At 68.0% G+C, this 55624-nt stretch carries 53 protein-coding genes, 1 tRNA gene and 6 pseudogenes (2 of these 60 only partly in view); 31 read left to right on the forward strand and 29 right to left on the reverse strand.

What is annotated here, in order from left to right; genetic code table 11:
• Positions 1–262: pseudogene (locus tag F1642_RS06105) on the forward strand (pyruvate carboxylase) (it extends 3173 nt beyond the left edge of the window).
• Positions 263–382: 120 nt separating this feature from the next.
• On the opposite strand, the gene F1642_RS15545 reads toward F1642_RS06105, so the two are convergent.
• The 6 genes and pseudogenes from F1642_RS15545 to F1642_RS16405 all read right to left on the reverse strand — a co-directional run.
• Positions 383–508, reverse strand: a complete 126-nt coding sequence (locus F1642_RS15545) for a hypothetical protein (protein ID WP_255522194.1) — start codon at positions 506–508, stop codon at positions 383–385.
• 279 nt (positions 509–787) lie between these two features.
• Positions 788–2812, reverse strand: a complete 2025-nt coding sequence (locus F1642_RS06110; RefSeq protein ID WP_194885778.1) for a M3 family metallopeptidase — start codon at positions 2810–2812, stop codon at positions 788–790.
• Positions 2813–2839: 27 nt separating this feature from the next.
• Positions 2840–3868 (reverse strand): HesA/MoeB/ThiF family protein, encoded by a 1029-nt coding sequence (locus F1642_RS06115; RefSeq protein WP_194885855.1) that lies wholly within the window; start codon positions 3866–3868, stop codon positions 2840–2842.
• Between the two features lie 20 nt (positions 3869–3888).
• On the reverse strand, positions 3889–4368 hold the full coding sequence (gene dut / locus F1642_RS06120; RefSeq protein WP_194885779.1) for a dUTP diphosphatase: 480 nt from the start codon (positions 4366–4368) through the stop codon (positions 3889–3891).
• Between the two features lie 74 nt (positions 4369–4442).
• Positions 4443–4772 (reverse strand): translation initiation factor IF-3, encoded by a 330-nt coding sequence (infC, locus tag F1642_RS15550; RefSeq protein ID WP_255522195.1) that lies wholly within the window; start codon positions 4770–4772, stop codon positions 4443–4445.
• A gap of 9 nt (positions 4773–4781) precedes the next feature.
• A pseudogene (locus tag F1642_RS16405) lies at positions 4782–4912 on the reverse strand (translation initiation factor IF-3); the annotation flags it as partial.
• Positions 4913–5183: 271 nt separating this feature from the next.
• Between F1642_RS16405 and F1642_RS06130 the strand changes: the two are divergent.
• The 6 genes from F1642_RS06130 (at position 5184) to F1642_RS06155 (ending at position 10328) form a co-directional block, all read left to right on the forward strand.
• A complete protein-coding gene (locus F1642_RS06130; protein ID WP_194885780.1) occupies positions 5184–5909 on the forward strand; it encodes a hypothetical protein in 726 nt (241 codons plus the stop codon).
• 8 nt (positions 5910–5917) lie between these two features.
• Positions 5918–6784, forward strand: a complete 867-nt coding sequence (locus tag F1642_RS06135; protein ID WP_369799394.1) for a glycosyltransferase family 2 protein — start codon at positions 5918–5920, stop codon at positions 6782–6784.
• A 108-nt stretch (positions 6785–6892) separates the two neighbouring features.
• The gene (gene fabA, locus F1642_RS06140; RefSeq protein WP_045983185.1) at positions 6893–7402 is read left to right on the forward strand and encodes a bifunctional 3-hydroxydecanoyl-ACP dehydratase/trans-2-decenoyl-ACP isomerase; all 510 of its coding nucleotides are present in this window, start codon (positions 6893–6895) and stop codon (positions 7400–7402) included.
• 24 nt (positions 7403–7426) lie between these two features.
• Positions 7427–8656, forward strand: coding sequence for a beta-ketoacyl-ACP synthase I (gene fabB, locus F1642_RS06145; protein WP_045998794.1), 1230 nt, complete (start codon positions 7427–7429; stop codon positions 8654–8656).
• Positions 8657–8672: 16 nt separating this feature from the next.
• The gene (locus F1642_RS06150) at positions 8673–9476 is read left to right on the forward strand and encodes an enoyl-ACP reductase (RefSeq protein WP_045983170.1); all 804 of its coding nucleotides are present in this window, start codon (positions 8673–8675) and stop codon (positions 9474–9476) included.
• A gap of 27 nt (positions 9477–9503) precedes the next feature.
• The gene (locus F1642_RS06155) at positions 9504–10328 is read left to right on the forward strand and encodes an alpha/beta fold hydrolase (RefSeq protein WP_194885781.1); all 825 of its coding nucleotides are present in this window, start codon (positions 9504–9506) and stop codon (positions 10326–10328) included.
• Here the strand turns inward: F1642_RS06155 and F1642_RS06160 are convergent.
• On the reverse strand, positions 10325–11809 hold the full coding sequence (locus F1642_RS06160; protein ID WP_045998792.1) for an inorganic phosphate transporter: 1485 nt from the start codon (positions 11807–11809) through the stop codon (positions 10325–10327). The two genes, F1642_RS06155 and F1642_RS06160, sit on opposite strands and share 4 nt — an antisense overlap.
• 186 nt (positions 11810–11995) lie before the next feature.
• Here F1642_RS06160 and F1642_RS06165 point away from each other — a divergent pair, with 186 nt between their 5' ends.
• The gene (locus F1642_RS06165) at positions 11996–12847 is read left to right on the forward strand and encodes a sugar phosphate isomerase/epimerase (protein WP_194885782.1); all 852 of its coding nucleotides are present in this window, start codon (positions 11996–11998) and stop codon (positions 12845–12847) included.
• Between the two features lie 117 nt (positions 12848–12964).
• Here F1642_RS06165 and F1642_RS06170 read toward each other — a convergent pair whose 3' ends face one another.
• From F1642_RS06170 to F1642_RS06210, 9 genes are all read right to left on the reverse strand, one after another.
• Positions 12965–13723, reverse strand: coding sequence for a DUF1080 domain-containing protein (locus F1642_RS06170; protein ID WP_139598467.1), 759 nt, complete (start codon positions 13721–13723; stop codon positions 12965–12967).
• A 56-nt stretch (positions 13724–13779) separates the two neighbouring features.
• Positions 13780–14424 carry a gluconate 2-dehydrogenase subunit 3 family protein gene (locus F1642_RS06175; protein ID WP_045998789.1) on the reverse strand — a complete coding sequence of 215 codons (645 nt, stop codon included), beginning with the start codon at positions 14422–14424 and terminating at the stop codon, positions 13780–13782.
• Positions 14424–16112 (reverse strand): GMC oxidoreductase, encoded by a 1689-nt coding sequence (locus tag F1642_RS06180; RefSeq protein WP_045983176.1) that lies wholly within the window; start codon positions 16110–16112, stop codon positions 14424–14426. The genes F1642_RS06175 and F1642_RS06180 overlap by 1 nt, the downstream gene beginning before the upstream one ends.
• 33 nt (positions 16113–16145) lie before the next feature.
• Complete coding sequence (locus F1642_RS06185; protein WP_139598465.1) at positions 16146–17048, reverse strand: hydroxypyruvate isomerase family protein; 903 nt, start codon at positions 17046–17048, stop codon at positions 16146–16148.
• 134 nt (positions 17049–17182) lie between these two features.
• Entirely contained in the window at positions 17183–18118 is a 936-nt protein-coding gene (locus tag F1642_RS06190) for an ABC transporter substrate-binding protein (protein WP_194885783.1), read from the reverse strand.
• A gap of 27 nt (positions 18119–18145) precedes the next feature.
• Positions 18146–19141 carry an ABC transporter permease gene (locus F1642_RS06195; RefSeq protein ID WP_045983178.1) on the reverse strand — a complete coding sequence of 332 codons (996 nt, stop codon included), beginning with the start codon at positions 19139–19141 and terminating at the stop codon, positions 18146–18148.
• Entirely contained in the window at positions 19138–20655 is a 1518-nt protein-coding gene (locus F1642_RS06200; RefSeq protein WP_194885784.1) for a sugar ABC transporter ATP-binding protein, read from the reverse strand. Before F1642_RS06200 ends, F1642_RS06195 begins: the two co-directional genes overlap by 4 nt.
• Positions 20652–21758 (reverse strand): Gfo/Idh/MocA family protein, encoded by a 1107-nt coding sequence (locus tag F1642_RS06205; RefSeq protein ID WP_194885785.1) that lies wholly within the window; start codon positions 21756–21758, stop codon positions 20652–20654. Before F1642_RS06205 ends, F1642_RS06200 begins: the two co-directional genes overlap by 4 nt.
• Positions 21755–22807 carry a sugar phosphate isomerase/epimerase gene (locus tag F1642_RS06210; protein WP_194885786.1) on the reverse strand — a complete coding sequence of 351 codons (1053 nt, stop codon included), beginning with the start codon at positions 22805–22807 and terminating at the stop codon, positions 21755–21757. Before F1642_RS06210 ends, F1642_RS06205 begins: the two co-directional genes overlap by 4 nt.
• A gap of 147 nt (positions 22808–22954) precedes the next feature.
• Between F1642_RS06210 and F1642_RS06215 the strand changes: the two genes are divergently transcribed.
• From F1642_RS06215 to F1642_RS06230, 5 genes are all read left to right on the forward strand, one after another.
• A complete protein-coding gene (locus tag F1642_RS06215; RefSeq protein WP_194885787.1) occupies positions 22955–23980 on the forward strand; it encodes a LacI family DNA-binding transcriptional regulator in 1026 nt (341 codons plus the stop codon).
• A 73-nt stretch (positions 23981–24053) separates the two neighbouring features.
• Positions 24054–24593 (forward strand): PAS domain-containing protein, encoded by a 540-nt coding sequence (locus F1642_RS06220; RefSeq protein WP_176695085.1) that lies wholly within the window; start codon positions 24054–24056, stop codon positions 24591–24593.
• Positions 24586–26571: a chemotaxis protein CheB gene (locus tag F1642_RS06225; protein ID WP_194885788.1), complete on the forward strand. Its 1986-nt coding sequence runs from the start codon at positions 24586–24588 to the stop codon at positions 26569–26571. Before F1642_RS06220 ends, F1642_RS06225 begins: the two co-directional genes overlap by 8 nt.
• A 46-nt stretch (positions 26572–26617) precedes the next feature.
• On the forward strand, positions 26618–27046 hold the full coding sequence (locus F1642_RS15560) for a PAS domain-containing protein (RefSeq protein WP_255522219.1): 429 nt from the start codon (positions 26618–26620) through the stop codon (positions 27044–27046).
• 53 nt (positions 27047–27099) lie between these two features.
• Entirely contained in the window at positions 27100–27990 is an 891-nt protein-coding gene (locus F1642_RS06230; RefSeq protein ID WP_194885789.1) for a sensor histidine kinase, read from the forward strand.
• Here the strand turns inward: F1642_RS06230 and F1642_RS06235 are convergent.
• The gene (locus F1642_RS06235) at positions 27987–28568 is read right to left on the reverse strand and encodes a TetR/AcrR family transcriptional regulator (protein ID WP_052714870.1); all 582 of its coding nucleotides are present in this window, start codon (positions 28566–28568) and stop codon (positions 27987–27989) included. The genes F1642_RS06230 and F1642_RS06235 overlap by 4 nt on opposite strands.
• Positions 28569–28891: 323 nt before the next feature.
• On the opposite strand from F1642_RS06235, the gene F1642_RS06240 reads away from it, so the two are divergent.
• From F1642_RS06240 to F1642_RS06250, 3 genes and pseudogenes are all read left to right on the forward strand, one after another.
• Complete coding sequence (locus F1642_RS06240; protein ID WP_370582812.1) at positions 28892–29995, forward strand: efflux RND transporter periplasmic adaptor subunit; 1104 nt, start codon at positions 28892–28894, stop codon at positions 29993–29995.
• A 6-nt stretch (positions 29996–30001) separates the two neighbouring features.
• Positions 30002–33119 (forward strand): annotated as a pseudogene (locus F1642_RS06245) (efflux RND transporter permease subunit).
• Positions 33116–34501: an efflux transporter outer membrane subunit gene (locus tag F1642_RS06250; RefSeq protein WP_045998781.1), complete on the forward strand. Its 1386-nt coding sequence runs from the start codon at positions 33116–33118 to the stop codon at positions 34499–34501. Before F1642_RS06245 ends, F1642_RS06250 begins: the two are co-directional and overlap by 4 nt.
• On the opposite strand, the gene eutC is transcribed toward F1642_RS06250, so the two are convergent.
• From eutC to F1642_RS06265, 3 genes are all read right to left on the reverse strand, one after another.
• The gene (eutC, locus tag F1642_RS06255; RefSeq protein WP_194885790.1) at positions 34498–35226 is read right to left on the reverse strand and encodes an ethanolamine ammonia-lyase subunit EutC; all 729 of its coding nucleotides are present in this window, start codon (positions 35224–35226) and stop codon (positions 34498–34500) included. The two genes, F1642_RS06250 and eutC, sit on opposite strands and share 4 nt — an antisense overlap.
• Entirely contained in the window at positions 35223–36461 is a 1239-nt protein-coding gene (locus F1642_RS06260; protein WP_370582813.1) for an ethanolamine ammonia-lyase subunit EutB, read from the reverse strand. Before F1642_RS06260 ends, eutC begins: the two co-directional genes overlap by 4 nt.
• Positions 36462–36671: 210 nt before the next feature.
• A tRNA-Leu gene (locus tag F1642_RS06265) sits at positions 36672–36758 on the reverse strand.
• Positions 36759–36865: 107 nt separating this feature from the next.
• On the opposite strand from F1642_RS06265, the gene lipB reads away from it, so the two are divergent.
• The 4 genes from lipB to F1642_RS06285 all read left to right on the forward strand — a co-directional run bounded on the left by lipB (position 36866) and on the right by F1642_RS06285 (position 40427).
• The gene (gene lipB / locus F1642_RS06270; RefSeq protein WP_194885791.1) at positions 36866–37510 is read left to right on the forward strand and encodes a lipoyl(octanoyl) transferase LipB; all 645 of its coding nucleotides are present in this window, start codon (positions 36866–36868) and stop codon (positions 37508–37510) included.
• A gap of 116 nt (positions 37511–37626) precedes the next feature.
• On the forward strand, positions 37627–38067 hold the full coding sequence (locus tag F1642_RS06275) for a cytochrome c family protein (protein WP_045981595.1): 441 nt from the start codon (positions 37627–37629) through the stop codon (positions 38065–38067).
• Between the two features lie 175 nt (positions 38068–38242).
• Positions 38243–39919, forward strand: a complete 1677-nt coding sequence (locus tag F1642_RS06280) for a cytochrome c oxidase subunit 1 (RefSeq protein ID WP_194885792.1) — start codon at positions 38243–38245, stop codon at positions 39917–39919.
• Between the two features lie 112 nt (positions 39920–40031).
• Positions 40032–40427, forward strand: coding sequence for a DUF2244 domain-containing protein (locus F1642_RS06285; protein ID WP_370582815.1), 396 nt, complete (start codon positions 40032–40034; stop codon positions 40425–40427).
• Here F1642_RS06285 and F1642_RS06290 read toward each other — a convergent pair.
• Both F1642_RS06290 and F1642_RS06295 read right to left on the reverse strand, forming a co-directional pair.
• Positions 40424–40612 carry a DUF3008 family protein gene (locus F1642_RS06290; RefSeq protein ID WP_194885794.1) on the reverse strand — a complete coding sequence of 63 codons (189 nt, stop codon included), beginning with the start codon at positions 40610–40612 and terminating at the stop codon, positions 40424–40426. The genes F1642_RS06285 and F1642_RS06290 overlap by 4 nt on opposite strands.
• A 45-nt stretch (positions 40613–40657) precedes the next feature.
• Positions 40658–41119 carry a GatB/YqeY domain-containing protein gene (locus F1642_RS06295; protein ID WP_194885795.1) on the reverse strand — a complete coding sequence of 154 codons (462 nt, stop codon included), beginning with the start codon at positions 41117–41119 and terminating at the stop codon, positions 40658–40660.
• 154 nt (positions 41120–41273) lie between these two features.
• Here F1642_RS06295 and carA point away from each other — a divergent pair, with 154 nt between their 5' ends.
• The 4 genes and pseudogenes from carA to F1642_RS15570 all read left to right on the forward strand — a co-directional run bounded on the left by carA (position 41274) and on the right by F1642_RS15570 (position 44685).
• Positions 41274–42422 (forward strand): glutamine-hydrolyzing carbamoyl-phosphate synthase small subunit, encoded by a 1149-nt coding sequence (gene carA / locus F1642_RS06300; protein WP_194885796.1) that lies wholly within the window; start codon positions 41274–41276, stop codon positions 42420–42422.
• Positions 42423–42753: 331 nt separating this feature from the next.
• Positions 42754–43581: a hypothetical protein gene (locus F1642_RS15565; RefSeq protein WP_255522221.1), complete on the forward strand. Its 828-nt coding sequence runs from the start codon at positions 42754–42756 to the stop codon at positions 43579–43581.
• Positions 43582–43613: 32 nt separating this feature from the next.
• A pseudogene (locus tag F1642_RS16410) lies at positions 43614–43673 on the forward strand (hypothetical protein); the annotation flags it as partial.
• A gap of 7 nt (positions 43674–43680) precedes the next feature.
• Complete coding sequence (locus tag F1642_RS15570) at positions 43681–44685, forward strand: glycosyltransferase (RefSeq protein WP_370582816.1); 1005 nt, start codon at positions 43681–43683, stop codon at positions 44683–44685.
• Here the strand turns inward: F1642_RS15570 and F1642_RS06310 are convergent.
• Positions 44682–47484 (reverse strand): annotated as a pseudogene (locus F1642_RS06310) (glutamine-synthetase adenylyltransferase). The gene F1642_RS15570 and the pseudogene F1642_RS06310 overlap by 4 nt on opposite strands.
• A 207-nt stretch (positions 47485–47691) precedes the next feature.
• Here F1642_RS06310 and F1642_RS06315 point away from each other — a divergent pair.
• The 3 genes from F1642_RS06315 to ilvN all read left to right on the forward strand — a co-directional run bounded on the left by F1642_RS06315 (position 47692) and on the right by ilvN (position 51032).
• Complete coding sequence (locus tag F1642_RS06315) at positions 47692–48531, forward strand: arginyltransferase (protein WP_046001162.1); 840 nt, start codon at positions 47692–47694, stop codon at positions 48529–48531.
• Between the two features lie 160 nt (positions 48532–48691).
• Positions 48692–50446 (forward strand): acetolactate synthase 3 large subunit, encoded by a 1755-nt coding sequence (locus F1642_RS06320; protein ID WP_194885797.1) that lies wholly within the window; start codon positions 48692–48694, stop codon positions 50444–50446.
• Positions 50447–50471: 25 nt separating this feature from the next.
• On the forward strand, positions 50472–51032 hold the full coding sequence (gene ilvN / locus F1642_RS06325; RefSeq protein ID WP_045981603.1) for an acetolactate synthase small subunit: 561 nt from the start codon (positions 50472–50474) through the stop codon (positions 51030–51032).
• Positions 51033–51039: 7 nt separating this feature from the next.
• Here ilvN and F1642_RS06330 read toward each other — a convergent pair whose 3' ends face one another.
• The 3 genes from F1642_RS06330 to F1642_RS06340 form a co-directional block, all read right to left on the reverse strand.
• Positions 51040–51417 (reverse strand): hypothetical protein, encoded by a 378-nt coding sequence (locus F1642_RS06330; protein WP_064503566.1) that lies wholly within the window; start codon positions 51415–51417, stop codon positions 51040–51042.
• Positions 51418–51603: 186 nt separating this feature from the next.
• Positions 51604–52173 carry a M48 family metalloprotease gene (locus tag F1642_RS06335; protein WP_255522197.1) on the reverse strand — a complete coding sequence of 190 codons (570 nt, stop codon included), beginning with the start codon at positions 52171–52173 and terminating at the stop codon, positions 51604–51606.
• Positions 52174–52181: 8 nt separating this feature from the next.
• On the reverse strand, positions 52182–52373 hold the full coding sequence (locus F1642_RS06340; protein WP_194885799.1) for a hypothetical protein: 192 nt from the start codon (positions 52371–52373) through the stop codon (positions 52182–52184).
• A 141-nt stretch (positions 52374–52514) separates the two neighbouring features.
• On the opposite strand from F1642_RS06340, the gene F1642_RS06345 reads away from it, so the two are divergent.
• From F1642_RS06345 to F1642_RS06355, 3 genes are read left to right on the forward strand one after another with little or no spacing between them, the layout of a single operon-like run.
• Positions 52515–52760 carry a hypothetical protein gene (locus F1642_RS06345; RefSeq protein ID WP_042246064.1) on the forward strand — a complete coding sequence of 82 codons (246 nt, stop codon included), beginning with the start codon at positions 52515–52517 and terminating at the stop codon, positions 52758–52760.
• Positions 52761–52816: 56 nt separating this feature from the next.
• Positions 52817–53389, forward strand: coding sequence for a nitroreductase (locus F1642_RS06350; protein ID WP_194885800.1), 573 nt, complete (start codon positions 52817–52819; stop codon positions 53387–53389).
• The gene (locus F1642_RS06355; protein ID WP_255522198.1) at positions 53386–53955 is read left to right on the forward strand and encodes an EI24 domain-containing protein; all 570 of its coding nucleotides are present in this window, start codon (positions 53386–53388) and stop codon (positions 53953–53955) included. The genes F1642_RS06350 and F1642_RS06355 overlap by 4 nt, the downstream gene beginning before the upstream one ends.
• A 103-nt stretch (positions 53956–54058) precedes the next feature.
• Here the strand turns inward: F1642_RS06355 and F1642_RS06360 are convergent, their stop codons facing one another.
• Both F1642_RS06360 and mce read right to left on the reverse strand, forming a co-directional pair.
• The gene (locus F1642_RS06360) at positions 54059–54328 is read right to left on the reverse strand and encodes a DUF1467 family protein (protein ID WP_045981605.1); all 270 of its coding nucleotides are present in this window, start codon (positions 54326–54328) and stop codon (positions 54059–54061) included.
• A complete protein-coding gene (gene mce / locus F1642_RS06365; protein ID WP_042246072.1) occupies positions 54328–54732 on the reverse strand; it encodes a methylmalonyl-CoA epimerase in 405 nt (134 codons plus the stop codon). The genes F1642_RS06360 and mce overlap by 1 nt, the downstream gene beginning before the upstream one ends.
• A gap of 130 nt (positions 54733–54862) precedes the next feature.
• On the opposite strand from mce, the gene F1642_RS06370 reads away from it, so the two are divergent.
• Positions 54863–55597, forward strand: a complete 735-nt coding sequence (locus F1642_RS06370) for a response regulator (RefSeq protein WP_081994695.1) — start codon at positions 54863–54865, stop codon at positions 55595–55597.
• 2 nt (positions 55598–55599) lie between these two features.
• Here the strand turns inward: F1642_RS06370 and F1642_RS06375 are convergent.
• Positions 55600–55624 (reverse strand): annotated as a pseudogene (locus F1642_RS06375) (DUF1501 domain-containing protein); it runs 1152 nt beyond the window's last position.

A 55624-nucleotide genomic window follows, 5' to 3' on the forward strand; every position in this document is an offset into this window, starting at 1 on the left:
CTCCGCCACCGGCGCGCAGGCGGCGCGCCCCAAGGCCGATGCCGCGAACCCCGGCCATGTGGGCGCGCCGATGCCGGGCGTCGTGGCGTCCGTCGGCGTCGCTCAGGGCGCCCAGGTCAAGCAGGGCGATCTGCTGCTGACGATCGAGGCGATGAAGATGGAGACCGGCCTGCACGCCGACCGCGACGGCACCATCAAGGCGCTGCATGTCGGCCCCGGCCAGCAGATCGACGCCAAGGACCTCCTGGTCGAGATCGAATGAGCCACAGGGCCGGGGAACGCCGCCCCGGCCCCGCACGACCGCGCCGCGTCAGCGGCGCCTCAGGCCGGGCGGCAGCACGCCGACCATCGGTCGGCACCCCCGCCCCGTCCCGTCACACCCTCAACCGTCGCAGCGCTGGTAAAGGCGCGTGCCGCCCGCATCCGTCAGGCGCAGCGCCGCTCCCTCCATCGTGGCGCTGACGGCACGCGTGTCCGTCATGCCCTCGCTGGAACAGCTCAGCGTCACCGCCCCGTCCGTCCCCACCGCGCCGCGCGTGCAGCGTGCCTCATAGAACCGCCAGCTTTCCCCCGCCAGCGTCAGCCGCGTCTCCGAGGCCGGATCCCCGCAGGCCTCGGCCCGCAGATCATAGGTCCCGTCGACCAGCGCCGTGCTACCCTGCGCGGGGGGGCGGCACGGCGCCGCCGCCGGTCTCGGTCTTGCAGGCCGCGAGGGCCAGCGCCGCCAGAAGGGCGGCGGGCAGGATGGGGGGTCATGGGTCTTCTCCTTCTTTCTGTCGCGCGGGCCTCAGTCCAGCCCGCGCCCTTTCAGCAGGGCATCGACGCCCGGCATGCGGCCCCGAAAGGCCATCCACAGCTGATCCGCCGGGGCAGACCCGCCCTTGGACAGGATCGTCTCCTCCAGCCGCCGCGCGGTGGCGGGGTCGAAGATGTCGCCGGTCTCGGCAAAGGCCTCGAAGGCGTCGGCATCCATCACCTCGGACCACATGTAGCTGTAATAGCCCGCCGCATAGCTGTCGCCCGCAAAGACATGCGCGAAATGCGGCGTCGCATGGCGCATGGGGATGGCGTCCGGCGCCTCCAGCGCCGTCAGCACGTCGGCCTGCCGTGCCATCGGGTCGGATGCCGGCGCACCTTCGTGAAAGGCCAGGTCCACCAATGCGCTCTCCAGATATTCCACGGTCGAGAACCCTGCCCCGGCCTTGCCCGCCGCCAGCATCCGGTCGCGCAGATCGGCGGGCAGGACCTCGCCCGTCTCATGGTGGCGCGCATGGGCGTCCAGCACCGCGGGCTGCTCCAGCCAGTGTTCATAAAGCTGGCTGGGCAGTTCCACGAAATCCTGAGCAACCGAGGTCCCCGAGATCGAGGGCCAGGTCACATCCGACAGGATGTGATGCGTCGCGTGGCCGAATTCGTGGAACAGCGTGCGCGCATCGTCCCAGGACAGGAAGGCCGGTCCACCCGGCTGGTCCGGCGGGGTGAAGTTGCAGACGTTGACCACGATCGGCCTCTGACCGTTACCGATCTTGTGCTGCATCTGCAGGGCCGAACACCACGCCCCCGACCGCTTGGACGGCCGCGCGAAATAGTCGCCCACAAAGACGGCCATCAGCTGACCGTCGCGGGTGATCCGCCAGGCGCGCACGTCGGGCGTCCAGAGCGGCGCCTCCAGCGGCTGGAACTCAAGGCCGAACAGGCGATGCGCGACGTCGAAGACCGCGCCCAGCATCGCGTCCAGCGTCAGATAGGGGGCCACGTCATCGGCGTCGAAATCATGCGCGCGGGCGCGATGCCGTTCGGCATAGAGGCGCCAGTCCCAGGCCTCCAGAGGACCATTGACGCCGTCCTCGTGCAGCATTTGGGCCAGCACCTGCTGATCGGACAGCGCACGGGCGCGCGCCGCGGTCCAGACCTGGGACAGCAGATCGCGCACCCGCTCGGGCGTCGCCGCCATCTGCGTTTCCAGCTTGTAGCTGGCGAAATCGGCATAGCCCAACAGCTGCGCGCGCTCATGGCGCAGGGCCAGGATCTCGGAGACCAGCGGCAGGTTGTCGGTCGCCGCGCCGCCTGCCCCCGAACCCGACCCCCGTGCGGTCCAGGCCCGGAACGCCGTCTCGCGCAACGCGCGGTCCTGCGCATGTTCCAGGAAGGGCACGATCAACGAACGGTTCAGCGTCACCACCTGCCCCGTCATGCCGCGTTCGCGCGCCGCCGCCCGCATGGCACGGACCAGCCAGTCTGGCAGACCCGCCAGGGCATCGTCGGCCACGGACAGCACAAACTCGCGTTCGTCCGTCAGCACGTTCTGGGTGAACTCGGTGGTCAGCACGGCCAGCCGGGCGCGGATCTGGGCCATGCGGGCGCGGCCCGCCTCGTCCAGGCCCGCCCCGGCCCGCGTCAGGTCGCGCAGCGCCAGTTCGGTGATGCGCCGATCCTCGGGTGACAGGCTGGCGGCGGCGGCCGCCACGGCGCGCACGCGGGCGTACAGACGCGGATCCATGCTGATCCGGCTGCCGTATTCGGCAAGCCTGGGGGCGAAATCACGCTGCAGCGCCTGGCGCACGTCGTTCGAATCGACCCCGGCCAAGGTGTAGAACACCGAAAGGACGCGGTTCAGATCCTCATCCGCGGTCTCCATCGCCGCGATGGTGTTGGCAAAGTCGGGCGCGTCGGGGTTGGCGGCGATCGCCTCGTTCGCGGCTTCGGCCGCGGCCAGCGCCTGGTCAAAGGCGGGGGCGAAATCCGTATCGTGGATCAGGTCGAAACGCGGCAGGCCTTCGGGGCCGGTCCAGCGGGTCAGTTGCGGGTTCATCAAGACCTCCTGTCGTCGACAGGTAGCCTAGGGTTGCGCCGCGCCGGGTTCCAGCGCCGATTGCGCCCCGCAGACCGGACAGGCCGGGTCCTGCGCGCAGGCGATCGTCCGGGTTTCGCCATAGAGCCCGTCGAACAGCATCATCCTGCCGCGCAGGCCCTGTCCCGCGCCGGTTAGGTGCTTGATCGCCTCCAGCGCCATCAGGCTGCCGATCACGCCGGGCAGCGCGCCGACCACCCCCGCCTCGGCGCAGGGGGCGTCGCGTTCGGGGGCCATGGGGAACAGGCAGGCCATGCAGGGCCCGCCGCGGGCCGGATCGAACAAGGTCACCTGGCCCTCCCATTGGCCGATGGCGCCCGACAGCAGGGGCACCCCCGCCGCCACGCAGGCCCGGTTGATCGCGGCGCGGCCCGCGAAACTATCGGTGCCGTCGATGACCAGATCATGTCCCGCGATCAGGTCGCGGTCGCCTTCGGTGATGCGGCGGATCAGGGGCGTCACGTCCAGATGCGGGTTCAGCCGCAGCATCGCCTCGGCCGCGGCATAGGCCTTGGGTTCGCCGCGCAGATCGTCGCGAAAGATCACCTGGCGCTGCAGGTTGGACAGGCTGACCGTGTCGTCATCGGCCAGCGTGATCCGCCCCACCCCGGCTGCAGCCAGGTACAGGCAGACGGGCGAGCCCAGCCCCCCTGCCCCGACGACCAGCACCCGCGCGCCCTTGAGCCGCATCTGACCCGCACCGCCGATCTGGTGCAGGACCAGATGGCGGGCATAGCGGTCCAGCTCTGCGTCCGACAGTCCGGCATCGCGGGTTACGGGGGCGGGCGCGGGCGTGGCCTGAACGCGCAGTCGCGCCAGCAGCCGGCGATAGCCGATGACCAGCATCACCACCGCGCCCAGAACCAGCCAGCCCGCCGCGCTGCCACCAAGGGCGGCGGCAGCACCGCTGCCCGGCGCGATCACCTGCAGCGACAGCATGCCGACCCACAGGATCCCCACCATCAGCAGCACCACCTGGCGTGGCAGATGCAGCACCCGGCCCAAAATCAGCAGCATCACGATCAGGAAGACGCCGGTCACAGCCCCGTCCCCCCGGTGGAACCGAACCCGCCCTGCCCGCGCGCGGTGTCGTCCAGCGAATCGACCAGTTCGAACCGGGCCTGCGGCGCGGGGGCCACGACCATCTGGGCGATCCGGTCGCCGTGGCGGATGGTGAACGGCGCATCGCCCAGGTTCAGCACGATCACCCCCAGGGGGCCGCGATAGTCGCAGTCGATGGTGCCGGGGCTGTTGGGCAGGGTCAGGCCGTGCTTCAGCGCCAGCCCGGACCGGGGGCGGACCTGGACCTCCCACCCCTGCGGGATGGCCAGGGCCAGCCCGGTGGGGATGAGCGCGCGGCCCATCGGCTGCAGGGTCACCCCCTGCAGCCGGTCCGCGGGGGCCAGGTTGGCGCACAGGTCGGCTCCCGCCGCCCCCGCCGTCTGATAGGACGGCAGCGGAAGGGCGGAGTCGGCATCGGGAAGGCGCATCACGCGCAGGACAGGCTGGTGGGTCATGCCCCTATCCATGCAACGCAAAAGACCGCGCGGCAATGCCGCACGGCCTTTCAGCATGTCGCAGTCGGGATGGATCAGCGCGGAGCGATCATCATCACCATCTGGCGACCTTCCAGCTTGGGCATGGTCTCGACCTTGCCGGCCTCCCCGACGTCATCGCGGACGCGGTGCAGCAGTTCCAAGCCAAGATCCTGGTGGGCCATCTCGCGGCCGCGGAAGCGCAGGGTCACCTTGACCTTGTCGCCGCCTTCCAGGAACTTCAGCACGCTGCGCATCTTGACATCATAGTCGTGGGTATCGGTTCCAGGACGGAACTTGATCTCCTTGACCTCGATGACCTTCTGCTTCTTGCGGGCCTCGGCCTCGCGTTTCTGCATCTCGTACTTGTACTTGCCGAGGTCCATGACCTTGCAGACCGGGGGGCCGCGTTCGGCGAAATCTCGACCAGATCCAGCCCGGCATCCTGTGCCATCTGCATGCCGACCGACGGCGGCACGACGCCGATGTTTTCCCCTTCGGGACCGATCAGGCGGATTTCGGACACGCGGATGCGTTCGTTGGTGCGGGGACCGGTGTCACGTTGGGGCGGTGCGTTATGCGGGCGGCGGGCTATGGCGTTGCTCCTTTTATGGCCAATGCGAAGTGACAGGAAAATAAGGGCGACCGCGCCATTATTCAACCGGAATTGATCAGGACGGGGCGCAATTCGGCCCTGCGGCGACCCGATCCGGGGGCAATCGGGGGGTGCGGCGCTTTTCCGGCGCGGGGGGCTGTGTCATAGAGTGTGCAAATGCCGTGAACATCAGGGGTCCATGATGCCGAAACTGTTGCCCATCGTCGTGATTCTGGTTCTGGCCGCGGGGGGCGCGTCATACCTGATGCAAGACCGCACCGACGAACCCGTTGAGATGGCCCAGGCCTCCGAGGCCCCGACCGCGGCCCCCGACACCGTCGCGGGCGACGCCGCGCGCCTGGCCGACGATGCCGCCGACGCCGCACAGACAGCCGCGGAAACCGCAGACGAGGCCCCCGCGACAGAGGCGACGGACAGCCAGGATGCGGCCAATGCCGCAGCCGATGCGGCCGCCGACGCCGCCGCCATCGCCGCCGATGCCGCGGCCGAGGCCGTCGCCGCATCGAACGACACCGGCGCCGCGCCGGCCAGCGACGCGGCGGACGCCGCCGAAGCCGCGGCCGAGGCCGCGCTGGACGCCGCCGACCGGGCCGCGGCTGCCGCCGCGGGCGCCACCGCGGGCGTCACCGGCCTGACCGCCGACGCCGCCGCGCAGGAGGCCGCCAGCGCCGCGCAGGACGCGGCGGAGGCCGCCGCCGAGACGGCCGATGCCGCCACCGTCGCCGCCCGGATCGAGGCGCTGCTGACCCCCGAGGGCTTCGACCGCGCCCAGGTCGACAGCATCATCGACAGCGCGGCCATCCCCGACACGCAGAAGCAGACGCTCAAGCAGCTGGTGTCGCAGGCACAGGGCGACCCCGCCCTGCTGGCCGCCGCGCTGGAGCAGGTCAAGGCGGTCATGCGCTGATGACGGTCCTGCCGATCCGGGACATGGCGCCGTTCCTGGCCGGGCGGCCCGCCGTCCTGGCCCGCGGACCGCTTGCCGTGATCCTGGTCGAGGACGACACCGCCGTCGCGGCGACGCTGCGCCATCATCTGGACCGGGGCTTTCGCCACATCCTGCTGATGTCGGACCAGCCGCAGGATCTGCCCGACGCGATGGCCGCGCAGGTCACGCAGCTGCGCTACGACCCGCGCAGGCCCGCGGCCCATGTCCAGGCGGTGAACGCGGTGATCCGCGCCGTGCCGACCGGCACCTGGCTTTACTACGGCTTCAACGCCGAGTTCCTGTTCTATCCCTTTTGCGAGACCCGAAGCGTTGGAGAGATGCTGGCCTTTCACACCGAGGAACGGCGCGCCGCGATGCTGTCCTATGTGATCGATCTTTATGCGGGCGATCTGCGGGCCTGCCCCGACGCGGTCGATCTCGACGGGGCGCTGTTCGACCGGACGGGATACTATGCCCTGGGCCGTCGCGGCGCGGACGGCCAGATCCGCGAACGCCAGCTGGACTTTCATGGCGGCCTGCGCTGGCGCTATGAGGAGTTCCTGCCGGCAGACCGTCGCCGCATCGACCGCATCGCGCTGTTCCGTGCCGCCCCCGGCCTGACGGTGACCGCCGACCACCGCTTCTCGATCGAGGAGTACAACACCTATTCCTGTCCCTGGCACCACAACCTGACGGCCGCTGTGGCATCCTTTCGGGTCGCCAAGGCGCTGGTACGCAACCCCGGATCGCGCGAACAGGTCCGCGACATGACCTGGCGCAATTCGCACCGCTTCGACTGGACCAGCCAGCAGCTGATGGACCTGGGCCTGATGGAGCCGGGACAGTGGTTCTAGACGGCCGCGGCTTGCCCTTGCGCGGGTCTTGCCCCGGATGATAGACCCTGCGGCAACCTGAAAAACCGACCGGCCCGCAGGGGCTGCACAGATGAAGGCATGACCCGGATGGCATTGACCCAGACCAGCTTCGACCGCGACGACCTGCTTGCCTGCGCGCGCGGAGAACTGTTCGGCCCCGGAAATGCCCAGCTGCCCGAACCGCCCATGCTGATGATGGACCGCATCACCGATGTGTCCGAGGACGGCGGCGCGCATGGCAAGGGCCATATCGTCGCCGAATTCGACATCACGCCCGACCTGTGGTTCTTCGGCTGCCACTTTCCCGGCAACCCGATCATGCCCGGCTGCCTGGGCCTGGACGGGCTGTGGCAGCTGACCGGCTTCAACCTGGGCTGGCGCGGCTGGCAGGGGCGCGGTTACGCCCTGGGCGTCGGAGAGGTCAAGCTGACCGGCATGGTGCGGCCCGACCGCAAGATGCTGCGCTATACCGTCGATTTCACCAAGGCCGTCCAGACCCGTCGCCTGACCATGGGCGTGGCCGATGGCCGGGTCGAGGCGGACGGAGAGCTGATCTATCAGGTCAAGGACATGAAAGTGGCCCTGTCGGCCAGCTGACCCCACCCATTCAAGGAGGCCCCCATGCGTCGTGTCGTCATCACCGGGCTTGGTATCGTATCCCCCATCGGCAACAATGCCGACGAGGTCACTGACAGCCTGCGCGCGGGCAAGTCGGGCATCGTTTTCGCCCCCGAATATGCCGAGCACGGCTTTCGCAGCCAGGTCCACGGCATGCCGCAGATCGTGCTGGAGGACCATATCGACAAGCGCAACCTGCGCTTCATGGGTCCGGGTGCCGCCTACAACTTCCTGGCCATGGAACAGGCCATCAAGGACAGCGGCCTGGAGGAAGGCGACGTGTCGAACGAGCGCACCGGCCTGATCATGGGATCGGGCGGGCCGTCCACGTCGAACTTCTTTCTGGCGCATCAGACGGTGATCGAGAAGGGCAGCCCCAAGCGCATGGGCCCCTTCATGGTCACGCGCTGCATGTCCTCCACCAATTCGGCCTGCCTTGCCACGCCCTTCAAGATCAAGGGCGTGAACTACTCCATCACCTCGGCCTGCGCGACGTCGGCGCATTGCATCGGCAACGGGGTCGAGCAGATCCAGATGGGCAAGCAGGACATCGTCTTCGCCGGCGGCGGCGAGGAGCTGGACTGGACGCTGTCGTGCCTGTTCGACGCGATGGGCGCGATGTCGTCGAAATACAACGACACGCCCGAGACCGCGTCGCGCCCCTATGACGCGACCCGCGACGGGTTCGTGATCGCGGGCGGCGGCGGCGTCGTCGTGCTGGAGGAACTGTCCCACGCCCTGGCGCGCGGCGCCAAGATCTATGCCGAGGTCACGGGTTACGGCGCGACCAGCGACGGCTACGACATGGTCGCCCCCTCCGGCGAGGGCGGCGAGCGTGCGATGCGCGTGGCCATGTCCACCCTGCCCGAGGACCGCAAGGTCAGCTACATCAATGCGCACGGCACCTCGACGCCCGTGGGCGATCTGGGCGAGATCAAGGCCATCCGCCGCATCTTCGGCGAGGGATCGACCCCGCCCGTCAGCTCGACCAAGTCGCTGACCGGGCATTCCCTGGGTGCGACCGGCGTCCACGAGGCGATCTACAGCCTGCTGATGTTGCAGAATGACTTCATCGCGGCCTCGGCGAACGTCACGACGCTGGACCCCGAGATTCAATCGGGCGAGATTGCGACCAGCCGCGTGGACAACGCCGGGTTGGATTCGGTCCTGTCGAACAGCTTCGGCTTTGGCGGCACGAATGCCACCCTGCTGATGTCGCGCTATCAGGACTGAGGCAAAGGACCAACGCATGGGCGATCTTCTGAAGGGCAAGCGCGGGCTTGTGATGGGGGTCGCCAACGAGCGGTCCATTGCCTGGGGCATCGCGCGCGCGCTGGCCGACCAGGGGGCAGAGCTGGCGTTCAGCTATCAGGGCGAGGCGTTCGGCAAGCGGGTCGAACCGCTGGCGGCCTCCGTCGGGTCGGACCTGCTGGTCGATGTGGACGTGACGAACGACGCGTCGCTGGACGCGGCCTTCGCCACGCTGGCCGACCGGTGGGGTTCGATCGACTTTGTGATCCACGCCGTCGCCTTCTCCAACAAGGACGAGCTGACCGGCCGGTTCATGAACACCAGCCGCGCCAACTTCAAGCACAGCCTGGAGATCAGCTGCTACTCGCTGATCGAGGTCGCGCGCCGCGCCCACCCGCTAATGGCGGCCAAGGACGGATCGGGCGGCGGGTCGATCATCACCCTGACCTATGGCGGGTCGAACCGTGTGACGCCGTTCTACAACGTCATGGGCGTCGCCAAAGCGGCGCTGGAAAGCAGCGTGCGGTATCTGGCCAACGACCTTGGCCCGGACGGCATCCGCGTGAACGCGATCAGCCCCGGCCCGATGAAGACCCTGGCAGGCGCGGCCATCGGCGGCGCGCGCAAGACCTTCCGCCACACCGAGGCCAATGCGCCCTTGCGCGCCAATGCCACGCTGGAATCCATCGGCGGCACCGCCGTCTGGCTGCTGTCCGACTGGGGCGCCTGCACCACCGGAGAGATCGTGATGGTCGATGGCGGCTATCATGTGCTGGGCATGCCGCAGAGCGAGAACCTGTAGCGGCGATCACGACAGGGGGGCGGCGGCATGGCGGTTTTCACGGCGGGTGACGGGGCGCGCATCGCCTTTTCCGACCAGGGGACCGGCCTGCCCGTCCTGTGCCTGGCGGGCCTGACCCGCAGCATGTCCGATTTCGACTATGTCGCGCCGCACCTGACCGGGGTGCGCCTGATCCGCATGGATTACCGCGGCCGCGGCGCGTCCGAATGGACCGGGGCCGAAACCTATACCGTCCCGCGCGAGGCGCGCGATGCGATCGACCTGCTGGATCATTTGGGGATCGACCGGGTAGCGGTGCTGGGCACGTCACGCGGCGGGCTGGTCGGCATGGTGCTGGCCGCGACCGCACATGACCGCCTGTCGGGCCTGTGCCTGAACGATGTCGGCCCCGAGATCGCGCGTGCCGGGCTGGAGCGGATCTTCGACTATGTCGGACGCAATCCCGTGGCTGCCAGCCACACAGACCTGGCGGCGCGCCTGCCCGGGCTGATGCCGGGCTTTGCCGACGTCCCGCCGGGACGCTGGCTGGAGGACGTGAGCCGCCATTACCACGAAACGCCGGACGGGTTGCGCATCACCTATGACCCCGCCCTGCGAGAGGCGTTCCTGGCCGCGTTCCAAGGCGATCCGGTCGATCTGTGGCCGTTGTGGCAGGCGACGGCCGGCTTGCCGGTCGCACTGATCCGGGGGGCGAATTCGGACCTTCTGTCGCCTGCGGTGGCCGCGCGCATGAAGGACATGCGCCCGGACCTGATCCTGGCCGAGGTGCCCGGCCGCGCCCATATCCCCTGGCTGGACGAGGCCCCTGCCCTGGACGCGATCCGCCGCTGGCTGGCGGCCTGCGGCGCCTAGCCGCCGATCGCCCGCAGCGCCCAGAACAGCGCCCCCGACAGGGCCGCCGCCGCCGGAACCGTGACCACCCAGGCCGCGCCGATGGTCAGCACATGCGACCGGCGCACCAGCTTGCGGCGGCGACGCTCCTCGGGGGCGGTGCGGGGGCGTTCGGGGGCCTGACCCTGCACGGCGCGGGCGCGGCGGGCCGCGTCCCATTCGCGAAAGAAGCCCACCCCGAAGATCGCACCGACGGCGATATGGGTCGAACTGACCGGCAGACCCAGCCAGCTGGCCAGGATCACCGTCAGCGCCGCCGACAGCGACACGCAATAGGCACGCATCGGGTTCAGCTTGGTGATCTGGCTGCCGACCATGCGGATCAGCTTGGGTCCGAACAGGAACAGACCGAAGGACAGGCCGAACGCCCCGATCAGCATCACCCAAAGCGGGATGGCCACGGCCTCGGCCGTGCCGCCCGACCCCAGGGCCTGCACGATGGCGGCCAGCGGCCCGACGGCATTGGCCACGTCATTGGCACCATGCGCAAAGGACAGCAGCGCGGCCGACACGACCAGCGGGATGCCGAACAGCACCTTGAGCGATTTGTTGCGGTTCTCCAGCCCGCGCGACTGGCGGCGGATCACCGGGATCATGACGATCCAGCAGACCAGGCCCAGCACCGCGCCGATCATCAGCGCCCCGGAGAAGGTCACGTCGATGATGCGGCTAAGACCCTTCAGCGCCAGATAGGCCGCGAACGCACCCGCCATGATGCCGATCAGGACCGGCACCCAGACGCGCGCGGCCGCGATCTTGTCGTCGCGATAGATGATGCGCGCCTTGATGAACCACAGGAAGGCCGCGGCGATCAGCCCGCCCAGCACCGGAGAGATCACCCAGCTGGCCGCGATGGTCGCCATCGTGGGCCAGTTGACCGCGCCGAACCCGGCCGCGGCGATGCCCGCGCCCATCACGCCGCCGACGATGGAATGGGTGGTGGAGACCGGCGCGCCGATCCAGGTCGCCAGGTTCACCCACAGCGCCGATGACAGCAGCGCCGCCATCATCGCCCAGACGAAGATGCCGTCGGTCCCGATCGTCTGCGGATCGATGATCCCGCGAGAGATGGTGCTGACCACGTCGCCGCCCGCGATCAGGGCGCCCGCGGTCTCGAACACGGCGGCGATGGCGATGGCGCCCCCCATGGTCAGCGCATTCGCGCCGACCGCCGGGCCCATGTTGTTGGCCACGTCGTTGGCGCCGATGTTCAACGCCATGTAGGCGCCGAAGATCGCCGCGACCACGACGATCAGCGTGTTGTCGGTCTGTCCGAAGGCGACCATCGCCCCCAGCCCGGCCAGCAGCACGAAGGCCAGCGCGACGCCCGGCGCGACCAGCGGGCGCGCGACATAGGCGGTAGCGTTTTCCAGCGCCGAGAACCGCCCCAGGTCGCGGTCCAGCGTATCGAGATGTCGGGCTTCCAGGTCGTTTTGGGCCATGATGTCCTCTGGTTGGCGCAGCGGGGCCTAGGGCGAAACGGCGCTCAGCGCAAGCATTGCGGCGGTAGGGTGCCGATCCGGGCAGCAAAAAGCCGGGCCTGTGTGAATGTAATCCTTTTCAGACGGAATGAAATCCATTACATCTGTGGACAACCCCCGGAGGAGCGGGGACCAGAGGAGAAGATCATGACATTTGCGAGAACCGCCCTGATCGGTGGACTGGCCACGTTGGTGGCACCGATGGCGATGGCCCAGGATGCGGCCACGTCCGACCTGCCCATCGCGGTCCAGATGTATACGCTGCGCGACCACGGCACGATGGATGAACAGCTGGCCGCCGTCCAGGCGGCGGGTGTGACCGCGGTGGAGACCGTCGGCATGCAGGACAGCACCGCCGAGGACCTGTCGGCCAAGCTGCAGGAATACGGGATCGAGGCGATCTCGACCCATGCCCAGCTGGCCGATCTGCGCGCCGACGCGCAGGCGGTGATCGATTTCAACAAGGCGATCGGCAACGACGTCATCACCGTCCCCTATCTGGCCGAGGAGGACCGTCCTGCGGATGCCGCCGGCTGGACCGCCCTGGGCGAGGAGCTGGCCGCGCTCAGCGAGACGCTGCAGGCGGCGGACATGACGCTGGCCTATCACAACCACGATTTCGAGATGGTCGAGTTCGACGGCCGCACCGCGCTGGAGATCATGATGGAGGCCGCGGGCGAGGACGTCATGGCCGAGCTGGACCTGGCATGGGTAGCGCGCGGCGGATTGGACCCGGTCGAGTATCTGGGCCGTTTCGACGACCGCGTCTTTGCGATCCACGCGAAGGACAACGCCCCCGAGGGCGAGGCCGAGGACGAGCGGGGATTCAAGGCGCTTGGCGAAGGCACGCTGGACTGGGCCGCGATCCTGCCCGCCGCCGAGGAGGCCGGCGCGCAGTGGTACATCATCGAGCATGACCAGCCCCTGGATGCCGCCGAGGTCGTGATGACCGGCGCCACCTTCCTGACGGAAAACCTGCCGGACAGCGCCACGCGCTGAACCCTCCCTGCCGGACAGGTTGACTGGGGCCGCGACATCGTCGCGGCCCCTTTTTCCGTGTCGCGATGCCGGGTGGCGATGCGGGGCCCGCCGCGGGGGGGGGCGGACCCGGCGGGATCACATCGGGCGGACCCAGATGTTGCGGAAGCTGACATCCGCGTCATGGTCCTGCAGCTGGATCGGCGCGCAGTCATGCGCCTCGTAGGCCGGATAGCCGATCCATTCGGTCACGCCCTGGATCTGGGCGTGGTTCTGCACCACGACGCCGTTGTGCAGGACGGTGACATGGGCCGGACGGCGCAGCGCACCTTCGTCCGAAAAGATCGGCGCCTGGAAGATGATGTCGTAGGTCTGCCATTCTTCGGGTGCGCGCGAGGCGTTCACCAGCGGCAGGTGCTGCTTGTAGATCGACCCCGCCTGCCCGTTCGCATAGGTCGGGTTCTCGAAGCTGTCCAGGACCTGCACCTCGTAGCGGCTCTGCAGGAAGATGCCGCTATTGCCGCGGTCCTGGCTGTCATGCCCCTCGTTGTTCGGCGGAGAGCGCCATTCGACGTGCAGCTGCACGTCGCAGAAGCTTTCCGTGGTGCGGATGTCACCCGATCCGCGCGCGACGCGCATCGCGCCGTCCTCGACGACCCACTCGGCCGCGCCGCCGTTCACGGATTCCCACCCGTCCAGGTTCGTCCCGTCGAACAGCACGACCGCGTCCGACGGCGGCTCGCCCTCGGGGGTCTGGACCAGCCGCGGCTCGGGGCCCGCGATCTCGGTCACGCGGGACTGGGCCTGGCGTTCCTCGCGCGTCGGCTCGGGGGCGTCCTGGGCCAGGGCGGGGGCGGCCAACGCCAGCAGCGCGGCCATCGATGTCATCAGTTTCATGGCAATGTCCTTTGCGAAAGAATGCGGCCCCGGACATGCCGGGGCCGTTGGCGGGATCAGGTGGCCCAGGCCGGGCCGCCGTCGTATTCCAGATCGCCGATGTACTCGCCCGGCACCGGCTCATAACGCAGCACCTGCGTCGCACCGACTTCGGAGGTGAAGAACCCGAACAGCGTCAGCTGCTGGATCGGCGTGAACCAGTGCAGCGCCGGCAGGTCCGCCTCGGTCTGGGCCTGCGCGGTGGCGGCGGTATCGGCCGACTGCTGCTGGTCGCGGGCCTGGATGCGCATCTCCTCCTTGGCCTGGGCCACGACGGCGGCCTGGGCGCTGGCGGCGACCATGGCCTCCTGCAGCATCTGCTGGCGCTCCTCGGCGGTCAGGTCCTCGAACGGCTTGCCGAACTGTGCCTGGGCCTCAGATTTCAGCGTGTCGATGCTGTCGCGGAACGCCGCCTGCTCCTCGGCGTCATAGCAGTCGCTGACGAACTGGGTCATGAAGGCGCCCACGCCCGCATCCTTGGCGCCCGGCGTGTCGGTGGCGGGAATGATCGTCTCGGCCACCTCGTCCAGGAAGGCCGCATCCTCGGGGGTGAAGAGGTTCTCTCCGGTCTCGGTCGGGACATAGGCCATCACCCGGCCCGCACCCAGCATGGCCGTCCCGGTGACGGCAGCGATCATCGTCAGAAGGTCGCGACGGTTCATCACAGATCTCCGTTCTTGAGGGCTTTGACGGCGTGATCCGCCGCACGCGCGGTCAGCGCCATGTAGGTCAGCGACGGGTTCACGCAGCTGGCCGAGGTCATGCAGGCCCCGTCCGTCACATAGACGTTCGGCGCATCCCAGACCTGGTTGTTGCCGTTCAGGACCGAGGTCTTCGGATCGCGGCCCATGCGTGCCGTGCCCATTTCGTGGATGCCCATGCCGGGGGCATAGTCGCGGTCGACCGGCTTGACGTCCTTGACGCCGGCGGCCTCCAGGATGTCGACGGCGTCCTGCTTCATGTCCTCGCGCATGCGCATCTCGTTCTCGCGCAGGTCGACGCTGACGGACAGGACCGGCAGGCCCCACTTGTCCGTCGTGCCCCGGTCAAGCGAGATGGCGTTGTCGTGATAGGGCAGCATCTCGCCAAAGCCGGTCATGCCGATGGTCCAGTTGCCCGGCGTCGACAGCGCCTGCTTCAGGTCCGCACCGATGTTCAATTCGGCGATGTCGCGCTGCCATCCCTGGCGGCTGGCCGAACCCTGATAGCCGAAGCCGCGGGTATAGGGCCGCTCCTCGCCGTCGATGTTGCGGAAACGCGGGATGTAGAAGCCCGCCGGACGGCGCCCGAAGTAGTACTTGTCATCGAACCCCTCGACCCGGCCCTCGGCGCCGACGCGGAAATGGTGGTCCATGACGTTGTGGCCCAGCTCGCCCGACGACGACCCCAGGCCGCCTTCCCAGACATCGGTGGCCGAGTTCATCAGCACCCAGGTCGAATTGAAGCTGGAGGCGTTCAGGAACACCACGTCGGCGGTGTATTCATAGGTCATGTTCGTCTCGGCATCGATGATCTCGACCCCGGTCGCGCGCTTGCGGTCCTTGTCGTACAGGACCTCCTTGACGATCGAGAACGGCCGCAGCGTCAGGTTGCCCGTGGCCATCGCGGCGGGCAGCGTCGCGGACTGGGTGCTGAAATAGGCGCCATAGGGGCAGCCCAGCCAGCACTTGTTGCGATACTGACAGGCGACGCGGTTCTGGTCGGGCAGCGCCTCGGTGATGTTGGCCACGCGGCTGTTGATCAGGTACCGCTTGCCGCCAAAGGCGTTGCGCAGGCGTGCCGCCACGTCCTTTTCGACGATGTTCAGCGGGATGGGCGGCAGGAACTGCCCGTCGGGCAGGATGTCCAGCCCCTCGTTCGTCCCCGAGATGCCGGCAAAGCGTTCGGCATGGTCGTACCAAGGCGCGATATCGGCATAGCGGATCGGCCAGTCGGTCGCGATCCCCTCGCGTTCGTTGGCGGTGAAGTCGGTGTCCGAGAAGCGATAGGACTGGCGACCCCACATCAGGCTGCGCCCGCCGACGTGATAGCCCCGGAACCAGTCAAAGCGCTTGGCCTCGACATAGGGGTTTTCCTGCTCGTTGGCCCACATGCCGAAGGTCTGCTCGTTCAGGGGATAGTCGCGCGACAGGACGGGATAGTTGTCCTTCATCTCCATGGTCGCGGTGCCGCGGTGGGGATAGTCCCAGGCCTCCTTGTCGGCGTTCACATAGTCGGTCAGATGCTCGATGTTGCGGCCACGCTCCAGCATCAGGACCTTCAGGCCCTTCTCCGTCAGCTCCTTGGCGGCCCACCCGCCGCTGATGCCCGATCCGACGACGATCGCGTCGTAATGCATGTTGTCTGCCATCTGGCGTTCCTTTCTAGAAATTGCTTGAGGCGTTCAGACGTCGCAGGTCAGCACCGCGTCGCGCAGCGATGCGGCGGCGGCCTGCGGGGCGGGGTCGCGCGGGATGAATTCCTGCGCCACCCAACCCTGATAGCCCGTGTCCCGGATCGCCCTGCAGATCGCGGGATAGTTCAGTTCCTGACTGTCGTCGGGGTCGTTGCGACCGGGATTGCCGGCGGTGTGGTAATGCCCGAACCAGCGATGGTCGCGCATGATGGTGCGGATCACGTCGCCCTCCATGATCTGCATGTGGTAGATGTCATAGAGCAGCTTGAACTGCGGGCTTTGCAGCCGTTCGCACAGCGCCACGCCCCATGCGCTGCGGTCGCACATGTAATCGGGATGATTGACGCGGCTGTTCAGCAGCTCCATCTGCAGCACGACGCCGGCATCGCGGGCGGCAGGCAGGATGCGCGACAGGCCCTCGGCGCAATGGCGCAGGCCGTCTTCGTCGGACATGCCCCGGCGGTTGCCGCTGAAGCAGATCAGGTTCACATGCCCCGCCTCCGCGACCAGCGGGATGTGACGCAGATAGCGTTCGGTCAGTTCGTCGTGGTTGGCGGGGTCCGCCCAGCCATCCTCCAGGCTGATCTCGGCGCCGTTGCACATCGAACTGGCCAGCCCGTGTTCGGCCAGCACCGGCCAGTCGTCCGGACCGCACAGGTCGATCGCGCCCAGGCCGGTCTGGCGGGCCAGCTGGCACAGGTCGGCCAGCGGCAGGTCGCCAAAGGTCCAGCGCGCCACGGAATGGTTGATGTTGCCCTGCAGCCCCGCAGGCTGCGCATCCTGGGCCATCAGGGGCACCGCCCCCAGCCCCGCTCCAAGCGCCGCAAGGCCGCTGGCGCCGTGAAACAGTCCGCGCCGGGTCATGGTCGCGCGGTCCGACAGATCGGTCATGGTTATCCTCCCTTTGATGCAGGCCCCGGTCACGCCCTCGGGCGAAATATGAAACCGTTTACATTTCGGGGCGGAACGACCCCCTCCTCCGGGGTCGAAATGCGGCGCGGGTCACATCCCGCGCCGCGTCGTCTTCAGTACGGGCTATCTTCGAAATAGAAGCTCTCGGCGTTCTCCGGGGTGATCAGCTCGGAGGCGATGATGAATTCGCCCGACATGGGCGCGCCGGAGGTCAGGCCCAAAGCGGTCATCTCGATCGCGGTCGAGATCATCGCCGGCGGATAGGTCACGTTCACCGGAACCGTCGGATCGCCGTCCTGGATGCGCTGGACCATCTCCTTCATCCCGGCGCCGCCGACGACAAACATCTCCTCGGTGCGGCCGGCCTGGTCGATGGCGGCCAGCGCGCCCACGGCCATGTCGTCATCCGCCGCCCAGACCGCATCGATCTCGGGGAAGCGCGACAGCCAGTCCTGCATCAGGTTGAAGGCCGTGTCGCGGTTCCAATTGCCGTGATCCATGGCCAGCACCTCGATGCCCGACCCTTCCAGCGCAGCCTCGAAACCCGCCACGCGCTCGTTGTCGACGGTGGAGGCGATGCCGCGCATCACGACGACCTTGGCGCCCTCGTCCAGGGTATCGGCGAAATACTGGCCTGCGGTGCGGCCGAAGCTGTCGTTGTCACCCGCGACATACAGGTTCTCGATGCCCTCCTGGGCCAGGCCGCGGTCGACGACGGTGACCCAGACGCCGCTGTCGGCGATGCGCTGGATCGGGCCGGTCAGGGGCTCGGATTCGAAGGGCAGGACGACCAGCGCGTCGATGCCGCGGGTGGCCACCATGTCCTCAAGGTCCGACACCTGCTGCCCGGGATCGGAGGTCGTGGTCAGCACGAATTCCAGATCGGGGTTCGCCTCGGACAGCCGCGCGACGGTGCGTTCGGCGTGAAAGTTCAGCGCCCCCGCCCAGCCATGCGTCGCCGCCGGGATCGAGATGCCGATGGTTTCCGACAGCGCCGGGACAGCGGTCAGGCCCATCAGGGCGGTTGTGGCAATCAGGGTCTTTCTCATGGTGGTTACTCCTCCCACAGGTGAAAATCAGCGTGCGGCGCCGGTGTTTCGCTGCAGCACGACGGCAAGGATGATGACGACGCCCTGGATGGCACCGTTCAGATAGGGGCTGACGAAGTCGGTCAGGTTCAGCAGGTTGCCGATCAGCGACAGGATCAGGACCCCCACGACCGTGCCCCAGACCCGGCCGAAGCCGCCCTTCAGCAGGGTGCCGCCGATGATCACCGCGGCGATCGCCTCCAGCTCCCACAACAGGCCCGTGGTGGCGGATGCCGATCCAAGGCGCGGCACGTACATCACGACCGCGATGCCGACCAGCGTGCCCAGCAGGACATAGGTCATCAACCGCACCCGCAGCACCGCGACCGAGGAATAGCGCGCGACCTTCTCGTTCGAGCCGATGGCGGCGCAGTGGCGGCCAAAGGCGGTGTGGCGCATGGTGATCTCTCCCAGGATCGCCAGCACCGCAAAGACGATGATGGGCCAGCTGATCCCCAGGATGCCGTCGTAATAGACGGGGCGGTACAGCTCGCGCATCTCATAGCCCAAGGACAGCGTGCCGCCGTCGGCCAGCCAGGTCACCAGGCTGCGATAGATGCCCATCGTGCCCAAGGTCAGGATGAACGCCTCGATGCCGGCGCGGGTGATCAGGATGCCGTTGATGAAGCCCGCAGCCAGTCCCGTGAACAGCGCCAGCGCGATGCCGATCAGGATGACGGGCAGCCCGCCGCCCATGCTTTCGGTCAGCATGTTCATCACCAGGATCATCAGCCCGGCGACGAAGGCCGCCATCGACCCGACGGACAGGTCCAGCCCGCCCGCGGTGATGACGAAGGTCATGCCGATGGCGATGATGCCGATGAAGGCCGACCGCGCCAGCACGTTCGTGATGTTGGCAAAGCTGAGGAAGTTCGGGTTCAACGCCATGCCGATCAGGACCAGCACGATCAGCGCCACGATGGGCGCGACGACGGCCAGATTGACCCTGGGACGCCGGGTCGGGGCGGTGGTTGCCATGCTCATGCGGCGCTGTCCTTTTCATGTCCGCCCTGGGAATGGTCCATCCCCATGGCCAGACGCACGATATTGCCCTCGGTCACGGCCGCGTCGGCCAGTTCGCCCACGATGCGGCCAGCGTGCATGACGACCACGCGGCTGGCCAGACCGATCAGTTCGGGCATTTCCGAGGAGATGACGATGATGCTGCGGCCTTCGGCGGCCAACCGTGCGATCAGGGTATAGATCTGCTGCTTGGTGCCGATGTCGATGCCGCGGGTGGGTTCGTCGATGATGACCACCTGGGGGTCCGACAGCAGGGTCTTGGCCAACAGCAGCTTCTGCTGGTTGCCGCCTGACAGATCGCCCACCGCCATGTCGCGTTCGGGCGCGCGGATCGCGAAGTCGCCGATGGCCGTGTCCAGCGCGGCCTCCTCGCGCTTGCGGTCGATCAGGGGGCTGCCGAACCGGTCCAGCTGGCCCAGGGTCAGGTTCTCGCGAAGCGTCTTGTCCAGCAACAGACCCGCGCCCTTGCGGTCCTCGGTCAGATAGACCAGCCCGGCCCGCATCGCCTGCGCGACGTGGTTGGCGGGCAGGTCCTGCCCCTTCAGGCGCACGGTGCCGCTGCGCGGGCGCAGGCCCGCGATGGCCTCGGCCAGTTCGGTGCGCCCCGATCCGACCAGGCCGCCGATGCCCAGCACCTCGCCCCGGTGCAGCACCAGGGACGCGTCATGGACCACACCGGGGACGCTGACGCCCTGCGCCTCCAGGATCGGCTCGGCCCCGTGGGCGGCCTTGGGCGGGAACAGGTCCGACAGCTCGCGCCCGACCATGGCGGTGGCCATGTCGTCTTCGGTGACGTCGGCGGTCAGGTCCGACCGCACCATCGTGCCGTCGCGCAGGACGGTCACGCGGTCGGCAATGCGCTTGACCTCGCCAAGCTTGTGCGAAGTGTACAGGATCGCCACCCCTTCCGCCCGCAGGCGGTCGATCTGGGCGAACAGCACCTCGGTCTCGCGTTCGGTCAGCACGGCGGTCGGTTCGTCCATGATCAAGACGCGCGCCTTGCGCGACAGGGCCTTGGCGATCTCGACCATCTGCTTGTCGGGGACCGAGATGCGGTTGACCGGCGTGCCCGGATCGACCCGGCACTGCAGCTGGCCCAGCAGATCGGCCGTCTGCGCCCGCATCGCCTTGTGATCCAGCAGCAGCCCGCGCCGCAGTTCGCGGCCCAGAAAGACGTTCTGATCGACCGACAGGTGTTCGGCCAGGTTGAACTCCTGATGGATCATGATGATGCCCAGATCCTCGGCCTCGTCCGACCCGGCAAAGGTGATGGGCTTGCCCTGCCACGTCACCTGCCCGCCCGTGGGGTCCAGGTATCCGGCCAGGATCTTCATCGTCGTGGACTTGCCTGCGCCGTTCTCGCCGATCAGGGCGTGGACCTCTCCGGGATGCAGGGCGAAATCGACGCCGTGCAGGATCTCGATGGGACCAAAGGACTTGGTGACGCCGTTCAGCGCCAGGATGGGATCGGTCATGGCGTCACCTGGACCCAGGCCGCATCCGCCGCGTTTGACCGGATGCAGGCGTCGATGAACTGCAACCCCTCCAGCCCGTCGCGGACGCCGGGAAGGGTGTCGGGCATGGTGCCGCTGCGGATCGCCTGCGCGGCCTCGGCATAAAGGTTCGCGAACCCCTCGAGGTATCCTTCCGGATGGCCGGGGGGCACGCGGCTGCCGTCCTGGGTGCTGCCCGGCCCGGCGCGGCGCAGGATCTGCGCCGGTTTGCCGAAGGGGGTGTATCTCAGCGTCTCGGGCGTGTCGTGCTGCCATTCCAGGCCGCCCTTGTCGCCATAGACCCGCAGCCGCAGGCCGTTCTCCGTTCCCGGCGCCACCTGCGAGGCCCACAGCATCCCCTTGGCCCCCGACGCATAGCGCAGCAGGATATGCGCGTTGTCGTCCAGCCTGCGGCCGGGGACGAAGCTGGTCAGGTCCGCAGCCAGCCGGTCGGGCAGTTCGCCAGTAACGAACCGCGCCAACTGGAACGCGTGCGTGCCGATGTCGCCGATCGCGCCGCCGGCGCCCGCGCGCTCCGGGTCGCCGCGCCATGCGGCCTGCTTGCTGTCCGTGTCCTGGGTCAGCCAGTCCTGGGCGTATTCGACCTGGACCAGCCGCAGCGTGCCCAGATCGCCGCGCGCGATCATTGCGCGGGCCTGCCGGATCTGGGGGTAGGCGGAATAGTTGTGCGTCAGGATGAACAGCGCATCCGACCGCCCGGCCAGGTCGGCCAAGGCCTGCGCCTGATCCAGCGTCGCGGTCATCGGCTTGTCGCAGATGACATGGATGCCCTGTTCCAGAAAGGCGCGTGACACGGGTTCATGCAGGTGGTTCGGGGTGCAGACCGACACGGCCTCGATCCCGTCGGGACGGGCAGCCTCGTCACGCGCCATCTGGCGAAAATCGCCATAGCTGCGGGTGATGCCCAAGGCACGCGCACTCTCGGCCGCGCGCGTCTCGTCCGAGGACAGGGCGCCGGCGATCATGTCGAACCGGCCGTCCAGCCGCGCGGCGATGCGATGGACGTTGCCGATCATCGCCCCCTCGCCGCCCCCGACCATGCCCAGACGGATCGGGCGGTTCATCGGGACAGCCCCAGCATGCGGCGGTTGGCTTCCATGTCGGCACCCCCATCTGCGAAATCGTCAAAAGCGCGGTCGGTCACGCGGATGATGTGGTCGCGCACGAAGGCCGCCCCTTCGCGGGCGCCGTCCTCGGGGTGCTTGATCGCGCATTCCCATTCGACCACGGCCCAGCCGTCGAACCCCATCACCGCCAGCTTGGAAAAGATCGCGCCGAAATCGACCTGACCGTCGCCCAGGCTGCGGAAGCGGCCGGCGCGCTGCGCCCAAGGCTGAAAGCCGCCATAGACGCCCTGCCGACCGGTCGGATTGAATTCGGCGTCCTTGACATGGACCATGCCGATCCGGTCGGCATAGATGTCCAGGTTCTCAATGTAATCAAGCTGCTGCAGCAGGTAGTGCGACGGATCATACAGCATCTTGGCCCGCGGATGCTGGTCCAGACGGTCCAGGAACATCTCGAAGGTGACGCCGTCGTGCAGGTCCTCTCCGGGATGGATCTCGAAGCAGATGTCGACACCGCGGCTGTCGGCATGGTCCAGGATCGGACGCCAGCGCGCGGCCAGTTCGTCGAATGCCGCCTCGACCAGGCCCGCGGGGCGCTGCGGCCAAGGATAGAAGTACGGCCAGGCCAGCGCCCCCGAGAACGCCGCCATCCGGTCAAGGCCAAGGTTGGCCGACGCATCGATGGTCTTGCGCATCTGATCCACCGCCCATGCCTGACGGGCCGTCGGATTGCCCCGCAGCGTGGCCGGGGCGAACCCGTCGAACGCCTCGTCAAAGGCCGGATGGACGGCGACCAGCTGACCCTGGATATGGGCCGACAGTTCGGTGATGGCCAACCCGTTGGCCTGCCCCTTTAGATCGTCGCAATACGTGGTCGAGGTCGCGGCCAGATCCAGGTCGATCAGCGCCTCCGCCCCCGACGGCACCTGCACGCCCAGATAGCCGCAATCGGCAGCCCATGCCGTGATCGCGCCAAAGCTGTCGAACGGTGCCTGCGAGCCCACGAATTGGGCCAGGAAAAGGCCGGGGCCCTTGATCGTCTTCATACATCCTCCCGGAACTTCCCCTCCGAAGTTCCCCTTGCCCGATTCCGCATCATGTAATCGGTTTCATCTGACGTTCTCACAGGATGAAAAGGTTTACAACATCAATTTTTCCGCTAAGCCTGATGCTGTCCCGAACAAAGGTTTCTTGTGTCAGATCAATCGCGTCCGCCCCGAATCCATGATGTCGCCAAGCTGGCGGGGGTGTCCGTGGCGACGGTCAGCCGGGCCATCTCGAACCCGTCGATCGTGTCGGAAACCACGCGCAAGGCGGTCGAGGCGGCGATCGCGCAGACCGGCTATACGCTGAACTTCACTGCCCGGAACCTGCGCCAGCAGCAGGTGGGCGGCGTGCTGGCGCTGGTGCCGAACCTGGCCAATCCGTTCTTCTCGCAGATCCTGTCGGGCATCTCCGAGGTGCTGCGCCGCCACAATCTCAGCCTTTTGGTGATGGACACGACCGCGGTACCTGACCAGCCGGCGATGAAGGTGCTGGGCCCCTATCTGACGCGGTCGCGGTCGGACGGGGTGATCGTGCTGGACGGGCAGATGGAGGCGGGCCTGTTCGCCCGTCCCGGCTGTCCGCCCCTGGTGCAGGCCTGCGAGTGGATCGACGGTCTGTCCGCCCCCCGCGTGCTGGCCGACAATGTCGAAGGGGGCCGCCTGGCCGCCCGGCATCTGACCGACCTGGGGCACCGCCGCATCCTGCACCTGACCGGGCCGCAGGGCAGTTCGCTGACCCTGTCGCGCCGCCAGGGCTTCCTGCAGGGTCTGGCGCAGGCGGGGCTGCCCGATCCCGGACCCGGGGACAGCATCACCGGCGATTTCACCGCCCGGTTCGGCCAGCAGATGGCCGCGCAGGTGCTGGCCATGCCCGACCGTCCCACCGCGGTCTTCTGCGACAACGACGAGATGGCGATCGGCCTGATGCACGGGCTGATCGTGGCCGGGCTGCAGGTGCCGCAGGACATCTCGGTCATGGGGTTCGACAACATCGAGATGGCGGCCTACAGCAGCCCCGGCCTGACCACGATCCGCCAGCACCGCGCCCGCCTTGGCCGACGCGCCGCCGAAGTCCTGCTGGCCCGCATGCAGGGCCAGCAGGTCACCGACAGCATCACCCTGGGCGTCGATCTGGTGGTCCGCGCCAGCACCGGACAGGCGGCAAAAACGTGACTTGTTCCAGGCGGCGGGGATTAATATTGTACGGCTGAACGTCGGGGACATGGCCCGCCGCAACAGGATGACGATGCCCGACCCCACGCTGCCCGAAGCCCTGCGCGCCCAGATCGCGCGGTCGCGGATCGCCATTTCCCTGGCGGCGGCGATGCCCGACATGCCGCTGTGCATGGTCAACGACGCCTTCTGCCGGCTGACCGGCTTTGACGCCGACGACAGCCTGGGCCGCAACTGCCGCTTTCTGCAATCCTCCGCCACGCCGAGGGACCAGATCGGCGCGATGTCGCGGTTCCTGGCCGACGATGCACAGGATGACGGGCGGTTCCCGGTCCTGAACCGCACCCGCGACGGGCGGTCGTTCATGAACCTGGTGTTCATGTCCAAGCTGCGCGGCAGCGACGGCACGCTGCGTTTCGTGATCGGGTCGCAGTTCGACGTGACCGCATCGGACGCGGCAGGAACGATCGCGCGCGATGATGTGGCACTTAGTCGCAACATGGCGGACTTGCGCCGGGCCGCGGGACAGTTCGGACTGATCATGTCGGATTCCACGGGGCTGATCGCCCGTTCGATCAGCACGCTTGCAAGGATCACGTTGCGCGATGAATGACGCCTCGCCCGCACGCGCCACCACGCGTCCGCCCTTCGCCGTCGTCGGCATCGGCGCCTCGGCCGGGGGGCTCGAGGCGCTGCACGACCTGCTGCGTGACGTCCGGCGCGAGGACCCGGCCGCCTATGTCGTCATCCAGCACCTGGACCCGACGCATGACAGCGTTCTGGCCGAACTGCTGGACCGGCGCACCGCGCTCAGCGTGCAGCAGGCGACCGACGGCACGGTGCTGCAGCCGGGTCATGTCTATACCATCCCCCCCGGCGCGCGGATGCTGATCAGCGACGGACGCCTGCACCTGACCGATTTCGACCAGCCGCGCGGGCTGCGCCGCCCGATCGACGACTTCTTCGAAAGCCTGGCGCATGACCGCGGCCCGGCCGCTGCCTGCGTGATCCTGTCGGGCACGGGGGCGGACGGCACGTTGGGGCTGCGCGCGGTCAAGGAACATGGCGGCATCTGCGTCATCCAGGAACCGCGTACCGCCCGGTATGACGGAATGCCCCTCTCGGCGCAGTCGACCGGGCTGGTGGACTATGTTCTGCCGCCGGAACGGATCGTGCCCGCCATCCTGCAGTTCTTCGATTCCAGCGAAACGCAGCAGGCCGACGACGCGATGCTGGCCGATGCGCGGCTGATCTGCCAACACCTGCTGGACCGGTGCGGGCACGATTTCTCGGGCTACAAGATGACGACGCTGGTGCGGCGCATCCGCCGGCGGCTGCAGGTCCTCAACATTGCCGGCACGCGCGACTATCTGCGCCACCTGCAGCGCCATCCCGACGAATGCGAGGCGTTGCTGAACGAGTTCCTGATCAACGTGACACGGTTCTTCCGCGACCCCGAGATGTTCCAGGCCCTACGCGAGCAGGCCATCCGCCCGATGGTCGCGGCCGCCGACGGAGAGGAGCTGCGCGTCTGGGTCGCCGGCTGCTCGTCCGGCGAGGAGGCCTACTCCGTCGCGATGCTGATCGATACGGAAATGCGCGCCGCCGGGTTGCGGCCCCGCTTCACCGTGTTCGCCAGCGACATCGACAAGAAGATGATCGAGATCGCCCGCGCCGGCACCTATCCGATCAGCGCCCTGGCCGACATCCCCGAGGAGATGCGCGCGGCCTATACCACGCATCGCGACGCGCTGATGCAGATCACGCCGCAGCTGCGCGACCGGGTGCGTTTCTCGCTGCATTCGGTGCTGCGTGATCCGCCCTTTGCGCGGGTCGACCTGATCTCCTGCCGCAACCTGCTGATCTATCTGGACGAAGATCTGCAGTCTCAGGTGCTGCCGCTGTTCCACTATGCCCTGCGCCCCGGCGGCTACCTGTTCCTGGGCCCGTCCGAAGGGGTGCGTCGCGAATCCATGCACTTCACCGAGCTGGACCGCCCCGCGCGGCTGTTCCAGCGCGACGCGACGCCCGCGCGCCTGCCGCTGGACATGCCGTTCCTGCGATCCGAAGGCGACCGCCCCCTCCCCCGCCACCCGCAGCCGCAAGGCCGAGGACGGCGCGGCCCGCGACGGGGCCCTTGCCGCACAGCGCCGGGTGCTGGACCGGTTCGCGCCCGCCTCGCTGCAGGTGTCCCCTGCGGGAGAGGTCCTGTGGACGGCGGGCAGGCTGGGCCGTTTCCTGGCCGTCGATCCGACCGCCAGAAAGCCGATCCTGGCACCGCAGATCGTGCATCCGGGCCTCAAGGAGGCGGTGACCGCCGCGCTGGACCAGGTGGCCGGAACGGGCCGCGCGGCCATCCTGCGCAACCTGCTGGCGCGGTCCGACCTGGGGGCGCAGCCGGTGACCCTGTTCGCAGAGCCCCTGCCCGACCGCAGCGTCCTGCTGGTATTTCACGACGCGGGCGCACAGGCCCTGCCCGACACGCTGGACGAGACGGACGAACTGAGCGTCACGGAATCCCGATCGGACCTGCTGGAGGAGCAGCTGCGCCTGACGCGGATCGAGCTGCACGGCGCCGTCCAGGAGCTTGAGACCGCGAACGAGGAGCTGAAGAGCTCGAACGAAGAAATGATGTCGATGAACGAGGAGCTTCAGTCCACGAACGAGGAGCTGAGCACCGTCAACGACGAGCTGAAGTCCAAGATCGACGACCTGACGGCCGCCAACAGCGACCTGCAGAACTTCTTTTCCGCGACCAAGATTCCGTTGCTGGTGGTCGACCGCGACGTGCGGGTGCGAAACTTCACCGCCGCGGCGCTGCAGATCTTTCCGCTGCGCCGGTCCGATCACGGCCGCCCCCTGGCCGACGTGTCCAACGTCTTTGCCAGCGACGTCCTGCTGTCGATGGCGGCCGAGGGTGGCCCGCCAGGGCGAGGCGCAGGGGACCGAGCTAGTCGAGGCCGGCGGCACCCGCGTCTGGCGCGTCGATGCCAAGCCCTATCGCGGCCCCGAGGGGCATCTGGACGGCGCCATGCTGGTCTTCGAGGACGTCACCGCGCTGCGTGACCTGCGCGTCGAGGTCGAGCGGCAGGAGGAGCGGTTTGAACGCGGTGCGGTCCATGGCGCGGATCGCGGTCTGGCATTACGACGCGGCATCGCGGATGCTGACCATCGACGACAGCTCAGACCTGCTGGGCCTGGGCCAGACGGCGCAGCTGCCGCTGTCGGCCTTTGCGGCCCTGATCGCGCCCGCCGACCGTGACGGGCTGCTGGCCGACCTGCAGGCCTGCGCCGCGGGCACGGCCTTTCGGCGTGTCGTGTCACCTTCGTCCGACGCACGCTCCGCCGTGCGGTTGGAGACGGCGGCCGCGCGGTTCGGGACCGACGACGGCGATTGCCGCGTGCTGGGGGTCATGCTGGACGTGACCGCCGCGCAATCGGCCGCCACGCTGCGTGAAGCGGTGATTTCCGAGATGGACCACCGGGTCAAGAACCTGTTCACCCAGATCTCGGCAATGCTGCGGATGGCGGCCCGCGAGACCGACGACGCCCAAACCGTGGTCGAGGAGGTCTCTGCCCGGATCAATGCGCTGGCCAGCTCTCATGGACTGACCACGGCGCGGGGCACCAAATCGCAGCTGCCTCTGGCCGATCTGATCGCGACCACGCTGGCGCCCTATGACGGTGCGCGGATCGACAGCGGCGGTGACGACCTGACCATCCCGGCCCGCCTGGTGGTCCCGATGTCGCTGATCCTGCACGAACTGGCCACGAACGCGTTCAAGTACGGCGTCCTGGGGCCGGTCGACGGTGCGCTGCAGATCACGTGGCGGCGCGATGGCGACGGGGCGGTGCTGGACTGGACCGAACGCTATGACGCGCCGCGGGCGCAGGACGAACCCGATGCGGGCTTCGGCTCGATCCTGCTGGAGGGGGCGACATCGCAGATCGACGGCACGTTGCAGGTGACGCTGGACGCGGACAGCCGCCGCACCCGCCTGACCTTCTAGGTCAGCAGCGCGCCGACCTGCCGCATCTGCTGGCGCAGCATGTCGGGAATGTCGGATTCGGTCATCGTCTCGTCCCCCGCCCAGGTGCGCACGGCATGCGACAGCGCGTGGGTCGCCAGTTCGGCGATCAGCATTGCCTCGGCCTGGCGGTCGGGGCCCAGGCGGGCATGCAGCAGTCCGCCGATCGTCAGGGCGATGTTGTCCATCGAGTTGCGGAACACGGCCATCAGCTCGGGGGTGGTGTCCCAGACCTGTTCGATCATGCGGACGACCTGGCGGTCCAGGTCCTTCAGCTCCAGCATCCGGCCCAGCAACAGCGCCAGATCGTCGATCAGCGCCCCCTTGGACGTCACGATCCAATCGGCCGTGCAGGGTTCCAGCTGCGGCGGCATGCCCAGGACCGCAGCCTGCTTGTTGGCGTAATAGTTGAAGAAGGTGCGCGGACTGATCCCTGCCTCGGCGGCGATGGAATCGGTGGTGACCGCGGCATAGCCCGACCGGATGCTCAGCCGCAGCGCGGCCAGCTGGATCTCTCGGGCGGTCTGCTGGCGGCGGCGGTCGCGCAGGTTGCTGGTCATTTTCGGGGCAGTCTCCTCGTGCAGTCGAAGGAAACATTGCATAGTCCGCAAAAACATGCAATCAGCGCGCAACAGTGACGCCCCGTCGGGCGCTTATCCAGGACAAAGATGATGCCGAAACACAGCCTTGCGACCGGGCGCCGCCATGGTCGCCGCGATTCTGTCCACCTCCGCGGCCTGGGCGCAGGCGCCCGAAGGGATGCCGCCCAAGCAGGTGGGCGTCATGCAGGTCGCGGTTCAGGACGTTCCGCGAATCGTGACCCTGCCCGGTCGCGCGGTCGCGGTGTCGGAGACCGCCATCCGCCCCCCGCGTCGGCGGCATCGTGACCGAGATCCTTTACGATCCCGGCGCCGCGATCGAGGCGGGCACCCCGATGTTCCGCATCGAGGACACCACCTATCAGGCGAACCTGGCCAGTGCCGAGGCGCAGGTCGCCTCTGCCCGCGCCCAGGTGACGCAGTCGCAGTCGTCCTTTGACCGTACCCAACAGCTGCTGGGTTCTGGGACGACCCAGGCCCAGGTCGAACAGGCCCAGGCCGCGCTGGACCAGGCGACCGCCGCGCTGCAATCGGCCGAAGCCGACCTGACGCTGGCCCAGGCCGAACTGGGCTGGACCACGGTCACCAGCCCCCTGTCGGGCATCGCCAGCGTGTCGGCAGCGTCCGTGGGCGATCTGGTGACCGCCGGACAGGCCGACGCCATGGCTACCGTCACCCAGCTGGACCCGATCGAGGTCGACATGTACGAACCCTCGTCGCGCTTCCTCAGCGTGCTGGACGACATCAACGACGGCAACCTGCGCCTGAACGACGAACTGGCCGCGACCCTGACGCTGGAGAACGGCCGCGAATACCAGGCGGTTGGCCAGCTGGTCGCGCCCGGCGTGACCGTGTCGACCTCGACCGGGTCGATCGACACGCGGTTCCGGTTCGACAATCCCGACAACCTGCTGCTGCCGGGCATGTTCCTGCGCGGGCAGGTCGATCTGGGCGTGACCTCGGCGATCCTGGTGTCGCAGTCGTCGGCCACGCGCGACAAGGTCGGCACCCTGACGGCCTGGGTCGTCGAGGATGGCAAGGTCAGCCAGCGCCAGCTGACCGATGACGGCACCTACAAGCACCAGTGGATCGTCACAGACGGCATCGAGGATGGCGAGACCCTGGTCGTCGACGGCCTGACCGGGCTGGCCGAGGGCATGGAGGTCGTCACCGTCCCCGTGACCATCGACGAAACCGGCGTCGTGCGCGAACAGGCCCCCGCCCAAGGCGCCCCCGCCGATGCAGCCCCCACGGATGCAGCGCCCACGGATGCGGCCTCCGCCGACACGGCCCCCGACGCAGCCGCGGCCGACGCGGGAACCGACACCGGCCCCGCCGACGCAGCCCCCGCGGAGGCGGATGCCGCCCCCGCCGGCGCGACGGAGTAATCGCGCATGGCACGTTTCTTCATTCACCGGCCCGTCTTTGCATGGGTGATCGCCCTGATCACCATGCTGGTCGGCGCGCTTGGCCTGAACAGCCTGGCCATCGAACAGTATCCCCAGATCGCACCCACGACGGTGCAGGTCCGGGCCACCTATAACGGCGCCTCGGCCGAGATCGTCGAATCCTCGGTCACCACGGTGATCGAGGACGCGATGACCGGCATCGACGGCCTGACCTACATGACGTCGAACTCGACGCTGGGGTCGGCATCGGTCGCGCTGACCTTCGACGACACCGTCGACCCCGAGATCGCCCAGGTCCAGGTGCAGAACAAGCTGCAGCTGGTCACGTCGCAGCTGCCCGACGTGGTGCAGCAGCAGGGCGTGCAGGTCGAACGCTCGACCAGCTCGATCCTGCTGGTGGCGGCGCTGACGGCGGAAGAGGGCACCTATACCACCGTCCAGCTGGGCGACCTGATCTCGCAGTTCATCGAGGATCCGGTCAAGCGCACGCCGGGCGTCGGGTCGATCAACACCTTCGGCTCGGGCTATGCGATGCGGGTCTGGATGGACCCGATGAAGATGGTCCAGTACAGCGTCACGCCCGCCGACGTCACCGCGGGCCGTGGCCGCGCAGAACACCAACGTCACCGTGGGCGACCTGGGCGCGCAGCCCGCCGCCGAGGGCCAGCGGCTGACCGTGTCGGTCACCGCGCAGTCGCAGCTGTCGACGGTCGAGGAGTTCGAGAGCATCCTGCTGCGCGTCGATCCCGACGGATCGACGGTCTTTCTGGGCGACGTCGCCCGGATCGAGATCGGTCAGGAAAGCTATGGCGGCAGCTCGCGCTACAACGGTAACCCGGCCGCGGGCGTCGCCGTGAACCTGGCCACCGGCGCGAACGCCGTGTCGACCGCCGCCGCCGTGCGCGACACCATCGACGGCCTTGCCGACGCCCTGCCCGCCGGAGTCGAGATCACCTATCCCTATGACACCTCCCCGTTCGTGGAAAAGTCGATCAGCCAGGTTTACAAGACCCTGGCCGAGGCCGTGCTGCTGGTGTTCCTGGTGATCCTGGTCTTCCTGCAAAGCTGGCGGGCGACGATCATCCCGGTGGTGGCGATCCCCGTCGTGCTGCTGGGCACCTTCGCCGTGCTGGCGGTGGCGGGCTTCTCGATCAACACGTTGACGATGTTCGCGCTGGTGCTGGCCATCGGCCTTCTGGTCGACGACGCCATCGTGGTCGTGGAGAACGTCGAGCGGGTGATGGAGGAAGAGGGCCTGGGCCCCGTCGAGGCCACCGAAAAGAGCATGGACGAGATCACCTCGGCGCTGGTCGGCATCGTGCTGGTCCTGTCGGCGGTATTCCTGCCGATGGCGTTCCAGACCGGCGCCACCGGGGTCATCTATCGGCAGTTCTCGATCACCATCATCACCGCGATGATCCTGTCGCTGGGCGTGGCCGTGATCCTGACCCCCGCCATGTGCGCAAGCCTGCTCAAGGCGCGCAAGCATGGCCAGGGCGGCATCGCCCCCGCCCGCTGGTTCAACCGCAACCTGGACCGGACCACGACCGGCTATGTCGGCATCGTCACGCGGCTAGTGAAACGCCCGCTGCGGATGCTGATTGTCCTGGTCGCGATCGGGTTCGGCGTGATGACGCTGTTCGACCGCCTGCCCGGATCGTTCCTGCCCGACGAGGATCAGGGCGTGGCCCTGGCCATCATCCAGGGCCCGGACGGATCGACCACCCAGCAGACGCAGGCCCTGGTCGAAAAGGTCGAGCAGTACCTGCTGACCCAGGAAACCGACACGGTAGAATCGGTCTTTGCCGCGCTTGGCTTCAGCTTCGGCGGGACCGGGCAAAGCAACGCGCTGGTCTTCATCAAGCTGCGCGACTATGCCGAACGCGACGGGTTCGACATCGCGTCGCTGGTGAACCGGGCGAACGGCTATTTCTTCACCACCAACCGCCAGGGCCAGATCTTTGCCCTGCAGCCGCCCGCGATCCAGGGCCTGGGCACGTCCTCCGGCTTTACCATGTACCTGGTGGACCAGACGGGCCAGGGCCAGGACGCGCTGGCCGCCGCCGCCAACCAGCTTGTCGCGGATGCGCAGGCGGGTGGCCAGGTCACCAACCTGCGCGGCAACGAGACCGCCAACACCCAGACAGCCCTGCGTCTGGACATCGATCAGCAGAAGGCCGCGGCCTTTGGCCTGAACATCGGTGACGTGAACGCGATGCTGTCGGTGATCTTTGCCGGGCGCGACGTGAACGACTTTGCGCTTGGCAACGACCTGCGGCCCGTGGTGGTCCAGGGCGAGGCCGCAAGCCGCAGTCAGCCCGAGAACATCGAACGCTGGTATGCCCGCAACAGCCAGGGGGAAATGGTGTCCTTCGGCGCCTTCGCCGATCAAAGCTGGCAGCAGGAACCGCAATCGCTGGCGCGTTTCGGCGGCACGCGGGCGCTGGAGCTCAGCGGGGCGGCCGTTCCCGGCCTGTCCTCGGGCGAGGCGATGAACGTGATGGAACAGATGGTGGCGGACATGGACGGCGGCTATGGCACCGCATGGACCGGGCTGTCGTTCCAGGAACGGCTGTCGGGCAACCAGGCGCCGCTTCTGTTCGCGCTGTCGGCGCTGGTCGTGTTCCTGTCGCTGGCCGCGCTGTACGAAAGCTGGTCGGTGCCGCTGGCGGTCATGCTGACCGTTCCGGTGGGCATTCTGGGCGCCCTGGCGGCCGCGCTGTTCTTCGGACAGTCGAACGACGTGTACTTCAAGGTGGGTCTGCTGACGACTATCGGGCTTGCCGCCCGAAACGCCATCCTGATCGTCGAATTCGCCGAGGCGCAGGTCAAGGAGGGCAAGACCGTGGTCGAGGCCGCCCTGATCGCATCGCGCCAGCGTCTGCGTCCGATCCTGATGACCACGTTCGCGTTCATGCTGGGCGTGCTGCCGCTGGCCATCGCGTCGGGCGCCGGTGCGGGGGCGCAGAACTCGATCGGCATCGGCGTTCTGGGCGGCATGGCTTCCTCTGCCGTCATCGGGATCTTCCTGGTGCCGGTCTTCTATGTGGCCGTGCTCAAGATCCGGTCGCTGCTGTCGCGCAAGAAGGAAAAGACCACGTGACGTTTCCCCGTATGACCCGCGCGACGCTGTCGCTGACGGCGCTGTTGATGATCTCCGCCTGCGCGGCGGTGGGGCCCGACCCCACCGCCCTGCCCGACACCCGTGTCCAAGGCGCGTTCGCCGAAGGCGGCGGCGGCCCCGTGGGCCAGGTCGGCACCACGGCCTTCTGGTCAGGCTATCAGGACCGCACCCTGTCGCGGCTGATCGCGGACGGGCTGGACACCAGCCTGGACATCATCACCGCCAACGAACGCATCCGTGCCGCGGCGGCCGACCTTCAGGCGACCCAGCCCCTGGCGGCCCAGATCAGCGGAGAGCCCGCATCGGCCAGCCGCGTGCGGTCGGGTGGCGACGGTCAGGCGACCGGCTATACCAGCAGTGCCAACCTGTCGGCGGGCTTCGTGTTCGACCTGTTCGGGGGCGCACGCCGTGCCCGCGAAGGGGCCGCCGCGGGCGTCGCATCGGCCGAGGCGCAGGCCCAGGTCACCCGGCTGGCATGGCTGGCCGAGGTCATCAGCGCCTATTCCGACGCGCGCTACAACCAGCAGGCGCTGGCCCTGACCCGCGACACGATCGAGGCGCGCCAGGCCACCCTGAGCGTCACCCGCGACAGCCAGGCCCTGGGCCTTGCCACCGATTTCGACATCGCCCAGACCGAGGCACTGCTGCAGACCGCGCAGGCCGACCTGCCCGCCTTCGAGGCACAGTTCAACGCGCAGGTCTATCGCCTGTCGACGCTGCTGAACCAGCAGGCCGGGCCGCTGATGTCGCAGATGCAGGGCGGATCGGGCGCGCTGCGCATCCCGCCCGGCCCCGGCACCGGGGTACCGGCCGAACTGCTGCGCAACCGTCCAGACGTGCGCGCGGCCCAGCAGGATCTGGTGCAGGCGCTGGCGGCGGTGGGGGTCGCGACGGCGGACATGCTGCCCTCGCTGTCGCTGACGGGCACAGTCAGCGACACGGGCGGGGCGACGGGCTGGGGGTTTGGCCCCCGCATCAGCCTGCCGGTGGCCAACCAAGGCATCCTGGGCGCGACCCGCACCCGCCGCGTGTCCGAGGCGCGCCAAGCCGATCTGGCATGGCGCAGCCAGGTCGCGGCCTCGGTCGAGGATGTGCAGACCAGCCAGTCGAACCTGCGCCGCCTGCGCCAGCGCGTCGATGCGCTGGACCGCGCGGCGGCCAGCTATGACCGGGCCTATGCCCTGGCGCGCACGAACTTCGAGGCGGGCGCCCTGCCGCTGGTCGATCTGCTGGACGCCGACCGCCAGCGTGCCGCGGCACGCCTGCAGGCCGCATCGGCCCGCAACGATGCCGCCAAGGAATGGGCCGCGCTGCAGATCGCGACCGGCGCCGGTGCCGCCGTGGCGCGGATCGCCGACTAAGCCCGTGGCGGCAGCAGGTCGCTGCCGCCGCTTTCGTCCTTCAGCGCGATGCCCGTCGCGCCGATCCGGCGCCCCTGCATCACCAGCCAGGCCAGCCGTTCGGCGGCGGCCTGATGGGACAGCCCCCCGTTCGGATGAATGTTCGACACGCAGTTGCGCGCATTGTCGCGCAGCCCGATCCGGGGCGCATGGGTCAGATAGGCGCCAAGGCTGTCGGCCACCGACAGTCCGGGCCGTTCGCCGATCAGCATCAGCACCATGCCCGCCCCCGTGGCCGCCCCGATCGCATCGCCCAAGGCCACCCGCGCGCCCTGCGCCAGGATCACCGGACGCCCCGCCAGTTCCGGCAGGCAGGCGAGCAGCGCCCGCACCACGCCCGCGGCCTGCGCCATGACCGCGGGCGCGGACAACCCGTCCCCGATCACCAGCTGAAGCGGCGCGTCCAGCCGGGGCAGGTCATGGGGCGCCAGCTGCCGCCCCAGGTCGGGGCGGCGCAGATAGGTGGCGCGGTCGGTCGCCATGCTGTCCACCCGCAGCACCGGTAGCGGGTCAAGGTCCCGCGTCAGCGCGTCCCAATCCACCTGCCCGTGGATCGCATCGCGCGCCGCCGCGTGATCCTGCTGAAACCGCAGCAGGTCCGGCAGGGCGGTCGGCCCGGCCCCCGCCTGAAGCCGCACCCGCGCCGGAGTCAGGGCGGACAGGCGGCGCAGGTCCGGCGCGCTCATGCGGACAGCCCCAGGCGGCGGGCCATCGCGCCGGTATCGGGCAATGCCCCACCGACAAGGCCGAACGCATCCAGCCAGGCCGCGAATTCGGGTGCCGGGGTCAGGCCGGTGGTTTCACGCAGATAGGCGATGTCCTCGAATGCCAGGCTTTGATAGCCCAGCATCACGTCGTCGGCGCCCGGCACGGCGATCACGAAATTGACCCCCGCCTGCGCCAGCAGCGTCGACAGCGTGTCCATGTCGTCCTGGTCGGCCTCGACATGGTTGGTATAGCAGACATCGACCCCCATCGGCAGGCCCAGCAGCTTGCCGCAGAAATGATCCTCCAGCCCCGCACGGATGATCTGCTTGCCGTCGAACAGGTATTCCGGCCCGATGAAGCCCACGACGGTATTGACCAGCAGCGGCGCATAGGCGCGAGCGACCCCTTGGGCGCGGGCCTCCATCGTCTGCTGATCGACGCCGTGATGGGCGTCGGCCGACAGGGCGGACCCCTGCCCCGTCTCGAAATACATCACGTTCTGGCCGACCGTGCCCCGCCCCGCCGCCAGTCCCGCCTGATGGGCCTCCTCCAGCATCGACAGGGTGATGCCGAAACCTTCGTTGGCGGCCTGGCTGCCCGCGACCGATTGGAAGATCAAGTCCACCGGCGCGCCCCGCTCCAGCAGGGTCAGGGCGTTGGTCACATGGGTCAGCACGCAGGTCTGCGTTGGGATGTCCAGCGCCTGGCGCATCTCGTCCAGGGCGGTCAGCAGGGTGTGGCAGTTGGCCAGATTGTCCGACGCCGGGTTGATCCCGATCACCGCGTCGCCCGCCCCCTGCAGCAGCCCGTCAAGCACCGCGACCGCGATGCCGCGCGGGTCATCCGCCGGATGGTTGGGCTGCAGACGCGAGGCCAGCACCCCCGCCCCGCCGATGGTGTTCCGGAATCCCGTGACGACCCGCACCTTGCGCGCCACGCGGATCAGGTCCTGGTTGCGCATAAGCTTGCTGACCGCGGCCACCATCTCCGGCGTCAGGCCGGGGGCGACGGCGGCCAGGGCCGCACCGTCTGTGGCGGGCGACAGCAGCCAGTCGCGCAGATCGCCCACGGTCATCGACGCGATCGGCGCAAAGGCGGCGCGGTCGTGGCCATCGATGATCAGGCGTGTGACCTCGTCATCCTCATATGCAACCAGCGCATCGGACAGGAAGGTGGTCAGCGCCAGGTCCATCAGCACGCGCCGCGCCGCCACGCGTTCCAGCGCGCTGCCCGCCGCGATCCGGGCCAGCTGATCGCCCGACCGTTCCGGCGAGGGCCGCGGCCATCACCGCAGCCAGGCTGTCAAAGCGAAATCTGTGGTCGCGCGCTATGGCGGCATACGTGGCCATGACCATCCCCGGTTGTCGGGGGACAGAATGACCCGAACGGCATCGGGGTCAAGGCACCGATGAAAGGGGAGGGTTGGTGCGGCCGAGAAGACTCGAACTTCCACTCCGGTTAAGGAACAGCGACCTCAACGCTGCGCGTCTACCAATTCCGCCACGGCCGCATCCGGGCAGTGCGCGCCTGATAGCCGAGGCAGATTGCAAAGAAAAGCGGTTTCTGCGGATGCCGACGGATGTTGACGGGGGCGGACGAAGAGGCCACATCGCAACCATGGTTGAATGGATCATCAGCAGCGGCCTGACCGCGCATGCCGACGCCGTGGCCCTGATGGAGGATCGCGTGGCGCAGATCCATGCAGGCCAGGCCCCCGAGGCCGTCTGGCTGGTCGAACACCCGCCCTTGTACACGGCCGGGACCAGCGCCCGCCCCCAGGACCTGCTGGACGCGCGCTTTCCGGTGCACCAGACCGGGCGGGGCGGTCAGTACACCTATCACGGGCCGGGCCAGCGCGTGGCCTATGTCATGCTGGACCTGAACCGGCGTGGCCGCGACGTGCGCGCCTTTGTCGGACAGCTGGAGGGGTGGGTGATCGACGCGCTTGCCAGCTTCGGCGTGTCAGGTCAGATCCGCGAGGGGCGCGTGGGCGTCTGGGTGCCGCGTCCCGACAAGCCCCCCCTGCCCGATGGCCAGATGCGCGAGGACAAGATCGCCGCTATCGGCGTCAAGCTGCGCCGATGGGTCAGCTTTCACGGCATCGCCATCAACGTGGACCCCGACCTGTCGCATTACGGCGGGATCGTGCCCTGCGGGATCAGCGGGCACGGCGTGACCTCGCTGGTCGATCTGGGGCTGCCGGTGGGGATGGCCGATCTGGACGTGGCGCTGCGCCAGGGTTTTGCGCGCACATTCGGCTAGGCCGGCGATCAATTCTTTCCATGCGACCTTTCGATGGCTGGATTTCCGGGGCGCGTTGGTCCTACGGTGCCCTTCGGGAGACCACGGCCCCTCCAGGGCCCAGCGAGGAACTACGCATGAAATCAGCCATTGTCGGCGCCCTGTTGGGCGCGACCCTAGCCATCCCCGCCGTCGCGCAGGAAGCGGGCGACGCCGCCGCGGGCGAGGGCGAATTCCGCAAATGCCGCGCCTGCCACATGATCCAGGACGACAGCGGGACCGACATCGTCAAGGGCGGGGCCACCGGTCCCAACCTGTGGAACATCGTCGGCGCGCCCATTGCCCACATGGAAGGCTTCAACTATGGCGACGGCCTGCTGGCCGCCAAGGAAGCCAACCCGGACATGGTCTGGACCGAGGAGGAGCTGGTCGCCTACGTGACCGATCCGACGGCCTGGGTGAAGGAAAAGTCGGGCGACGATTCGGCCCGCAGCAAGATGACCTTCAAGCTGAACCGCAACCAGGCGGACGTCGCGGCCTATCTGGCCTCGGTTTCGCCGGACGCGCCTGCCGAATGACCCTCTGACGCGGCCCCGTGCCGCCTTGGCGCCCCGGCCGGGTTTTTCGGACCCGGCCGGGGCGTTTGCCTCCGGGCCACTGTGACGCATTGCCCGGTGCCCGCAGGTGGTCTAAAGAATGCGTGATAATGACGGTCGACAGGCCGGATCGACGACATCTTAAGGGAGTTCGGGTATGGCAGACGCAGCCGCACACGGCCACGACGACCATCATGACACACGCGGGTTCTTCACCCGCTGGTTCATGTCCACCAATCACAAAGACATTGGTATTCTTTACCTTTTCACCGCCGGCCTGGCGGGCCTGATCTCGGTCAGCTTCACCGTCTACATGCGGATGGAACTGCACGAGCCGGGTGTGCAGTACATGTGCATGGAAGGCGCGCGATTCTTCGCGAATGCCGCGGCCGAATGCACCCCCAACGGTCACCTGTGGAACGTCATGATCACGTATCATGGCGTGCTGATGATGTTCTTCGTCGTCATTCCGGCGCTGTTCGGCGGTTTCGGCAACTACTTCATGCCGCTGCAGATCGGTGCGCCGGACATGAGTTTCCCGCGGATGAACAACCTTAGCTACTGGCTCTATGTCGCGGGCCTGCTGCTTGGCATCGCCTCGCTGCTGGCACCGGGCGGCAACCAGCAGCCCGGTTCGGGCATCGGCTGGGTGCTGTACCCGCCGCTGTCGACGACCGAGGGCGGCTATTCGACCGACCTCGCGATCTTCGCGGTTCACGTCTCGGGCGCCTCGTCGATCGTCGGTGCGATCAACATCATCACCACCTTCCTGAACATGCGCGCCCCTGGCATGACGCTGTTCAAGGTGCCGCTGTTCGCTTGGTCGGTGTTCATCACCGCCTGGCTGATCCTGCTGGCCCTGCCCGTCCTGGCCGGCGCCATCACCATGCTGCTCATGGACCGCAACTTCGGCACGAACTTCTTCAGCCCGGCCGGCGGCGGTGACCCGGTGCTGTACCAGCACATCCTGTGGTTCTTCGGCCACCCGGAAGTGTACATCATCATCTTGCCCGGCTTTGGCATCATCAGCCACGTCATCGCGACCTTCTCGCGCAAGCCGATCTTCGGCTACCTGCCGATGGTCCTGGCGATGGCCGCGATCGGGATCCTGGGCTTTGTCGTCTGGGCGCACCACATGTACACCGTCGGCATGTCGCTGACCCAGCAGAGCTACTTCATGCTGGCCACGATGACGATCGCCGTGCCTACGGGCATCAAGGTTTTCTCGTGGATCGCGACGATGTGGGGCGGCTCGGTCGAGTTCAAGACGCCGATGCTCTGGGCCTTCGGCTTCCTGTTCCTGTTCACCGTCGGCGGCGTGACCGGCGTGGTGCTGAGCCAAGCGCCGCTGGACCGCGTGTATCACGACACCTACTATGTCGTGGCGCACTTCCACTACGTGATGTCGCTCGGCGCGGTCTTCGCGATCTTTGCGGGCATCTACTACTGGATCGGCAAGATGTCGGGTCGCCAGTACCCGGAATGGGCCGGCAAGCTGCACTTCTGGGCGATGTTCATCGGTGCGAACCTGACCTTCTTCCCCCAGCACTTCCTGGGCCGTCAGGGCATGCCCCGCCGCTATATCGACTATCCGGTGGAATACGCCTTCTGGAACGCGATCAGCTCGTGGGGCGCCTATCTGTCCTTCGCGTCGTTCATCTTCTTCATCGGCGTGATGTTCTACACCCTGTTCGCCGGCAAGCGCGTCACCCAGAACAACTACTGGAACGAGTACGCCGACACGCTGGAATGGACCCTGCCCTCGCCCCCGCCCGAGCACACGTTCGAGCAGCTGCCCAAGCGCGAGGACTGGGACCGCAGCCCGGCCCACTAAGGCACATTCCTCGATGCCCTATCGCTGGACAGAAACGGCCCCGGACACGTCCGGGGCCTTTTTGCAAACCGTGACCCTGTGGCCGCACCGATCGTTGCCCAAACGGGGCTTCGTGTGGTTCATCGGAACGACAGCCACCCTGCTGCTGCTGCCGATTCTGGCGGTCCTAGGGACGCAGGTGCTGTGGGGGCTGCTGCCCTTCATGCTGCTGACGGTGGGGGGCGTGTGGATCGCCCTGCGCCAGACCTATCGCACCGGACAGACGCGCGAGGAGCTGGTCATGGACCGCAGCCGCCTGCAGATCCGACGCAACGATCCGGGACGCCCGGAGCGCCTGTGGCAGACCAACAGCTATTGGGTGCGCCCGGGCCTGCGCAATGGTCCGGTCGAGGCCTATCTGACCCTGTCCGACGGCCAGCGCGAGATCGAGCTGGGCGCGTTCCTGACCCCCGATGAGCGCCGCGACCTATGCGACGACCTGATGCGGCGGCTGGCGCGGCTGCGCTAGTCGTCGTCGGCGCGGTCCGGCAGGTCGTCGTGGTCGGTCTTGGCAAAGTCTTCCAGCTCTTCCTCGGTCATGCTGTGATACATGTCCTTGGACGCGCCCTGAAGGTCGCCGACCTTCGTCTCGCCGCGCTTGGCGGACAGGGCGGCGCCTGCGGCGCGTTGTTGGGCTTTGGATCGTGCGGGCATGGGGTCACCTCCTGCCCGCACAACGCGTGATGCGACGCGCGGGTTTCAGGCCAGCAGGCGCGCCTTGACGGCCGGACCCACCGCACCGAAATCCATCTGGCCGGCATGGCGCTCCTTCAGCGCGGCCATTACACGCCCCATGTCGCGGATGCCCTCGGCACCCAGATCGGCAATGGCCGCGTCGATCGCGGTGGTCGTCTCGACGCTGTTCATCTGGCGCGGCAGGAACTCCTGGATCACGCCGATCTCGTCCTCCTCCTTGGCGGCCAGCTCCAGACGGCCGCCCTCCTCATAGGCTTTGGCCGATTCCTGGCGCTGCTTGACCATGCGCGACAGGATCATGACCAGGTCGCCCTCGGTCAGGGTGCCGTCGGTGTCCCCGCTGCGCGCGGCGATCTCGCGGTCCTTGACGGCGGCGGCGATCAGGCGCAGCGTCGACAGCCGGGCGCTGTCGCGGGCCTTCATCGCCTCTTTGGTGGCGGCTTGCAGCTTGGCGCGCAGATCCATCTTCGTCTCCAACCCAAGGCGCGGGATGCGCCCGAAAGAACCGCATCTAGCCGCCCGGCGCCTGCGTTTCAAGCGCAGCTCCCGGGCCGCTGCGGGTTGACCTTGGGGCGTCCGCCCCCTATTCACCGGCTGATTTCATTCCAGAGGTGCCGACATGGCTGCTAAACCGACCGCCTGCCTGGCGCTTGCCGACGGGACCGTCTTCTATGGCATGGGCTTTGGCGCCCCCGGCGAGGTCGTCGCCGAGCTGGTCTTCAACACCGCGATGACCGGCTATCAGGAGATCATGACCGATCCGTCCTATGCCAGCCAGGTCGTGACCTTCACCTTTCCCCATATCGGCAATACCGGCGTCACGCCGGAGGATGACGAGGCGCCCGATCCGGTCGCCAGCGGCATCGTCGTGCGGTGGGACCCGACCGAGCCGTCGAACTGGCGCAGCACGTCCGAACTGACCGACTGGATGGCCCGCCGCGGCCGCATCGGCATCGGCGGCGTGGACACCCGCCGCCTGACCCGCGCGATCCGTCAGCAGGGTGCCCCCCACGTCGTCCTGGCGCATGATCCCGACGGCAATTTCGACATCGAGGCGATGATCGCCCGCGCCCGCGACTGGCAGGGGCTGGTCGGCCTGGATCTAGCCCGCGGCGTCAGCTGCGCCCAAAGCTATCGGTGGGATCAGGGGTCGTGGAAATGGGGCGCAGGCTTCGGCACCGCACCCGGCGACAAGCCGTTCAAGGTCGTGGCGCTGGATTACGGTGCGAAACGCAACATCCTGCGCTCTCTGGTGGCCCATGGCGCCGATGTCACCGTCCTGCCCGCCACCGCCACCGCCGAGGAGGTGATGGCGCACGAGCCCGAGGGCGTGTTCCTGTCGAACGGCCCCGGCGATCCGGCGGCCACGGGGGAATATGCCGTACCGATGATCAAGGACCTGCTGGGCCGCGACATGCCGATCTTCGGCATCTGCCTGGGTCACCAGATGCTGGCGCTGGCGCTTGGCGCCAAGACGGTCAAGATGGGCCACGGCCATCACGGCGCGAACCACCCCGTGCGCGACGTCGAGACCGGCAAGGTCGAGATCACCTCGATGAACCACGGTTTCGCCGTCGATTCGCAAAGCCTGCCGGTCGGCGTGATCGAGACCCATGTCAGCCTGTTCGACGGCAGCAACTGCGGCATCCGCATGCAGGACAAGCCGGTCTTTTCGGTCCAGCACCACCCCGAGGCCTCGCCCGGTCCCCAGGACAGCCTGTACCTGTTCAAGCGGTTCACCGATTCGATGCGCGCGCGCCGCGCCTGATGACGAATTCGTCCCGTGCGACCGGATTTTTGCCGGTCGCGCGGGATCGCTTAATCTTCTGTTAACGCATCACGTGCCAAGACGGGTCGATCCTGATGGGAAACGACCATGGCGCAGCCTGCCCCCCTGCCCCGGCCTGCCAATCTGCCCGATCCGGCCACCGCCGGCAGCGCGGGTCCTGTGCGGGCCGACGCTGGCGCCGCGCGACCGTCGGTCGCTTGGGCAGATCCTGCTGGAAGACGGGGCGATCGACGCGGGGGACCTACTCAAGGCGACAGTGATCCAGCAAAAGCTGCGCCTGCGGCTGGACCAGGTATTGCTGGCCCAGGGGATGGTCCAGCCCGCCGCCCTGGCCCGCGCGCTGTCGCGGCAGTGGCGCACCACCGCCATCGACCCCGACATGACGCCCGCCGACCCGCGGCTGATCGACGACGCGGGGGCCGGGTTCTGCCTGACGCACGGGCTGCTGCCTTGGCGGCGAATCGGCGGGGTGACCTGGATCGCGACGGCGCGGCCCGATGATTTCGCGGCCGTGCTGCCCCTGCTGCCGCGCCAGTTCGGCCAGGTCCGCATGTTGCTGTGCAGTGCGGACCAGGCCCAGGGCGGGGTGCTGAACTCCCGCCGGACCCGCCTGATCCGCGAGGGCCGAGACGCGCGTCCCCGCCATCGAAAGCTGTCGCACGCAGGACCAGGCCCGGACGGCACGCCTGGCGATCGCGGCGCTGGCCCTGACCGCAGCCGGCCTGATCCTGGTCCCGACGCTGATCGTGGGGCTGCTGACCTTCTGGGCCGTGCTGACCCTGCTGACGCAGAGCGGGCTGAAGCTGGCGTCTTTCCTGGCGGCGCGGCGGGCGCTGCGCGAGCAGGATGCCCACGCGCTGGCCATTCGACAGGGTCATCCCGTCCCCCCGCTGATGGAGGCGGCGCTGCCGCTGATCTCGGTCATGGTGCCGCTGTTTCACGAAAAGGACGTCGCGGGCAAGCTGGTCGCACGGCTGGCACGTCTGGACTATCCGCGGGAACTGACCGACATTCTATTGGTGATCGAGGCCAGCGACGAGATCACCGAGGCCGCGCTGGACGGCGTGCGCCTGCCCGCATTGGATCCGCGTCGTGCGGGTGCCCGACGGGCCGATCAAGACCAAGCCCCGGGCGCTGAACTATGCGCTGAACTTCTGCCGCGGCCAGATCGTGGGCATCTGGGACGCCGAGGACCGACCCGATCCCGATCAACTGCACAAGGTCGCGCGCCGCTTTCATGTCGCGCCTGCGGACGTCGCCTGCCTGCAGGGGGCGCTGGATTACTACAACCCGCGCACCAAACTGGCTGGCGCGGTGCTTTACCATCGAATACGCAAGCTGGTTCCGCATCCTGCTGCCGGGGGTCGCGCGGCTTGGGCTGATCGTGCCCTTGGGCGGCACCACCTTGTTCTTTCGCCGCCACCTGATGGAACAGGTCGGCGCATGGGATGCATGGAACGTGACCGAGGACGCCGATCTGGGCGTCCGCCTGGCCCGGCGGGGATACCGGACCGAGATCATCGAGACCACGACCGATGAGGAGGCGAATTGCCGCGCCCTGCCCTGGGTCAAGCAGCGGTCGCGCTGGCTCAAGGGATACGCGATGACCTGGGCGGTGCACATGCGCGATCCTGCGGCGCTCTACCGCGATCTGGGGGCGTGGCGCTTCTGGGGCTTTCAGGTCCAGTTCCTGGGGGCGCTGTCGCAATACCTGCTGGCACCAATCCTGTGGAGCTTCTGGCTGCTGACCTTCGGCCTGCCGCATCCGCTGCGCGCACCCCTGGAAACCGGGGTGGGCTCTTGGGCAATCGTCGGTCTGTTCGGACTGTTCGTCGCGTCCGAGGCGCTGAGCATCTTCGTCGGCATGCGTGCGGTCAGCGGGGCAAAGCACCGCCATCTGATGCCTTGGGTGCCGACGCTGCATTTCTATTTTCCGCTTGGATGCCTGGCCGGGTGGAAGGCCATCTACGAGGTCGTGGCCAAGCCCTTCTACTGGGACAAGACCGCCCACGGCCTGTTCGTCGAGGCGGCGGATGCCCCCGTCATCCCCCTGGCACCGGGCATGGTCTCGATCCCGGTCCTGGGCCAGATCGGCGGCCGGTCCCTGGCAGAGGTGGCGGCGGACCTGCAGAGCAGCGCCGGACAGGCCACCGCGGGACAGCCCAACCTGGTCCAGATCGATGCGCCGGCAGTCGAACCGGATGCCATGCGCTATCCTCAGGACCGCGCCGCCAGCGGCTAGTCGGGCGGACTTTCGTCCGACAGATGTCCCTCGACGATGGCCTGCACCGTGGCGAAATCGTCGGACAGCCGATCACGCAGGGTATCGGGGCTGTCGGCCTCGACCTCGCGCAGCAGGAAATCCTGGCCTCCGCGCCCGATCACGTCCATGTCCAGCGGCCTGTCCGTCAACAGGCGGGCGGCGGCATGCACGCGCCACAATCCCCGCCAGATCGACGACAGGCGGTCCGCCTGTTCCGCCGTCAGAAGCCCCGCCCGGCGACCCGCCCGCAACTGCGCCAGCGTCGACCGCGCCGGATCGCCCGCCCGCAAGGCGCAGCTCTGCGCCAGCAGGTCGATGTCCTGCAGTCGCCCCGCCCCCTGTCGCACGTCGAAGGCCCCGCCCGGCGGCTTTGCGGCGAACAGGCGGTCACGCATCTGGCCCGTGTCGGGCAGAACCCGCGGATCGGTGCCGCGTTCGGCCAGCACCTTCAGGCGCAGGGTCTCGATCTGCTGGCACAGCATATCCGCATCGGGTCCGATCTGCGCGACGCAGCGCGCGCGGGTCAGGGCCAGATGCTCCCATGTCCAGGCCTCGGTCATCTGGTAGGTGCCGAAGCTGTCGATCGAGGTCGCCACCGGCCCCTGCCGCCCCGACGGGCGCAGCCGCATGTCGACCTCGTACAGCCGGCCTTCGGCGGTGGGCGCGGAGAGGGCGGTGACCATCGCCTGCGTCAGCCGGGCGTAATAAGGGCGCGCGGCCAGCGGGCGCGGCCCGTCAGAGGCATCGACCCCGTCCGCGTCATAGATCACGATCAGGTCCAGGTCCGACCCGGCGTTCAGCACCCGCGCGCCCAGGGAACCCATGCCCACCACGACCGCGCCGCGGCCGGGCGGCGGGCCATGGCGGCGCGCGAAATCTGCGGCGGTCACCGGCAGCAGCGCCGCCACGCAGGCCCCCGCAAGGTCCGCGTATTGCACCGCCGCCTCGTCCGCGCCGATCAGGCCGCGCAGGTGATGGACGCCGATGCGGAACTGCCATTCATGCGCCCACCGCCGCGCCGCATCCAGCGCCCGTTCATAGCCACCGCCAGGCTGGCTTAGGGCCCGTTGCAGGACCGCGTCCAGTTCCTGGACCAACCCGGCCTCCCGCGGCCAGGGTGCGAAGAAGCTGCCTGCCAGCACGCCGTCCAGAACGGACGGATGGCGCGCCAGATAGGCGGCCAGCGCGGGCGCCGTCCCGCAGATGTCGACGATCAGATCGATCAACTGGGGATTGGCCTCGAACAGCGAGAACAGCTGGACCCCCGCAGGCAGGCCTGACAGGAAACTGTCGAAGCGGGCCAGCGCCTCGGCCGGGTGGCCCGCGCGGGCCATGCGCGACAAGAGCGGCGCCTCGATCCGGCGAAAGATCTGGCGCGCCCGGTCGGACCGCAGCGCGGGATAGGTCTGCCAGCGCTGGATCACCGCCCGCGATTCGTCCGACAGGTCGGGCAGGCTTTCGGTCGGTTCGGTCGGGGCGAAGAACCGTTCGGTCAGCGCATGTACGCGTTCCAACCGCGATTTCAGCCGGGCGCACCAGGCTTGGACATCGCCCTCGCCCATCAGGGCGGCGATCGTGGCCAACCCCTGATCGTCCTTGGGCAGGCTGTGGGTCTGGGCGTCGTTCACCATCTGGATGCGGTGTTCGATGTCGCGATGTTCGCGGTAATGCGCCGTCAGTTCCTCTGCGACGTCCCGGGGGATCCAGTTCTTGGCCGCCAGCGCCGCCAGCCCGCCAACCGTGTCGCGGCATTGCAGGTCGCGGTCGCGCCCGCCCGCGATCAGCTGGCGGGTCTGGGTGAAGAACTCGATTTCGCGGATGCCGCCGCGGCCCAGTTTCAGGTTGTGGCCCGCCACCTCCAGCCGCCCGCCCAGACCCTTGTGGTCGCGGATGCGCAGCCGCATGTCATGGGCGTCCTGGATGGCCGCGAAATCCAGGTGCTTGCGCCAGACGAACGGTCGCAATTCGCGCAGCAGCCGTTCGCCCGCGGCGATGTCGCCCGCCGCCGCGCGCGCCTTGATGAAGGCGGCGCGTTCCCAGGTCCGCCCCTCGGCCTCGTAATAGGCCAGCGCCGCAGCGGTCGAGATGCAGACCGGCGTCACCGCCGCGTCGGGCCGCAGCCGCAGGTCGGTGCGAAAGACATAGCCGTGATCGGTCACGTCGGACAGGGTCGCGGCCATCCGCCGCGTGGCCCGGATCAGGGCGGCGCGCGCCTCCATCTGGTCGGCCTCGGCATAGGCGGTCTCGTCGAACAGGACGATCAGGTCGATGTCCGAGCTGTAGTTCAGTTCGCGCGCGCCGCCCTTGCCCATCGCCAGCACGAAGATGCCGCCCGCATCGGCGTCCGTGGCGGGCAGCTTGCCGCGACGGATCTCGGTCGCGACATGGGCGCGCAGGGCCAGGTCGACGGCGCGGTCGGCCAGGTCGGACAGCGCGCCGGTCACCTGCTCCAGCGTCCAGACGCCGCCCAGATCGGCCAACGCCGCCAGCAGCGCCACCCGCCGCTTGGCGCGGCGCAGCGCCACGCCCAGGGCATCCGCGTCCAGCGATTGCAAGCCCGCCGTCTCGCGCACGACGACGTCGTAATGGTCCAGCGCATCGGGCAGCCAGTCGGCCTCGGACCGCAGCAGACCAGCCAGATAGGGGCTGCTACCCGCGGCGCCCGCGATCAGCTCGCGCATCCGGTCGGACAGGGGTCGGGAACAGCGCCGCCGCATCCGCCCCGCGGGCGGCGTCGACGGGCAGCGGAAGGCGGGTGATGCGGGACTGAAAGCTCATGCGCGCCACCTTGCCGGGGTCGCCCCGGCCCGTCAACGCAACGCGCGGTAAACCATGTTGCGCGGAACCGGCGGGCCCGCTGCTTTCCACGCTTGGCCTGCCGGGAAATCGTTGCTAGGCTTTCGCGCACACCAACCCGCGATACGGAACCTTCTGCGCCCGCATGATCAGTCGCGACCTGACCAGATGCTGCAAGGGGCGCACCTGATGCGCCATACGCTGCCCCATGCGCCGCAGTTCTATGTGACCGCGCCACAGCCCTGCCCGTACCTGCACGGGCGGGCCGAACGCAAGTTGTTCACCGCGCTGCAGGGCGACAATGCGGCGGAACTGAACAACGCGCTGTCGCGGCAGGGATTCCGCCGGTCGCAGAATGTGCTTTACCGACCCAGCTGCGAAAGCTGCGTGGCCTGCATGTCGGCGCGCATCCGGGTGGCCGATTTCCGCCCCTCCAAGACGCAGCGCCGCATCACAACCCGCAACGCCGCCCTGCGCCGCCTGGCCACCAGTGCCTGGGCGACCGAGGATCAGTTCGAACTGTTCCGCCGTTATCTGGACAGCCGGCATGCGGATGGCGGCATGGCGGACATGGACATCTTCGAATTCGCCGCGATGATCGAGGAGACGCCGGTCAAGACCCGCGTCATCGAATACCGGTGCAGCGACGATGCGATGCCGGCGCTGGCGCAGGGCGACGATCACCTGGCCGGTGTCTGCCTGACCGACGTGCTGGATGATGGGCTGAGCCTTGTCTACAGCTTCTACGACCCGCTGCTGCGGCCGGCCAGCATGGGCACCTACATCATCCTGGACCATATCGAAATCGCCCGGGCCGCTGGCCTGCCCTATGTCTATCTGGGCTATTGGGTGCCGGGCAGCCGCAAGATGGACTACAAGGCCCGCTTCAGCGCGCTGGAGATCTACAAGGGCGGCGTCTGGCAGGATATCGGCAACCCCGAGGATCATTCGAACGAAGCGCATCCCCTGTCCGTCGATCCGATCGTCGAACAGGTCGCCCGTATCGCGCTGCCGCAATTCGACCGATAGCGTCCGTCAAACCGCGAAATAAAGTTTCAATTTCCGGCGTGCCTGCGTCACTTTCTCCGCCAAATGCCATTGACCCTGTCCGAACCTGACCCTAGGTTGCGCCGACGCGGGGCCGCGACGGGTGCGCTTTGCGGGTATTTTTGATGGATGGAGCAAGACGATGTCCCGAACAATGACGGGTGCGAGAATGGTGGTCGAGGCGCTGCGCGATCAGGGCGTCGATACCGTATTCGGCTATCCGGGCGGGGCCGTCCTACCCATCTATGACGAGATCTTTCAGCAGAACGACATCACCCACGTCCTGGTCCGCCACGAACAGGGCGCCGTCCACATGGCCGAGGGCTATGCCCGCGCGACCGGGAAACCGGGCGTCGTGTTGGTCACGTCGGGCCCGGGCGCCACGAACGCGGTCACCGGCCTGACCGACGCGCTGCTGGATTCGATCCCGCTGGTCGTGCTGTCGGGCCAGGTCCCGACCTTCATGATCGGCACCGACGGCTTCCAGGAGGCCGACACGGTCGGCATCACCCGCCCCTGCACCAAGCACAACTGGCTGGTCAAGGACACGGACAAGCTGGCCGCGACGATCCACAAGGGTTTCCACGTCGCCACCTCGGGCCGTCCCGGTCCGGTGCTGATCGACATCCCCAAGGACGTGCAGTTCGCGACTGGCACCTATGTCGGGCCCAAGCAGGTCGACACCGGCCGCTATCAGCCGACGAAGAAGGGCGATCTGGGCGCGATCACCCGCCTGGTCGAACTGATCGAGCAGGCCGAGCGTCCGATCCTCTATACCGGCGGCGGCGTCATCAATTCGGGTCCCGGCGCCAGCCAACTGCTGCGCGAGCTGGCCGAAGCGACGGGCTTTCCGGTCACCTCGACGCTGATGGGGCTGGGCTGCTATCCGGCATCGGGCGACAAGTGGCTGGGCATGCTGGGGATGCACGGCACCTACGAGGCGAACCTGGCCATGCATGGCTGCGACCTGATGATCAACATCGGCGCGCGCTTCGACGACCGGATCACCGGGCGGATCGCGGATTTCAGCCCCGGATCGGTCAAGGCGCATATCGACATCGACCCGTCGTCCATCAACAAGGTCGTGCGCGTCGACGTGCCGATCGTCGGGGACGTGGGCCATGTGCTGGAGGATCTGCTGAAGGTCTGGAAATCGCGCGGCCGCAAGACGAACAGCGCCGCGGTCCAGCAATGGTGGGGCCAGATCGAGCAATGGCGGGCCCGGAAATGCCTGGCCTATCGCCCTAGCGACACGATCATCAAGCCGCAGCACGCGCTGGAACGGCTGGAGGCGCTGACCAAGGGCCACGACCGCTACATCACCACCGAGGTCGGCCAGCACCAGATGTGGGCGGCACAGTACCTCGGCTTTGAAGGGCCGAACCGCTGGATGACCTCGGGCGGTCTGGGCACGATGGGCTATGGCCTGCCTGCATCCATCGGCGTGCAGATGGCCCACCCCGAGGCACTGGTGATCAACGTCGCGGGCGATGCCAGCTGGCTGATGAACATGCAGGAGATGGGCACGGCCGTGCAGTTCCGCCTGCCGGTCAAGCAGTTCATCCTGAACAACGAGCGCCTTGGCATGGTGCGGCAGTGGCAGCAGCTGCTGCACGGCGAGCGTTACAGCCAGTCCTGGTCCGACAGCCTGCCCGATTTCGTCAAGCTGGCCGAGGCCTTCGGCTGCGCCGGCGCGCAGGTGCGCGACCCCAATGATCTGGACGCCGCCATCCAGCAGATGATCGATTACGACGGCCCCTTCATCCTGGACGTGCTGGTCGAGAAGCACGAGAACTGCTTCCCGATGATCCCTTCCGGCAAGCCGCATAACGAGATGCTGCTGGGCGAGGCCGAGACGCAGGGCGTGATCGAATCCGAAGGCGCGGTGCTGGTCTGAGACCGGCCGGAAAGAGAGCAGAACCATGAACGCTTTGAACATCCAGAAGGGCATGTCCAGCCATTCGGCCTATGACCTGCGCGATCCGCACGCCCCGCGCGAGGAGAGCCATACCTTGGCCGTCCTAGTCGAGAACGAGCCGGGCGTCCTGGCCCGCGTGATCGGCCTGTTCGCAGGGCGCGGCTACAATATCGACAGCCTGACCGTGGCCGAGGTCGACCACAGCGGCCACCGCTCGCGCATCACGGTGGTCACGCGCGGCACCCCCGAGGTGATCGAGCAGATCAAGGCACAGCTGGGCCGCATCGTGGTCGTCCACGAGGTCCATGACCTGACGGTCGAGGGGCCGGTGGTGGAACGCGAACTGGGCCTGTTCAAGGTGCGCGGCACCGGCGACAAGCGCGTCGAGGCGTTGCGCATCGCCGAAATCTTTCGCGCGAACGTGGTCGATTCGACGTTGGAAAGCTTTGTCTTCGAACTGGTCGGCACGCCGTCCAAGCTGGAGGCCTTTGCCGATCTGATGCGTCCTCTGGGCCTGACGGACTTGGCGCGCACCGGGGTCGCCGCGCTGTCACGCGGCGCCTGATCGAGCCCTAGCGCGCGGCCCCGCTGCGGGGTCGCGCATAGGTCGTCGCCGGGCGCCGGGTGGACGACGCCACGGATCCGCTTGGCACCGCATCCTGATGCGCCACGACACGCAGGGCTGGCCGCGACGGCTGCTGTTGCTGCGAATCGGCCAGGATTCGCGGCAGCTGCAGACAGCTTTTCTCCGACAGCATGGTCACGTTCAGGGCATGGCGCAGGTTGCCGACGGTCCGGGTTTCCAGTTCGACCAGATCACCGGGCTGGGGCCATTCGCCGGGCCCGGCGAAATTCGCGGTTCCCTGCAGATAGGCCAGCGTTGCTTGATCTTCGCACCAGATGATCGCCTTTTCACGCGACCCGCTGCTCCATACGACAACCCCGATCATGGGCGCCCCTTCATAGAAAAGGCGCCGAAGCGCCGGATGGTATCGATTCAAGGATCTGTCTTGTGCAAACCTTTGCCGACTAAAGCAGAAAACCGCCGGTATGCCAGCTTTTTCCTTTCACCACGTGAATTTTATTGCAGCCGGAGGTTGTCGCGTTGCGGCGCAGGCACAACCCCACCACCAGCCCTAGCGGATGCGCCCCGCCTGCACGTCAGCCACCGCGCGGCGGACCTGCGCCAGGCGTTGCGCGCGTGCCGGGTGTGTGCCCAGGACGTGGTTTCCGGGGTCGGGGATTCGCTGGAACAGGCCTGATCCGGTGATCGGGTCATAGCCCGCATTCAGCGTGATGATTGCGCCAAGATAGTCGGCCTCCAGCTCCCATTCCTTGGAATAGTAGCGTGCGCCGACCGATGCACCGATCTCCTGCGCGCGGGCGATGGCGCCGGTGTCGCCTCCATAGGCGGAGGCCAGGCTGCCAAGGACGACGGCCGCGGCGGTGGCCGCCCCGGACTTGCGATCCAGGTGGTTCAGGATGTGGTGCGCGGCCTCGTGCCCCACGACGAAGGCGATCTCGTCCGGGTTCTGGGTCTGCGCGATCAGTGACAGGGTAAAGCCCACGACCGGGCGCCCGTTGCGGTCGACGGTCTGGAACGCGTTCGGCTCCAGCCCCGGGCGGTCGTCGACGACGAACAGGAAATCGCAGCTGATCGGCGCGGTGCGGCGGTTGAGGCAGTCCTGGCGGACGGCCGGCTCCATCCGGCGCATCACCTGGACAAAGCTGCGCGCAGCGCCGTCCGGCGTCGCCGCGTGCGGGCCGACGGGGCCGGCAGGACCGGGACCTGCGGGACGGGCGCGGGCATGGGGGCGGTGCCGGGTGCGGGCAGCGGCGCACAGCCCGCGACGGCCACTGCCGCGATCAACCCTGCCAGCCAGCTGCGCGCCATCATCTGTCCCATCGTCCCTGCCCTGTTGCGCCGCCCCGGCGTCGGCGCGATCCTGTCGGCGCAGAATACCCCCTGCCCGTCCGGCGTAAACCCCGACCGCTTGCCGCAGCCCCCCTTTCACGCGATTGTCGGGCCTTTCCCAAGGAGATTCGGATGTTCACCATCGAACACGACTTCGACGCGACCGTGATCACCCTGATCGACGAGGCCGAGGCCCAGACGCGCCCGCTGAACGAGGACGTCGTCATCCTGGGCTTTGACGACCGGGTGATTCTGGAACAGATGAGCGATGACGGCGAAGAGGTCGTGCGCATCACCCTGTCCATGCATCAGCTGACCGAACTGCGCCTTGCGCTGAACCTGCCCGAGGGCAATTACCGCATCGAAAAGGAAGGCTGACCGCCCGCCCGCGGCCAGCCTCTCGGCTACCGCCCCTGATCTTACAGGAGATCCGCATGGACCACCGCAACGACGCCGCCCTGCAGTTTCTGGCAACCCGCCGGTCCCACCCGCCCAAGATGATGACCGGCCCGGGCCCGGACCCTGACCAGCTGGCCGATCTGCTGACCCTGGCGGCCCGCGTGCCCGATCATGGAAAGCTTGAGCCGTGGCGCTTTGTCGTGCTGGGCCGCCAAACCCTGGAGGCGATGGCGCCGCTGCTGCGCGACGCGGTCCTGGCCGCGGGGCAGGATCAGGCGGCGGCGGACAAGGCGGCCTCGGCCATGGCATCGCCGGTGATCGTGGCGGTGGTCTTTTCCCCGGTCGACAGCCCCAAGGTTCCCGAATGGGAGCAGGTCCTGTCGACGGGCGCGCTGTGCCTGGGGCTGGTCAACGCGGCGCTGGCATCCGGTTGGGGCGCCGCCTGGCTGACGGGCTTTGCGGCGCTGGACCAATCCTTTGCGCAGGCGCATCTGGGCATCGCGGCGCATGAGCGCGTCGCGGGGCTGATCCATATCGGCACCCGCGGCGCGCAGCCCCCGGAACGCCCGCGCCCCGACATCGCCGCCAAGACCGAGTGGCGTCCATGATGCCCATTCGCGCGCTGCTGCGGGGCTGGGCCGACCTGCTGCGCCCATCGGTGCTGCGGCTGGTGCTGCTTGGCATTGGGCTGACGCTGGTGCTGTTCGTGGCCCTGCAGGCGGCGATCTTCTGGGCGCTGCGACTGTGGCTGCCGGGCGGGGTCACGCTGCCCTGGCTGGGCCAGATCGAGTTCGGTCAGGTGCTGTCCTGGGGATCGCTGGCGCTGTTTCCGGTGATGGGGATCTTCCTGATGGCCCCGGTCGCCGCCGGTTTTGCGGGCCTCTTCGCTGAAACCGTTGCCGAAAAGGTTGAGGCGATCCATTACCCGGACCGCCGCGGCACGTCGCTGGACTTCTTCGACGGGCTGCTGGAATCCGTGGCGGTCGTGCTGGCGGTCCTGGGGGTGCTGGTGATCAGCCTGATCCTGACGCCCTTCATCGGCCCTTTGCGCCCCTGCTGTTCCTGGGCGCAAACGGCTGGCTGCTGGGGCGCGAGTTCTTTCAGATGGCCGCCCGTCGCCACCTGGACGAAGGCCCGGCCAGCGACCTGCGCCGCGCCCATTCGGCGCGCGTGACCCTGACGGGCGTGCTGGTCGCGGTGGGCCTGGTCATCCCCTTGGTCAACATCGCCGTGCCGCTGCTGGCGGCAAGCGGCCTTCACCCACCTGTTCCAGATGATCAGCGGATCCACTGGTCCAGGTTCGAGATATCCGCGCGCGTGATCACGCCGCCCAGGATAATCCATGCCAGCACGGCCCAGATGGCGCTGGTGATGGCCGTGGTCCAGATCAGCTTGCGCCGCCAGTTCACGCCCGACGGCGCGCCCGCATGGGTGCCGGGAATGACCTCTCCGGCATCGGCCTGACTGCGCTGCCCGATTGGCATGACGCAGAACAGGGTCAGGAACCACAGCGAGGCGAACAGAACGATACCGCCGGTCAGGTTCATCAGATTTGCTCCAGTTCGATCAGGCAGCCGTTGAAATCCTTGGGGTGCAGGAACAGCACGGGCTTGCCATGGGCGCCGATCTTCGGCTCTCCGGTGCCCAGGACGCGGGCGCCTTGTGTCTTCATGTGGTCGCGTGCGGCGATGATGTCATCCACCTCGAAGCACATGTGATGGATGCCGCCCGACGGGTTCTTGTCCAGGAACCCGCGGATCGGGCTGTCGTCGCCCAGGGGGTACAAAAGCTCGATCTTGGTGTTCGGCAGTTCGATGAACACCACGGTCACGCCGTGGTCGGGTTCGTCCTGAGGCGGGCCGACCGTGGCCCCCAGGGTGGTCTGGTACTGTGCCGCCGCCGCCTGCAGGTCGGGGACGGCAATGGCGACATGGTTCAGGCGACCGATCATCGTCACATCCTCCGTTTCAGGCGGTTCTAAGCCCTGGGCGCGCCGCGGGAAAGGAAAAGCATCGCCGTTAACCGGTTTCTTAGCGAATCGGGGCTTAACTGGGCGTGAAGACGTGGATGGGGACACAGACATGCTGACGGATATCACGGCCGACACGCCCAAGCCCTTGCCGCAATGGCGTTTGTCGCTGCCCAACAGACCGCTCACCGGCCTGACGGTGCTGGTGATCGAGGATTCGCGCTTTGCCAGCGAGGCCGTGCGGCTGCTGTGTCTCAAGTCCGGTGCGCGGATTCGCCGCGCAGATTGCCTGCGGTCCGCGGCGCGTCATCTGCGCAGCTATCGTCCGGCGGTGGTGGTGATCGACTTGGGCCTGCCCGATGGCGACGGGGTCGCGCTGATCGCGGAACTGCACGCCGCCGAACTGCGGGTGCCGGTGATTCTGGCGATGTCCGGCGATCCCGACCGCGCGTCCGAGGCGCTGGCGGCGGGTGCGGACGGGTTCCTGCCCAAGCCGGTCGAGAGCCTGGCGGTGTTCCAGCAGGCGATCCTGCGGGTGCTGCCCGCCGATACCGGGGCGATGACGCTGCGGGCGCTGCCCGACGACGTGATCCAGCCCGACCCCTCGGGCCTGCGCGACGACTTGGCCCACGTGGCCGAGGTGCTGTCCAGCGCCCATGACACGACCGAGATCGACTATATCGCCCGCTTCCTGGCCGGTGTCGCCCGCTCGGCGCACGACCCCGCGCTGGAGGCTGCGGCCACCGCACTTGCGCGCGACTATAACGCGGGCCACGCGCTTGCGACGGATCTGGCCCGCATCAGCGGCATGGTCCAGGACCGCCTGTCCCGCGTGGCCGAGATGTAGGATCAGGCGGTCATCCGCGGATCGGAC

It is taken from the genome of Paracoccus sp. NBH48, assembly GCF_015390265.1.
GTDB lineage: Bacteria > Pseudomonadota > Alphaproteobacteria > Rhodobacterales > Rhodobacteraceae > Paracoccus > Paracoccus marcusii.

Bases quoted from the DNA above. Each gene is read 5' to 3' on its own strand.
- F1642_RS06330 (WP_064503566.1), bottom strand. From the start codon at position 51,417: ATGATCGGGGTTGTCGTATGGAGCAGCGGGTCGCGTGAAAAGGCGATC.
- F1642_RS06190 (WP_194885783.1), bottom strand. From the start codon at position 18,118: ATGAGAAAGACCCTGATTGCCACAACCGCCCTGATGGGCCTGACCGCT.
- F1642_RS06130 (WP_194885780.1), top strand. From the start codon at position 5,184: ATGCCGAAACTGTTGCCCATCGTCGTGATTCTGGTTCTGGCCGCGGGG.
- F1642_RS06205 (WP_194885785.1), bottom strand. From the start codon at position 21,758: ATGAACCGCCCGATCCGTCTGGGCATGGTCGGGGGCGGCGAGGGGGCG.
- F1642_RS06220 (WP_176695085.1), top strand. From the start codon at position 24,054: ATGCCCGACCCCACGCTGCCCGAAGCCCTGCGCGCCCAGATCGCGCGG.
- F1642_RS06200 (WP_194885784.1), bottom strand. From the start codon at position 20,655: ATGACCGATCCCATCCTGGCGCTGAACGGCGTCACCAAGTCCTTTGGT.
- F1642_RS06295 (WP_194885795.1), bottom strand. From the start codon at position 41,119: ATGGATCTGCGCGCCAAGCTGCAAGCCGCCACCAAAGAGGCGATGAAG.
- F1642_RS06350 (WP_194885800.1), top strand. From the start codon at position 52,817: ATGGACCACCGCAACGACGCCGCCCTGCAGTTTCTGGCAACCCGCCGG.
- F1642_RS06360 (WP_045981605.1), bottom strand. From the start codon at position 54,328: ATGAACCTGACCGGCGGTATCGTTCTGTTCGCCTCGCTGTGGTTCCTG.
- F1642_RS06345 (WP_042246064.1), top strand. From the start codon at position 52,515: ATGTTCACCATCGAACACGACTTCGACGCGACCGTGATCACCCTGATC.
- F1642_RS06370 (WP_081994695.1), top strand. From the start codon at position 54,863: ATGCTGACGGATATCACGGCCGACACGCCCAAGCCCTTGCCGCAATGG.
- F1642_RS06160 (WP_045998792.1), bottom strand. From the start codon at position 11,809: ATGGCCCAAAACGACCTGGAAGCCCGACATCTCGATACGCTGGACCGC.
- F1642_RS15570 (WP_370582816.1), top strand. From the start codon at position 43,681: ATGTCGCGCCTGCGGACGTCGCCTGCCTGCAGGGGGCGCTGGATTACT.
- F1642_RS06185 (WP_139598465.1), bottom strand. From the start codon at position 17,048: ATGACCGATCTGTCGGACCGCGCGACCATGACCCGGCGCGGACTGTTT.
- lipB (WP_194885791.1), top strand. From the start codon at position 36,866: ATGGTTGAATGGATCATCAGCAGCGGCCTGACCGCGCATGCCGACGCC.
- carA (WP_194885796.1), top strand. From the start codon at position 41,274: ATGGCTGCTAAACCGACCGCCTGCCTGGCGCTTGCCGACGGGACCGTC.
- F1642_RS06195 (WP_045983178.1), bottom strand. From the start codon at position 19,141: ATGAGCATGGCAACCACCGCCCCGACCCGGCGTCCCAGGGTCAATCTG.
- F1642_RS06210 (WP_194885786.1), bottom strand. From the start codon at position 22,807: ATGAAGACGATCAAGGGCCCCGGCCTTTTCCTGGCCCAATTCGTGGGC.
- fabB (WP_045998794.1), top strand. From the start codon at position 7,427: ATGCGTCGTGTCGTCATCACCGGGCTTGGTATCGTATCCCCCATCGGC.
- ilvN (WP_045981603.1), top strand. From the start codon at position 50,472: ATGAACGCTTTGAACATCCAGAAGGGCATGTCCAGCCATTCGGCCTAT.
- fabA (WP_045983185.1), top strand. From the start codon at position 6,893: ATGGCATTGACCCAGACCAGCTTCGACCGCGACGACCTGCTTGCCTGC.
- eutC (WP_194885790.1), bottom strand. From the start codon at position 35,226: ATGAGCGCGCCGGACCTGCGCCGCCTGTCCGCCCTGACTCCGGCGCGG.
- F1642_RS06280 (WP_194885792.1), top strand. From the start codon at position 38,243: ATGGCAGACGCAGCCGCACACGGCCACGACGACCATCATGACACACGC.
- F1642_RS06110 (WP_194885778.1), bottom strand. From the start codon at position 2,812: ATGAACCCGCAACTGACCCGCTGGACCGGCCCCGAAGGCCTGCCGCGT.
- F1642_RS06170 (WP_139598467.1), bottom strand. From the start codon at position 13,723: ATGAAACTGATGACATCGATGGCCGCGCTGCTGGCGTTGGCCGCCCCC.
- F1642_RS06275 (WP_045981595.1), top strand. From the start codon at position 37,627: ATGAAATCAGCCATTGTCGGCGCCCTGTTGGGCGCGACCCTAGCCATC.
- F1642_RS06315 (WP_046001162.1), top strand. From the start codon at position 47,692: ATGCGCCATACGCTGCCCCATGCGCCGCAGTTCTATGTGACCGCGCCA.
- mce (WP_042246072.1), bottom strand. From the start codon at position 54,732: ATGATCGGTCGCCTGAACCATGTCGCCATTGCCGTCCCCGACCTGCAG.
- F1642_RS06180 (WP_045983176.1), bottom strand. From the start codon at position 16,112: ATGGCAGACAACATGCATTACGACGCGATCGTCGTCGGATCGGGCATC.
- F1642_RS15565 (WP_255522221.1), top strand. From the start codon at position 42,754: ATGGTCCAGCCCGCCGCCCTGGCCCGCGCGCTGTCGCGGCAGTGGCGC.
- F1642_RS06340 (WP_194885799.1), bottom strand. From the start codon at position 52,373: ATGGGACAGATGATGGCGCGCAGCTGGCTGGCAGGGTTGATCGCGGCA.
- F1642_RS06115 (WP_194885855.1), bottom strand. From the start codon at position 3,868: ATGCTGCTGATTTTGGGCCGGGTGCTGCATCTGCCACGCCAGGTGGTG.
- F1642_RS06235 (WP_052714870.1), bottom strand. From the start codon at position 28,568: ATGACCAGCAACCTGCGCGACCGCCGCCGCCAGCAGACCGCCCGAGAG.
- F1642_RS06155 (WP_194885781.1), top strand. From the start codon at position 9,504: ATGGCGGTTTTCACGGCGGGTGACGGGGCGCGCATCGCCTTTTCCGAC.
- F1642_RS06225 (WP_194885788.1), top strand. From the start codon at position 24,586: ATGAATGACGCCTCGCCCGCACGCGCCACCACGCGTCCGCCCTTCGCC.
- F1642_RS06150 (WP_045983170.1), top strand. From the start codon at position 8,673: ATGGGCGATCTTCTGAAGGGCAAGCGCGGGCTTGTGATGGGGGTCGCC.
- F1642_RS06290 (WP_194885794.1), bottom strand. From the start codon at position 40,612: ATGCCCGCACGATCCAAAGCCCAACAACGCGCCGCAGGCGCCGCCCTG.
- infC (WP_255522195.1), bottom strand. From the start codon at position 4,772: ATGGACCTCGGCAAGTACAAGTACGAGATGCAGAAACGCGAGGCCGAG.
- F1642_RS06335 (WP_255522197.1), bottom strand. From the start codon at position 52,173: ATGGAGCCGGCCGTCCGCCAGGACTGCCTCAACCGCCGCACCGCGCCG.
- F1642_RS06230 (WP_194885789.1), top strand. From the start codon at position 27,100: ATGGCGCGGATCGCGGTCTGGCATTACGACGCGGCATCGCGGATGCTG.
- F1642_RS06320 (WP_194885797.1), top strand. From the start codon at position 48,692: ATGTCCCGAACAATGACGGGTGCGAGAATGGTGGTCGAGGCGCTGCGC.
- dut (WP_194885779.1), bottom strand. From the start codon at position 4,368: ATGACCCACCAGCCTGTCCTGCGCGTGATGCGCCTTCCCGATGCCGAC.
- F1642_RS06165 (WP_194885782.1), top strand. From the start codon at position 11,996: ATGACATTTGCGAGAACCGCCCTGATCGGTGGACTGGCCACGTTGGTG.
- F1642_RS06175 (WP_045998789.1), bottom strand. From the start codon at position 14,424: ATGAACCGTCGCGACCTTCTGACGATGATCGCTGCCGTCACCGGGACG.
- F1642_RS06355 (WP_255522198.1), top strand. From the start codon at position 53,386: ATGATGCCCATTCGCGCGCTGCTGCGGGGCTGGGCCGACCTGCTGCGC.
- F1642_RS15560 (WP_255522219.1), top strand. From the start codon at position 26,618: ATGAACGAGGAGCTTCAGTCCACGAACGAGGAGCTGAGCACCGTCAAC.